A 57671-nucleotide genomic window follows, 5' to 3' on the forward strand; every position below is an offset into this window, starting at 1 on the left:
GCATTGGGCCTTGTCCGCCAGATCGCCGGGCAGCAACAGGCATTGGCGGCCGGCCTGTTCTACCCAGCGGGCGGTCTCCCTGGCGTCTTCATGCTCGTCCAGGTAGGAAATGGCCACGTCAGCGCCCTCACGGGCGAAGGCAATCGCCACGGCACGACCGATGCCGCTGTCGGCGCCCGTGATCAAGGCGATCTTGCTTTCCAGGCGTCCAGAACCGGTGTAGCTCTGTTCTCCGCAGTCTGGATACGGGTCCATCTTGCGTTGAGTGCCGGGCACCGGTTGGCTTTGTTTTGGGAACGGCGGGGTAGGGTAGTCAGTCATGACATTCTCCATGCTGGATGTGTAGTCGATGGAGGGTGGACTGTGGGCCTTCAGGCAGAGTTCGCTCGGATTCCGGGGCCGAGCGATGAGCGTGGTCCGAGCCCTTTTGCCAATCGCGAATCAACATCGGCTAATGTTGGACGAATGCAGATAAGGAGCCGGACAGATGTTCAGTCACATACAGATTGGCGCGCGGGACCTGCCAACAATGGTCGCGTTTTATGATGCCGTGCTGGGCTGCCTGGGGTTGGTACGCCTGCCCAGCGAAAACGACTCGGGCCCGCCGGGAGAAGGCTGGCATCAACCCGGCAAGCGTTGGCCTCAGGTGTTCGTGCAATTACCGTTCAATGGTTTGCCCGCGACCTGGGGCAATGGCATGCAAGTGAGTTTCGCCGCCGATTCGCCGCACACCGTACAGGCCGCCTGGGCGCAGGCCATCGCCCTGGGCGGCACCGACGAAGGCCCGCCGGGCCCGCGGCCCCAGTATTCGGAAGGGTATTTCGGGGCCTATTGCCGCGATCCGGAGGGGAACAAGTTGTGCTTTGTTTATGCGCCGGATATGGATGAGTAAAACGCGGATCCATTGTGGCGAGGGAGCTTGCTCCCTCGCCACAGAGGATCTTCGTCGTCAGGGAGATCAGCCCCTGGCCTTCAAGCTCCGCTCCATCCGCGTAATCCCTTCCTCCAGCAGCGCCCGTGGGCAGCCGAAGTTCAAGCGCACGAATTGCCCGGCATCGTCACCGAAATCCAGTCCGGCACTCAGGCCTACCTTGGCTTGCTTCAGGAAAAAGCCCTGCGGGTCGTCCAGCCCCAATCCCGAGCAATCCAGCCAGGCCAGGTAAGTGCCCTGGGGCACGGTCATGGTGATGCCCGGCAGGCGGGTCTTTACGGCGTCGACCAGATAGTCGCGGTTGGCTTGCAGGTAAGCCTTCAATTCTTCCAGCCACGGGCCAGCTTCGCTGTAGGCCGCGCGGGTCGCTTCAAGGCCCAGGGCGTTGACGCTGTCGACCATGCCGGCCCGGGCACTGTTGACCCGCTCGCGGACTTTGGCGTTCTGGATGATGGCGAATGAAGTTTTCAGCCCGGCAATGTTGTAGGCCTTGCTGGCCGACATCAGGGTGATGGTGCGCTCGGCAATCTCCGGGCTGAGGGTGGCGGTGGGGATGTGCACACGACCGTCGAAGCACAGCTCGGCATGGATTTCGTCAGAGATGATCCAGGCATTCTGTTCCAGGCAGATATCCGCCACGGCCTTGAGTTCTTCCCGGGCAAACACCTTGCCCAACGGGTTGTGAGGGTTGCTCAGCAACAGCGCACCGCCACCTTGCAACGCGTCACGCAACGCGGCCAGGGGTGTGTGGAACTCGCCGTTGAGCGGGTTGAACGGCAGTTCAACCTTGTTCAGTTGCCAGTGAGCAGGGGCATTGCGCAGCGGCGGGTAATTGGGCACCTGTACCACAACGTTCTGCGCAGGCTCCACCAAGGCGTGCAGTGCCATGTTGAAGCCTGGTTCGACACCCGGCAGGAAGACGATCTGCTGAGGCTCGACGCGCCAGGCGTACTTGTTCCAGAGGTCCGCAACGATGGCGGCGCGCAGCGAGTCCTGGGCCACGCTGTAGCCGAGCATGGGGTGTTCGAGGCGTTTGTGCAGTGCGTCGATGACCACCGGCGGAGCAGGGAAGTCCATATCAGCCACCCACATGGGCAACACGTCAGCGGGGTAGCGACTCCACTTGGTGCTACCGGTACCGTGGCGCTCCAATACCGTGTCGAAATCGAAAGTCATGGGGGTTCCATCAGGTCTGGGAATGAGATGGCGAACATCATAAAGCAAAGATCAGTGAAAAAAGGAAGATGGCGTAGTGCCACTAACCAGGAGGAATCGGCTACAGTTCGATTCCGACACGCCGATAAGGCTTGAAGCCAGCATTGGTAACGGACCCTCCAAGCCCCCCGAAAAGGACAGCCCCCATGACATCGCCCGTGCGCTTTACGATCACTACCGTAAAGCTGATCGCATCATGCTGGGGTTACTCTGGCTCACTTTTGTCTACTCCCTGTGCCTGGCCTTCCTGCACTCCACCTTCAGCCAGGCGCTGCTGATAGGGGCGACGACCTGTCTGCTGACCACCGTGCTTTATCGCGGCCTGGGCGGCACCCGGGCCATGCGCTGTGTCATCGCCGTGGCGCTGATGGTCATGGCCGCCTTGCACATCAACCAGACCCGTGGCGTGATCGAGTTCCACTTCGGGATTTTCGTACTGTTGGCGGTGCTGACGTTCTACCGTGACTGGCTGCCGATCATCGTGGCCGCCGCCACTATCGCTATTCACCACGTCGGTTTTCACTGGCTTCAGCACCAGGGTTATCCGGTGTTCGTCATGGCCAACCATGGCGGCTGGACCATGATTTTCATCCACGCCTTCTACGTGGTGGTGGAAAGCGTGATCCTGATTTACCTGGCGAACCAGAGCCTGGCCGATGCCACGGAAAACCAGGATGTGCTCGACAAAGTGCTGGCCGCCGCTATGCAGTTGAGCAGTGACACCCAGACCCAGCGCAACCGGGGGGACAAAGCCTCTTCGTCCGAGCGTTTCGATCATTTCCTGCAGCAGATCACCAACCTGGTAGACGGCGTGGTGCGCGATACCCGCAACCTTTCGGACTTGGGTCAGGACCTTTCTCAAGTCGGCCAGACACTGGAGCACGGCGCCAGGCATCAGCTCAATGAAGTGGCACAGATGAGCGGCGCGATTGGCCATCTGGTCCAGGCCATGGACAGCATTGCCGGGCATGTCGGCCAGACGGTACAACGGGCCGGCCAAGCCAGTGAACAGGTCAGCCGCGGACGCAGCACCGTTGACCAGAGCCGCGAGGAGATTGTCGAGTTGGCCGGTCGCCTCAACCTGACCAACGAAACCGTGCAAGGCCTGGCCGAGCAGGCGCAACAGATCGGCCAGGTGCTGGACGTCATTAACAGCATCGCCGAACAAACCAACCTGTTGGCCCTCAACGCCGCCATCGAGGCCGCCCGGGCCGGGGAGCAGGGACGCGGTTTTGCGGTAGTAGCGGACGAAGTCCGGACCCTGTCGCAAAAGACCTCGACGTCCACCACGGAAATCCAGCAGATCATCGCCAAGCTGCAACAGGGCAGCCGTCAGGCAGCCCTCGCCATGCAAGACAGCCAGGAAGGGGTACAACGCTGCGTATCGGCCAGCCAACTCGCCTCGCAACTGCTGAATGCAGTGGTAGAGGACATCGCGGCGATCAACCACTTCAACGGCCTGATCGCCAGCACCACCCAGGAACAATCCGAGGCCTCGAAGGGCATCAATGAACGCTTGCAAAGCGTCCAGGCCGTCGCTGAGCGCAACGCCGATAACATCGGCATTCTGACTCGGAGCAGTCAATGCCTGCCACCGTTGGCCGAACGCTTGGCGGTGTTGGGGCAGGCGTTTCATCGTAAAGGTGAGGCGGTTTGAGGTCTTTCACGCCGGGCCTTTTCAGTCCACGCCCGGTAAAGAAGGCTGGCGATTGACGGCAAAACGCACCTCACCTAGCATGACGCCATCATTTTGATATCTTTTTTAGTTTGGAGAAAAGTGTGCGGTTTAGAGCGCTTACGATTGGTTTTGTATTGATACTGGCCGGGTGTACCAACATTAAAGTCGAACCGGTGGAGCGCCAATATCAAATTTCGAAGATTTGTATTGAAGAGAATCCAAAAGTCGTCGTTGGCGACTTTGTCGATGGCTTGCAACTCCTCTTACGCAAGCACCATATCGAGAGCCAGCTCTACACCAGATCTGTGCCGAGCACCTGCGAGTACCGTTTGACCTATACCGCGATTCGCTCGTGGGATTTTTCTGCCTACCTGTCCGATGCCAGTATTTCTCTTTATAAGGGCAATCAAAAAATCGGCTTTGCGCACTATCATCTGACGGGGGAGGGAGGATTCGATCCGTCTAAAATGGCAACGGTCGAGGAAAAAATGGAGCCGGTAATCAATCAGTTATTGGGGCAGAACAAATGAGCGCGACAATAAAAAAAATAACAGGGCTGGTGCTCCTGCTCCTATTGACCGGCTGCGGCCATACAACTTCCAACCAACCCTATTTCGACCCTCCGTCGCCACCTCAAGGTAAGGCGCTCGTTTATCTGGCGCGGACGCATGTCATTCAAGGCAGCTTTTATGACAGCATATTCAGCATTAATGACAGCGCGGTAGTGGGCCTCAATGAACGGACCTATTCCTGGGTCTTCGTGAGCCCCGGCCAGCACAAGATAGCTGCTGGACAGAACAACCATCCCCGAAACGTATTCCTGAACCTGCAGATTGAAGAGGGTAACGAGTATTTCGTTGAATACACTCAGGAACACATGGTTGAGCTTATTCGGGCTCGGAATACGCAGGAAGGAAAAGCAATGGTAAGGGGTTACTCGTACATCCCCGTACGATAGTGAATCTGGAGATACACTCCATCACGTCATCTTGAACGGCAACTCACGCATTGGCTTGCCCGTCAGGCTGGCAATGGCATTGGCAAAAGCCGGAGCCAACGCCGGCAGGCCGGGCTCGCCCATCCCGGTGGGTGGTTCGGCGCTTGGCACGATGTGCACGGCAAACTCCGGCATGTCGGTAATGCGTGGAACGCTGAAGTCAGCAAAGTTGCTCTGCTGCACGACGCCGTCTTTCAAGGTGATGGCGCCGCCCGGCAGGCACATCGACAATCCCATCAGCGCTGCGCCTTGCACCTGAGCTTCAACACTGCGCGGGTTGACCACCAGATTGCAGTGCACACCCGCAGTCACTTGGTGCAGCACCGGACGGCCACTCTGCACCGACGCCTCAACGACGTAAGCCACCACCGAACTGAACGACTCGTGCACCGCCACGCCCCAGGCATGGCCAGCCGGTAGCGGGCGTTTGCCGTATTCGCTCTTGTCCACCGCCAATTGCAGCGCTGCGCGATGGCGCGGGCTTTGATCGGCGAACAGCTTCATCCGATAGGCCACCGGATCCTGCTTGGTTGTACGGGCGATCTCATCGATCAAGGTTTCCATTACAAAAGCCGTATGGGTGGAGCCTACGCTGCGCCACCAGAGGATGGGGACGTTGACTTTCGGGTGATGGACCGTCAGGCGCATCGGCAGCGGATAAGGATCACGCATACCTTCCGTGGCGGTGGGGTCGATGCCGTTCTTCACCCGGCCCCCAAACACGGTGTCGGTAAGAATGGATTGCCCGACCAGGGCGTGATCCCAGGCCAGTACCTTGCCAGCGTCGTCAAAACCGATGCGCGCGCGATGCAGGTGCATGGGGCGATAGTAGCCGCCCTTGATGTCGTCTTCCCGGCTCCAGAGCGTGCGCACAGGCGCGTCAAGCCCCTCAGCGCGGGCGGCTTTGGCCACTTCGCAAGCCAGCACGACAAAGTCGCCGGTGGGCACGCCGCGCCGGCCAAAACCACCGCCGGCCGTCTGCACGTTCAGCTGGATTTGCTCGGGCTTGAGATTCAGTACCTTGGCGGCCGCCGCACTGTCGCCGCCGGGAAACTGCGTGCCGACCCACAGTTCGGCGCGTTCTTCGCCGAGCTGGACAGTACAGTTCAACGGCTCCATGGGGGCGTGGGCGAGGTAGGGGAATACGAACTCAGCTTCCAGTTGATGCGGCGCGGTTGCCAGCGGCGTCATGTCGGCATCGAAGCGCAGTGGGCCGGGCTGGCCGGCCAGCTCCCGGTACTGGAGCAATTGTTTTTCGCTGTCCACCTTTTCGACCGACGCCAGGTCCCACTCCAGCTTCAAGGCATCGCGCGCGAGCTTCGCCTGCCAGTAGCTATCGGCGACTACCGCGACACCTTCGGCGCCGCCGTCCAACGGCACGCGCAATACCGCTTTCACGCCCCGGGTGGCGCGTGCCGCGCTGTCATCCAACGAAGCGATTCTGGCACCGAACACCGGCGGGTGGGCGACCACGGCAGTGAGTTGCCCTGGCAGATGCATATCGATGCCGAAGTCCTGCTGGCCGCTGCTCTTGGCCTTGGCATCGATGCGCGTGGTGGCATGGCCAATGATGCGAAAGTCCTTGGGGTCCTTGAGTGTCACCTTTTCCGGCACAGGCAGCGCCATAGCGGCCTCGGCCAATTCGCCGTAGCTTGCCTTACGGCCCGCCGGGCCGAGCACCATGCCGGCTTGGGTGCTCAGGCTGGCCACGTCCACGTTCCAGCGTGCTGCCGCCGCCGAGAGCAGCATGGCACGAGCACGGGCGCCAAGTTCGCGGTACTGGGTATAGCTGTTCTTGATCGAATTGGAGCCGCCAGTGAGGTGTATACCAAAGATCGGATCCTGATAAGCAGCATCACCGCTGCCGTTGCGGGCTCGCACCAGACTCCAGTCGGCATCGAGCTCTTCGGCAAGAATCATCGGCAGGCTGGTTTGCACGCCCTGGCCGAATTCCAACCGGTTGATCGTCACGGTGACTTCGCCGTTGGGCGCGATCTGTACGAATGCCGAAGGTTGCTGATTCGGCTTGAGTGGTACTGCGGCGTCGCCGTTGGCCTCTTGCGCCAAGGCAAGATGAGGAAAAGCGCCCAAGGCCAGACCGCCGATGCCGACCATCTTGAGGAAACTGCGGCGGGGAAGGGTGGTAGGGCCGTCAGCCTGATCGCGCTCAAGCATGTGCTGTAAAGTGCGGGGAATCTCGTCTGGAAAAATCTCGTTCAACATGGCGAACTCCGGTCAGGCAAGGGTTTTGGCGGCATCTGCCACGGCAGCGCGGATGCGCGCGTAAGTGCCACAGCGGCAAATGTTGCCGGCCATCGCCGAGTCGATTTCGGCCGCCGTAGGCTGCTTGCCCTTGGGCTGGGCTTTGAGAAACGCTGTCGCGCTCATGATCTGGCCGCTCTGACAGTAGCCGCACTGCGCCACGTCGTGTTTGACCCAAGCCTCATGCACGGCGGTGCCGACCGGGTCACTGCCATCTGTGTCCGCCTCGATGGTGGTGATCTTCTTGCCTTGGGCGGCGGCGATTGGCGTCACGCAGGAACGAATGGCCTGACCATCCAGGTGAACGGTGCAGGCGCCACACAGGGCTGCACCACAACCAAATTTGGTGCCGGTCATGCCCAGCGCATCGCGCAGGGTCCAGAGAATCGGGGTGCCTGGGTCTACGTCGACCGTATACTCACGGCCATTGATGTTGAGGGCGCTCATAGCGATTCCAGCTCCAGAAGGTTTGACTCTGGATAACTATAGGAAGCAATTCTGGGGGCTGGTTGCATAATCCGCGCGGATGATTGCCCAATCGTGCGAATCTGCCGACGTTGGGCAAGCGCTGATAAAGAGCCAGGAGCGTTTCACGCGAGTTCGACGCCCTGGCCCTGAATTGCGCTGGATGCTTACATCAAGGGAATGCTGTAACTCACGATCAGGCGATTCTGGTCCTGGTCGCGAGCCACTTCGCTTCGGGACATCGCGTTGCGCCAGCCAAAACCCAGGTTCTTCAGCGTACCGCTCTGGATCACATAGTCCAGGGAGATATCGCGCTCCCACTCACTGGCGTCCTGACCGCTGGCGGTCTGGATATTGTCGCCCTTGAGGTACATCACCGACGCCTTCAATCCCGGCACGCCAAGCGCGGCGAAGTCGTAGGCATACTGAGCGAACGCCGTGCGCTCACCCGCCTGGATGAACGTCTGAATAGTGCGGTCGGTGTAGAGATAAAGGCTGGCGCCGGCTTCGCCTTTACCCACCAAGCCACCCTGGTTGAGTTGGGCAAAGTTGCTGTCTTCGGAAACGCTTTGATAACCCGCGGTAATGGCATGGCCGCCCAGCGAGTAAATGAACGCCGCACTCCAGGTATCGTTGTCGATTTCCCCGCTGCCGTCCTTGGTGTAGCCGCCCAGTTTGTAACCACTGGCGCGACCGGCGGCGCTGCTGTTCTTGCCATCGGACGTGGTCTTGAAGTAGCGCAAGTCGGTTTTCAGCGAGCCGTATTCGCCCAGCGGCAATACATGCAACAAACCGGCGAAGTGCTGTTGGTAATAGTCTTCGAGATTGGCGTAGTAATACTGTGCGGTCAGGTCCTTGGTCAGTTTGTAGTCGCCACCGGCAAAGGTGAATTTGTTGCTTTCCTGGCTGCCGCCCGCAACGGCCAGCCCGGCGCGGTCACTCGATGCACGCCCGGTGGCGTGTTCCAGTTGGCCGGCGGTGAACGTCAGGTTGTCGATTTCATTGCTGGTGACTTGGCCACCTTCGAAAGTTTGCGGCAACAGACGGCCATCGTTGGACACCAGGATCGGCAGTTTCGGTTGCAAGGTGCCGTAACGCAGTTCGGTCTTGGAGACGCGCATCTTCGCCGTTGCGCCGAGACGAGCCCATTGGTCGGCAGCCTTGTCACCGTCGTTGGGAAACATCGAGCTGCCAACATGGCGACCCGCGCCGCTGTCGAGTTTCAAACCCAGCAGGCCGATGGCATCCAGACCAAACCCCACAGTGCCGTCGGTAAACCCGGACTGATAATTGAGCATGAAGGCCTGTCCCCATTCCTCAGTCTTCGAGGGCGCGGCGGTACCGTCACGGTTATCGTTGTTGAAGTAGAAATTGCGCAAGTTCAAGTTGGCTTTACTGTCGCTGACAAAATCAGCAGACGCCAACGGGCTCAAGACAATACACACGCCGCCGGTTAATAAACTCAGTACGTTGAATAGAGCTTTCATCAGGACGAACTCCAGCGCGGAACCTTTGTTCCGGGCACAGTGAAAAGGCAGCAGGAAGCCCTCGGCCGATCACATGATTGGCCGATGCGTTCAATAACTCGTTAGAAAATCTTCAATGAATAGAGTGGGGTAGGGATTAAATCTCCAAAGCAGGTCATCAGTGAAAGTCCCTGGGTTATCAGTCGATCAATCCATGAGCGTCATAAAACGGATACGGTCCGGGATACTCGCCAAACACGCCGTTATGGGTCACCAGTGCCTGCCCATGCCAGTGATGCAGCAGATACCCCGGCGGTTCCAGATTGAAATGCGCGGGAGCGGTTGGCTGTAGATCCAGAACGATCTGATGTGAGGTACCGGGGCACACACAACTCAGGCTGCCGCCGAAACGCCGTTGCATCGACCGATGCAAATGCCCGCACAGCAAGCGCTCCACCTGCGGGTGTCGGGCAATGACCTGTTCCAGTGCCGCCGCGTTGACGAAGGGTTCACGGTCCATATGGCCAATCCCGCTTACAAACGGCGGGTGATGCAGCACCAATAGCGTCGGCGCATCGGGACGACAGGCCAGTTGTTCATCGAGCCAGCGCAACTGGCTGTCCAGGAGCTGACCGCCATGGGCACCGGGAATGGTGGTGTCCAGGCCAATAAGGCGTAGCGGATGCTCCTCCACCACCCAGTCCAGGGGGGCGTCAGCCCGTGTCGGCAGGTAGCTGTGGTCGGCAAATGCCGCCCGCAAATGCTCGCGATTGTCATGGTTACCAGGCACCAGGTAGCAAGGCATGTGCAGGCGCGCCAGTTCAGGGTGCAGCACGGCATATTCATCAGGGCGACCGAAGTCCACCAGGTCGCCACTGACCACCACGATGTCGGGACGCGGCACCTGGGTGTTCAAATGATCCACCGCACGACGCAATGCAGCGAGGGTATCGACAACGCCGTAAGTCAGTTTTTGTCCGGCTTTAAGGTGCAGATCGCTGATCTGCGCGATGAGAAACGGATAATTCAAAATAAGCCCTCTGCAAACACAAAGATCACGATGACAGGGTGAACAGCACTTGTGGCTCGACGGCCAGGGCAATCAGGGCACCGGGGGCATGGATAGCGCTATCGGTGCTGTCCACCAGCAAAGGCTGAGCCGCACCCACATCCACCAGCAGACGGCTTTGAGCCCCCTGGAAAAACTGGCCCACCAGACGCCCGTGCAGATGGCACTCACTGTCCATCACCCGCAAATGCTCGGGGCGGCAATAGACAGTGGCGGGTAGGTCGGCGCCATTCCATGGCAACTCACCGCCACTGACCTTCAAGCCATGGGGCGTGTGCTCGATCACCGAAAAAGCATTGAGATTGCCGACAAAACGGGCGACGAACGCGTTGGCAGGTTGCTGATAGATGTCCCGCGGGCTAGCCAGTTGCGCGACGCGGCCATGCTCCATGACCAGGATGCGATCCCCCAGCGCCATGGCTTCACCCTGATCGTGGGTGACGAACACGGCGGTAATGCCCAAACCGCGTAGCAACTGGGCCAATTCGCTGCGCAGGCGTTCACGTAATTGCGCATCCAGTGCCGCCAACGGTTCGTCGAGCAGCAATACCCGGGGCCTGGGTGCCAGAGCGCGGGCGAGGGCGACTCGTTGGCGCTGACCGCCGGACAACTCGTGGATACTGCGCTTGCCGTGATCCTGCAAGCCGACAAGTTCCAGCAACTCCAAACAGCGCTTGTTACGCTCGGCGGGTGACACACCGCGAACTTTCAGGCCGTAAACAATGTTGCCGGCCACATCCAGATTGGGAAACAGCGCATAGTTCTGGAACACCATGCCCACGTCGCGACGTTCGATGGGGAGGCGGGTGACGTCGCTGTCGCCAAAAAATACCTGGCCCACGTCCGGACGCTCCAGACCCGCGATCAGGCGCAGGGTGGTGGTTTTACCGCAACCGGACGGGCCGAGGATCGCCAGGGTTTCTCCAGCCTCAATGGTCAGGTCCAGGTCATGTGCGGCAACGGTGCCGTCAGAGAACGCCTTGCGACAACCCTTCAGGCGAATAGTGGTTCCGCTCATCGATTTGCTCCACGGGAAAGGCGCGCGCTGATGGCCTGCAATGCAACAAGCAGCGGCACAATCATCAACAGGAATATAAGGGTGTAGGCGCTGGCGACTTCCAGCCTGGCCGAGGCATAGCTGTCGGCCAGGCCCACCGGCAAGGTTTTGGTCATCGGGGTATGGAGCATCCAGGTCAGGTTGAACTCACCCAACGACAGGGTGACGACCATCAAGACCCCGGCGAGAATCCCCGCCCGACAGTTGGGCACCACCACGCTGAAGAAGCGCCGGACCGGCCCGGCACCCAGGCTCGCGGCGGCTTCTTCCAGGATCGGCAGGTGCTGGCGTTGCATCACCGCCATCACCGGGCGCACCAGAAATGGCAGAGTGAACAGCACGTGGCCGACGAGAATGAATAACCAACTGCTGCGAAACCCGCCGAACTGACCATAGGTGAGCAGCAATGCCAAGGCACTGGCCAGACCGGGCATCGCCACCGGCAACACCATCAGTTCCTCGAACGCGCGGCTAAAGCGGTTGTTCATCCGTACCAGGGCGTAAGCCGCCGGCACACCCACCACACAGACACACAGCGCACAGGCGGCGGCCAGTTGCAGGGACAGCCAGACCGTCGGCGAATACGCCTGCCAGACCTGCAGCAGCCAGTCGAACGTCAGGCCGCTGGACAGCCCTTGGAAGTAATTGCGCGTCAGCCCGGCGAGCAGTGACATCACCACAGGCACCAACATGAAAGCGCACACCAGCAAGGTAAACACCAGTTGCCCGACAAACAGCGTTGAGCGTTTCACAAGACTGTCCTCGAATCTTTGGCCAGCCGCCGGGCCAGCAACAGAACCGCCCAGGTCACCAGCCCCAACACCACCGACAGCGCAGCGGCCACGGCGAAATTGGCGTAATTGGTAAACACGTTGTAGATCGCCACCGGCGTCACGTTGAGCCGGGTACCCAGGGTGAAGGCGGTACCGAACGCGCCCATGGAGGTGGCAAAGCAAATCGCCCCGCAGGAGACCAATGCCGGCGCCAGGCCAGGAACAATGACATCACAGAGCACACGCCAATGACTGGCCCCCAGTGAACGAGCGGCCTCTTCCAGGCTGCGATCCAGGCTTTCACAGGCAGCCATCACCGTAAGAATCACCCGCGGAATCGAGAAGTACAGGTAGCCGATGCACAACCCCATCAACGAGTAGGCAAAAATCCAGCGCTCACCCACCAGGCCGAGACCCAGGGTGGCGAACAAGCCTTGGCGGCCGGCCAGCAGGATCACCAGAAAACCAACGACCACGCCGGGAAATGCCAGCGGGAAGGTCAACAAGGCGACAAGTACCGAACGGCCGAAGAAACGTTGGCGACTGAGAAAAAAACCACTGAAGCCGCCCACTAACAACGCCGCGAGGGTCGTTGCCAGTGCCAGCAGGCAGGTCTGCGCCAGACTGCCCAGGTATTGCGCGCTGCTCAGCACCTGCCAATAGCCGCTGTCGCTGCCATCGCGACTTTGCCCACCGAGCAAGACCAGGTGCGCCAGCGGCAACAACCAGAAGGCGAACAGCACCGCCGCCGCGGGCGCAAGCGCCCAGGCAGCGGTCGGCCGCAAGCGCGGCACCATGGCCCAGCCCGACCGTACGTCTCGGGCTTTTACTGCCGAGACGGTCACTTACTTGACCTCGCTCAGATAACGTGCGGAAAAGGCTTCCTGCGCCGCGGCCATCTGCTCGTAGTTGACCACACCGGCCCGGGCGTAATCGCTGTCGGGCAGGAACTGCGCGGCGACATCGGCAGGCATTTTCATTGCCCGCACCGGTCGCAGGTACGCCTTGGCCCAGAGCGCCTGGCCTTGCTCGGACAAAACGAAATCCAGGACCTTCTCGGCGTTGGCCCGATGGGGGGCGTTGTCGACGATGCTCATCACGTAAGGCACGCTGATGCTGCCTTCCTTGGGAATCACAAAGGCAACGTTGGCCTTGTCTTTGTAACGAGCCCGATAGGCGTTGAAGTCGTAGTCCACCAGAATCGGCAACTCCCCGGACAGCACCCGCGCATAAGCCGTCTGCTTGGGCACGATCGGTGAGTTTTTCGCCAGCTTTTTGAAGTAGTCGATGGCTGGGGCGAAGTTATCCAGATTGCCGCCCATGGCCTGGTTGATCGCTACCGCCGAGACGTACCCAACGAAAGCACTGGACGGGTCAAGGTAGCCGACCATGCCTTTGTACTCAGGCTTGAGCAGGTCGGCCCAGCTTTGCGGCACGGGCAGACCGCCCAGCGCATCGACGTTGACCATGATGCCCAGGGTGCCGGAGTGAATGGCAAACCAGTGTCCCTCGGGGTCCTTCAAACCCGCCGGGATCTGCTCCCAACCCTTGGGTTTATACGTGCCGACCACCTCGGCTTTTTGCGCCTGCAAACCGAACGTCACGCCGTAATACACCACGTCCGCCACCGGCGCGGCCTTCTCGGCGACCAGTTGCGCCAATGCCTGTCCAGAGTTCTTGTTGTCCAGCGGAACCTGCACGCCAGTGGTATCGGCAATCGCCTTGAGCTGCGTGCCCCAGTCGGCCCATTCTGGTGGACAGTTGTAGCAAATCGCCGTTTCGCCGGCATGAGCCAAGGTGGCCGCGCCGCATAACAGCAGTGTCGCCAGGGTTTTACGCAAGTGGAACATCAAGCGTCTCCTCGTAGGGTTGAGTACTTTCGCCCGACCGGATATGACAAGGCAGGCAATGGGAAACCGGGGTGGCGCCAGCGATCTGCGCCAATAATTGATCAATCACGGTGCAGGCCAGTGCCTCGATGGGCTGAACAACACTGCACAGCGTCGGATGCATCTGGGTGCCGAGGGCGATGCCGTCAAAGCCGATGACCGAGAGTTGCCGGGGCACTTGCCAGCCGTTGCGGCGCAGTTCGGCGATCAAGCTGATGGCCAGCAAATCGTTGGAACAGACCAGCGCACTGAGCGCCTGGGGGCCATGCAACAACGGCTCGATGGCGGCGAAGTCAGCCTGGGTATGGGCGGGCATTTCAATCACCGGCAGGCTGGCGAGACCGGCTCCATGCATTGCCTCGCAATAACCGGCATAACGCAGGCGAGCGCGGTCCGATTGCAGGGCAGGGCCGGCGACCATGCCAATCCGAGTGTGCCCGGCGTCCAGCAGATAACGGGTGGCGAGCGCCATGCCGGCGCGGTTGTCCACCGACACCGCGCTGTAATCCGGATTACCCGGCTGGTGATAAGCCAGCACAAAAGGCGTGTCCTCGCTGTCCAGGCTTTGCAGCACCCGGTTGCTCTCGGCGTCGGTTACCGTGAGGACCAGCCCATCGACACGCTGTCGCAGCAACTCCTCGACGACCGCGCTTTCGCGCTCGCTGCTGTAATCGGTGGTTGCCAACAACAGGTTGTAACCATGCACGCGTGCAGCACGCTCCATCGCCTGAAACTGTTCGGCGAACACCGGATTGAGCAGGTTGGGCACCACGACACCGATCAGCTTGGTCACTTGCAGGCGCAATTGGCGACCAAGACGGTTGGGCCGAAACCCCAGTTGGCGCGCCGCGGCGAAGACCTGTTCACGGGTAGCCGGACGGACCACTTCAGGGGAGGCAAAGGCACGCGCCGCGGTCGCCCGCGAAACCCCTGCCAGCCGTGCAACTTCTTTCAAATCAGTCATTGTCACTCGCTTGAGATCGATCTCATTGGCGAGGACAGTACTCAGGATGTATGGCGTTTCGGCGACGCAGTGATGACGATTTGATGTCAGTTGCTGCTGCCTATCGTTGAGGGTCTGCTGCAAACCCATACTGCCGGGCGGACCACACCACCGCCAACGTCAGCAGCAAGAGCGCGACCAGCACAGGCGCAAACGCAACGACACCCAGATGATCGAGCAGGATGCCCCCCACGATCCCGCCGCCGGCAATGGCGACGTTCCAGGCCGTGACCAGCATCGACTGGGCGAGATCCGCCGCGTCTCCGGCCGTCTTGGCGATTGCCGTTTGGAACAACGTCCCGGCCCCGCCAAAAGCGACTCCCCAGGCCGCCACGGCGGTGTAGATCGCAGCAAGGCTGTCGCTCATGGCGCCCAGTGTCAGGGCCGAGATGGCGAAAAGTGCCGTGCTGGCAAGGGTCAATGCCCGTAGATGGCGATCGATCATCACGCCGACGACCCAGATGCCCAGCAACGAGGCGCCCCCGAAGACCAGCAGCACCAGGTCGATCCGCTCGCCCAGGCCTGCCGCCATCAGGAACGGGGCGATATAGGTAAAGAGAATGTTGTGCGCCAAGACAAAGGCCAGCACCACACACAGCACCGAGCGAACGCCTGGCAGGGTGAAAACCTGGCGCAAGGCAAGGCGTTTGTCGGTGGTTTGCCCGGGAAAGTCAGGCACTTTGAGTCGCACCCAGACCATCAAGGCGACGGCGAACAAACTCATGATGGCGAAGCTCATCCGCCAGCCGATCAAATTACCGAGCAAGGTGCCGGCCGGTACGCCCAAGGATAACGCCAAGGGTGCGCCGACCATGGCAATTGCAATCGCCCGACCTTTCTGGCTCTCGGGCACCATGCGGGCGGCATACCCGGCCAACAAGGCCCAGAGCAGCCCGGCCGATACGCCACCCAGCAAGCGGGCAACGATCGTCAAGCCGTAATGGGACGAAAACGTTGTGACCGTATTGGCCACGGCAAAACCGGCAATCGCCAGCAGCAAGAGCGACCGGCGCCGCATGCCTTGGGTCGCGGCCGTCAAGGGAATGGCCGCCAGCAAGGAACCTATCGCATAGACCGTGACCAACTGGCCGGCGAGGGCTTCGGAGATCGCCAGCCCTTCGCTGATCTGGGAGAGAAGGCCGGCGGGCAAGGCTTCGGTGAGAATGGTCACGAACGCCGCCAACGCGAGGGCGAACAGTGAACCGATGGGGAGCGGCGCAGCGTCTTGAACGACCTCGGCATCGGCGTCGATATGGGTATTGGCAATCGTCATGTGTCACCTGCTTGGCGCGCTTCTGACCCGCCGGATGGCGGCGTCAATCGCAGATTGATAAGTGTCGACTACGGTAAGTGCCGCTCTTGGGCGAGACAAGAATGCTAGAGTGCGCAACACATCGGAAAAAATGTCCGCAATGGGAGCCTGGCGTGGAATCACTGAGCGGGATTGATTTTTTTGTTCGCGCGGCCGAAACCCGCAGCTTTTCAGAGGCGGGCAGGGCGCTTGGCATTTCGTCTTCGGCGGTGGGTAAAAGCGTGGCCCGGCTCGAGGAAAGGCTGGGGGTGCGGCTGTTTCATCGCAGCACGCGCAGTATCACGCTGACGGCAGAAGGGACGCTTTTCCTCGAGCGTTGCCGACGCATTCTCTGCGAAGTCGAAGCGGCCGAACTGGAACTGTCGGAAACCCGCAAAGCGCCGCGGGGCAAATTGCGCGTGAGCTTGCCTCTGGTTGCAGATTTGGTCATGCCGACGCTGATGGCCTTCATGCGCCGCTACCCCAGTATCGAATTGGACCTGGATTTCTCCGATAGGCTGGTGGACATCATTGAGGAAGGTTTTGATGCCGTCATTCGGACCGGAGAGCCAAACGACTCCCGGCTGATGTCCCGCCCGTTAGGCGCGTTCAAGCTCGTCGTGGTCGGTTCGCCCCGGTACTTCGCCGAACACGGCACACCGCAGGTGCCGGCGGATCTGCTGCGCCATGCCTGCCTGCTATACAAATTTCCCAGCACTGGCAGGCTGCAGGTCTGGCCGGTGAACGGGCAAGGGCAGTCCGATCCCAACCTGCCGGCCACCCTGGTCTGCAACACCACCGAGGCGTTGCTGTACGTCGTGCGTGATGCATTGGGGATTGCCTGCGTACCGGATTTCACCGTGCGCGATGCCATCGTCGCCGGTGAGCTGGTCACCGTCCTCGACGAGTTCAATCGGCATCAGAGCACCTTCCGCATGCTCTGGCCCTCAAGCAAGCACCTGGCGCCGAAACTGCGGGTGTTCATTGATTTCATGAGCAGCGAATTGTTCAAGTGACTCACGGGGATATGTCCCAACCCTGTAGGAGCCTGTTCAGATCAAGGGGCCTTGTTCTCGACCAAACAGTTTCCGCCATCCACCACGATGACTTCGCCAGTGAGGTAGCTCGCCTCTGAAGACGCCAGGAAAGCAACCACTGCAGCCACCTCTTCGGGACGTCCGGCCCGGCCCATCGGCGTGTAACCTGCCGCCTTGGCTTCCTCGGCAGTGGTCGACCCTGTGCTGATCCAGCCGGGAGCGACGCTGTTTACAGTGATCCCTTGCTGGGCGACTTCAAGCGCCAGGCTCATGCTCATCCCAACCATCGCGGCCTTTGCGGCGCTGTAAGCCGCTTCGCCGGGGTTACTGCAGCGAGTGCCGGTAGTGGAACTGATGTTTACGATGCGCCCGTAACGGCGCGCCCGCATGCCGGGCAGAACGGCCTGTGTAAGCAGGAAAGCCGTGGTCAGATTTCGCGCCAGGGTAAGGTTCCAGGTGTGCAGATCCATGGTTTCCAAGTCGGAAAAAAACTCCGGGCTTCCTTGCATGGCCATGCCCGCGTTGTTGACCAGAATATCGATCTGCCCCCAGAGGGACTCTGCCCATGGGATAAACTCACGCACCTGATGCTCATCGGTAAGATCGATGGCCCGCCCTTGGACGTCGAATCCTTCGGCACGCAGTTCTGCGACCCGATCATTGATTCGCGCACTGCTGGCGGTGACGATCAGTCTGGCACCTGCAGTCCCCAGTCTGCGCGCGATGGCCATGCCGATCCCAATCTCACTTCCAACCCCGCTGACAAGGGCCACAGGGTTCTGTCCGGTTGCGTTTGGCATGGTGTCTCCAGAGGGGTGTAAGTAATGATCAGGGGTCGCAGCCTGAGTTGCTTTCGAGCTATATAACCACCCTGATCAACGCCCGAACACCCCCGTCCTCCCCAACAACTGCTGTTGCCGCCAGGCCGGTGCGCTGGTGGGGAAAAGCACTTCGTTCGGTCGAAAACGGGCGACACCGCAGGCGGCAGCGATGCGCTGGCGTTGCTGGCCGTGGGCAAGGGCCTGCCGAAAACTGGCTTCGCTCTGCATTTGTCCCAGCACATAACCGACGCCTGCCTGGAAATCACCGCCATGGGCCTGCCACCAAGCGGTGATGAGCTGCGGGTCGGGCCAGGGTAGATTTTCGTCGGGGTCCATCGCCACGTTGGTGTCTTGCGGGTCATCGTTCGGGCCGGCGTCGAAATCGGGCAGGTCCTGCAACTCCAGATCAAGCAACGCCAGGTCAGCGCCGGTGATCAGGCTGAAGGCTTCACCGGCGACCCGGGCATAGGGCAGGTCGCTCATTTGCTGGATCAACCACGGTACACAGACCGGGTCGCCCAGCAGCCCAAGGGCCTGGATGCCGATGCGCCGGTCCCTGGGATCCTGTACCAACTGGCGTATCCAGGCGATGCTGGGCTCGCGTTCCTGCCAGGCCAGCAATACGCAGAGCGCGCGATACTGGAACTGGCCCGGTTGCCCGGCGAATTGTCGCAATGGCTCCAGGGCTTGCGCGTCGCCCATCTGTGCGGTGGCCCAATTGGCCCAGAAGCGCGTGGCGGCATCTTCATGCTGGCGGTGGGTACGAATCGCCGGGAGCAGGTCACGCCGGCGCAGCTCGCCCGCCGTGCGGGCGGCACGTGCCAGCACGCTGGGGTCGGCGTGGGACAGTTCGGCCAGCAGGGTAGGGCCGGGATCATGGCGATGCATCCCGCAGGCCGCCAGGCCGAGGCGGTGAAACAACGGCTCAGGGGAGGCGAACATGCGCTCGATCCAGGGCGATATACGCTCCCAGTCGAGCCACCCCAGGGCCATCAGATAACCGCGCTCCGTTTCTGACGCGCTTCGCAAATGATCGCTGAGTCGCGACAACATCTTCGCATCGGCCGCCTCGAAGGCCAGCAACACACTGGCGAACGTCTCGCCGACGGCGTGCGGACCGAGCTGGGCCAGCAGGATTTCCAGGCCCGTTGAGCCGGCGATGCGCAGGCCATCGAGATGGGCATCGATGCGCTCGTCCAGTTTGCTGAGATCATCAAGGTCGTAGTGGGGGGCGCGCACGGCGTGATCGTGCAGGAGGATGAGGAAGCAAGCTTCTTCGGCATGTTGCTCGATCATTGAGGAGATGGGGAGCATGACGTCTCTGTCTTGTTACGGCACCAGGTTTCCGAAGAAGTAACGTTTACCGACTTCGAACTGCAGGGGAGAGGCCATGTATCGGTCCAGGACAGCGGCCGCATTCAGCGGTTGAAAGTCGCCATTTTTCCCATAGAAACTGGAGCAGTCGACGCCGGAATACACCTCGAATTTACGCCTCCAGATGAGAAAGTTGCTCCAGTCGATCCATTCATCAGTGCCTGAAGGAACCAGGGACTTTCTCATGACCCAGACTTGTTTGTTCATGTCGACGGGCATGCCACCGGAGATCGAGCAGCGATCGCTGCCATAAGCGTTCTGCAGTTCGCTCAGTCGTGAATCGACAGCCGCTTTGTATTCGATTTCGTTCAAGCCACTGTCAAAGAACTCGGGTTCGTTTTCGATGGGGTCAAGAAGATTGCTTAAATTGGCTTCCACGGCGGCTCGGTCGGCCCGACGGGCAAACGTGCGCCATGCCTCAACCATGAAAGGTATCAGCCACAGCACACCAGACCACTGCGCTGCCAGGCACGCCTCGATACGCAGGTAGGTGGGGCCTTCGAGTATGAGCTCGGCAAGGAAATCCAGGTCGGTGTCGAGTCCTGCATCAGCGGTCAGACCGAGGCAAGCCGATACCAGCGTTGGATCGCAATCAGGGTCCACTATCCATTTGCGCAGTTGGGATACATGGCTGTAATCGCCATGCTTGGCTTGCTCCAGAATCGCAGCAAGTGCCATCCACGGGTCGTCTTTCTTCCAGCCGTCAGGCGACATTACTTCTGCCGGAGCGCAGCCGCAGTAGTGATAGCCACGCCCCTTCCAATAGAAGCTGTCTTGAAGAAAACCGGGTCTTTGAGTGTGCTTGTAATTAGAGGTTTTCATCATTCAGGCCTTGGAAAACTATTGATGCGTGTCTCTTGAAGTGAACTGAGCTCTCCTTCGAGCTTCTCACACTTCTTGCCAGTCGGGGCGAGATTCCCTTGCCCGGCCGGACAACCTCCGGCCGCCTTGGGGACTCTATGCGCCACCGGTTCTCCCTGACCCACTTCGGTTTTCCAACGCATATAGCCTGGCCTGTTAATCGCCCAATCATTTTCAATGTTGGCTTTCTCTCGTTTGCTCGTTACGTAGTACTTATTGCATCCGCTCGGTTGCTTTCCGGCAGGTGGCAACAAGTGCCTGCACTTGGGGTTTGCCCGGACTTTGGCGAGGACGGCGGCGTTCTGAGGATTTTGTGCGGTGCCGTAGAATTCGTCTTCCGTCATGTACTCCCCGTTCGCTTGAGCCTTGGAGTGCGCCGCGCCGCCACAACATTCACATTTGTGTTTGCCTGGCACCTTGGCGTCTTGTTGCACCGGACTGTATTTGGCGGTGTTGACCATGGGGACGGCCGCATTCGCTGCGGGACTGGCATGATTCGATGTGGTGAGGTCGGTATGTCGGTCTACGTTCTGGCCTTCGAAAAGAACATCCATTGACCATGAAACAAAATAGGTCTTACCGGTGATGACGTGAGTGATGACACCGGCACCCTGGCTTCTTGTGGCGGCTTCATCGCCCAGTGGGGAGGTTTTATAGAAGGAGCGATTTTTTAACATGATCTCCTTGTTTTCGATCTTGACGGTCTTGCTGCCTTTCTTCATGTCCTTGGAAAACGAGGTGTCCGGATAGGGCACCGGGATGGGTCCTGCGGGAGGCGGTGGTGGCGTCAGGCAGACATCCGGGAATGCCGCAATGACCTTGCCGCCACCCGCTTTGCATGCAATCTCATCGCCATTTGCATAAACGTCGCAGCTCATAGGGGCCCCTGGGGTCGACTGAGGTCGCGCACGACGGCGGCGGCGCGTGCACCGGCCAGGGCACTGCTCAGACAGATCGCGGTGGTTCCCGGTGCATAGCCTTTGCGAAACGCCTGGTCGGCGAGTATCAACTGGACGATTCCAGCAATGGCCCCGGTGTCACCCATGGCCTCTGCCCAATGCCACAGTGGCTGATCCTCTTTTCGGACGGTCCGAAAAAGCCGGGCCTCCATCAGCGGAAGTTCCTTGAAGCCGTATTGCTCGCCCGTGACATCGGACAGGCGCAGATCAATTTCATGCAAACCCAGTCTGGCCTGTGCGAGCGCCGTGCGGGCGGCGTCGGTCAGCCCGCCTGCTCGCAGGGGTTTGTTCGACAAAAGCGGTGCCTCTTCTTGCCCGAATCCCAGGCCTGAGATTTCCAAGCAGGTGCCAGGTTGCCGATAGGCCTGAATCAAGATGGCCGCGGCCCCTTCGCCAGGAAACAAGCCGTCATTGTGAGTGGCCGTTTTCAGCCGGCGATGCTGGTCCAGCCATTGCAGCGTCAAGGCGCTGAGCAGCGAGTCGACACCCGCCACCACGCAGGCAGGCGCACGGGTTTCTTGCATCAATCGACTGGCTTCATGAAGGGCATGCATGCCGGCAACCTGGCCGGAGGGGATGACCCTGGAGTGGGTTGGGTGGAACTGTATGCCCAACTTGGAAGATGCGTCGTGTATGACGGTCTGGGCTATTCCCCTGATATCGATTCCGGGGCGCTCCGGTTCAGCCAGGCACAGGAGAAAGGGCACTTCTGTCCAATCCAGCTTCGGCGCACCCTGTATCAACTCCACCAGTGCATGCAGCATGAGCCCGGACATACGCGATGCTGCCGGCAGCGCCAGGTCGAGACTGGACACCGTCGCGCCGATGATGGGTTCGCAAGCGTTGTCAAAAAACGGCAGCTCCTGGAGCGCTGACAGTCCGGCGCGCTTGGCAGCACAGGCACTGGCGACGCATAGGCCCACAGGGCAAGCCATGCCCATGCTGGTGATGAAAAGGGCCGGCGTCATAACGCCTCTTCTGCGGGAGGATAAGCTTCCTTAGTCCACGCGATGAGTTGAGCCAATGACTTGAAGTGTTGCTTTCCTCGCATGCGTTCTTCGTTGGCCTTGGCCTGTTCGAACTGATCGGCGCTTTGCCCGACGATGACCTTGGCCACTTCCTTGATGTTGCGCCCGAGCGGCGCAGAAGCTCGCCATGTCAGGAGCAGCCGATTCGCGTCCGGCTCCAGAATCACGGTGTCGACAACGGCTGCCGTTTCCCGCGTGCTGTCATCGTGAAAAACCAGGAGCACCGGCAGTTTCAAGTTTGTCGGAAGCCTGAATGCCGTCCGGCCTTTATCGTTGAGATTGAGCAGCGCAACTTCTTCGCCACCTTGCGGGTAGTCAATTTGCTGATCCTCTGGTGCGCACTGGAAATAACGCAGGTCAAAATCTTCCGGCAGAAATGGAAACTGATGATCAAGCCACGCCTGATCATAAGTGCCGGCCCATCGGATCCGCTGTTGCCAGGCTCGACCGATCGGGCCGAATGCCATCGGTTTGTAATTCCCATCGGGCGTGGTGACGGGCCTGTCCAGTTCTTCGGTATTGGGCAGCGGCAGACCATTTATCCGGGCAGTGTTTGCACTTGGGTAAAATCCGACCCCTACAGGGTTCCAGGGGTACCACTGATGTTGAGTGGCGTCGGCATGCGTGCGGTCCACCCCGCCAAAAGCCTGGGCATAGGAAACAGGCATTCTTGTGAAGGGAACAGGCCTGGTTGTCGAGTGTGAGAGGGCGCCCTCCACATAGACTCGTGCCCCCACGACTTTGAATGCTTTTACCAGCGTCCCGACTTTCAGGGCTACGTTCAGCTCTGTTACCGGCTCTCCATTGGGTGCGTAGCAGTGTCCATTGAGCAGGACATCGCAGCGTGGCTTGTGCAGTGCAAAATCGTTTTCGTATAACGCAGCTGATTCGCCCGGTTCCCCTGGGAACACATCAGCCATGATCAGCGGAGCCTGTTGTTCCAGCAGGCGAGGTTCATGTCCAGGATGATCAGCAATGCCGTAGGTTCCTTTCGCCACCACGACCAGCCATTCACGGCCGGTTTTATCGGTTGAGGTGGTAAAGCCGCCGACGAGGCGGGTCTTGTTTATCAATTCCATGGCGTCACTGCCTCAGTTGATCTGTACCGAGCCGCCCTTGATCCGGTTCACTCCAGATGATCGGCTCGAGAGGTAGGCGCCTCGGATCAGTACCTTGCCTTCACGGGTAAGAGTGATGCTGGCCTTGCCGCAACGCAGGACGATTTCCCGTTCTGCGGTGAACTCCAAACGCTCGCCGTCCAGGTTCGCGACGGCGCGGGGCGTGGTTTGCGGCAGGCGCTGGATGCGACCGATCACCAGCGGCCGGGCCGGGTCGCCGGCCTCGAACATCAGCGCGACCTGGGCGCCGATGTCTTCGCGACTGAGCGGTGTGGTGGTGCGCGCGGCGAGCCCCGCGTCATCGGGGCAACCGGGAAAAGCCACCACTGGAGCGTCGGCCAGGGGCACATCCAGCAGCACACCAATCACGACGCCCTCCACGCGCACGGGCGTGGAGGAGGGGGCGAGGTGGTATTCGACGGTCATAGCGCACACTCCATGGCTAGTTCTGCAGAATCTTCTGGCCTTTGACGACAACGTTCCTGTTGGCCTTGATGTTGATGGCGCCGGAGCCGTCGATGGTGATGTTCTTGCCGCTGATCACGATGGTGCCGTCCTTCTTCATGGTGATGCTGGCCGCGCCCGTCGTCAGGCTGATGGAGTCGCCGGCGTTGAGGACAAAGTTCTTGCCAACGTCCAGGCTGTCGTTCTGCTTGATGTCGGTGGTGCGGTTGCGTGCGACGTCGCGGGATTCGTTCTGGCCGATCTGGGTACTCTGGTTGCCATTGATCTCGATACCTTCGTTGCCTTTGACCGTTTCGTTGCGGTTGCCGGTGATGCCGATGGTCTCGTTACCGCCCACGTCCTCGGTGCGGTTGCTGACGATGGTGATGCTTTCGTTGGCACCGACCTTTTCCGTGCGGTCCGCACCTATGGTGATGGTCTCGTTGCTGCCCACCTTTTCGGTGCGGTTGGCACCGATGGTGATTTTCTCGTCGCTGCCCACATCTTCGGTGCGGTTCACGCCGATGGAGATGGTTTCGTTGTTGCCGACGGTTTCCTTGCGGTCGACGCCGATTTTGATGGTTTCGTTGTTGTCCACGGTCTCAGTGCGGTCGTGTTTGACGTGCACGGTTTCGTCGTTGTCGATGGTCTTGCTGCGGTCGTGGCCGACCCAATGGGTCTCGTCGTTCTCGACCTCGATGTCCTGATTCTTCTCGGCGTGGATAAACAGTTGCTCCGCGCCTTTCTTGTCCTCCATACGGATCTCATTGAAGTTGGCCTGTGAGCCGTCCTTGCTTGAACGACTTTTCACGCCACTCTGAGTGGCATTGGCTGGCAGCTTGTAGGGCACGGTCTGTTCGGCGTTGTAGACGCGACCGGTGATGATCGGCCGGTCGGGGTCGCCTTCAAGGAAGCTGACGATCACTTCCTGACCGATCCGCGGGATCTGCACCGCCCCCCAGTTTTTGCCAGCCCAGGCTTGGGACACGCGAATCCAGCAGGAGCTGTTTTCGTTGGATTGGTCATGGCGATCCCAGTGGAAATGCACCTTGACCCGGCCATACTGGTCGGTCCAGATCTCCTCGCCACTGGGGCCAACCACCACGGCGGTCTGTGGCCCGCGGACAATGGGCATGGGCGTCAGAGGGAGAGGGCGGAAGGCTTGGCTGGCATCCATGCAGTCCAGCTCGCTGACGAACTGTTCGGCTAAATCTGACTGTCCGCTTTCATAGACTTCCTGACGGATCTGATAGCGCGCGACCACCACCAGGTATTCGCGATTCTGGTCCGCACGGTCGTAACCCGTCAGTGTGAACAAATGACCGGAGCCCAACCCGCGGGCCCGGCCGCGCAACTGCACGCGCTCGAACTGGCTGTGAATAGCTTCGATGCGGGTGCGTGCGTAGTGATCGCCATCGTTGCTCTGCAGGTATTCACCGGGGTAGTCATACAGCGGATGGTCACCGTTGCTGTGGTTGCGTACCACGCTGGAGCGCACCTCAAGGCTGGCGCGCGGGCGCAGGAAGTCATAGTCGTTCAGCGCCAGCGAACCCGGCTGGACTTCCCGTGCCAGTTGCCAGTCGTAGAAATGATCGCGCTCGCGCATTTGCCGATCGGGCGGATAGAAGGGCACCGAGTCGTAGTCCGCTGGCGTGGAGTGAGCACCATAAGCGTCGGCCAGCACCAGAACATGACGCTCCTTTTCATGGCGGAAGTAGTAATAGATGCCTTCCTGTTCCATCAGCCGGCTGACGAAATCGAAGCTGCTTTCGCGGTACTGAACGCAATATTCCCACTCACGGTAGCTGGCGCTGAGGCTGTCTTCAAAATCAGAGAAACCGAGGTCGCGAAACACCTGCTTGATGATGTCCGGCACGGTCTTGTTCTGGAAAATCCGACAGTCCGAGGTCCGCGTGAGCAGCCAGAACCATGGCCGCAAACTGACGCGGTAACCCGCGAACTGGCCGTGACCGGTCAGTTGCCGGCAGCTGCTGATAATGCCGTGGAAATAGCGTTTGCCGCCGTTGTACAACTCCAGGGTCAAACCCATCGGTTTGCCCAGCAACTGATCGAACTTGATCGCCCGGTCTTCGGAGGTAAGGTCCAATTCGTAGTGAAACAACCGCCCCAACTCTTCGCTGCCATCCATGCTCTGCAACAACAGGACATCGCCACCGAGAGGACTGTCGACCTGTACCAGACGGTTGTTTTGGGTGATTGCCATCTACGGCTTCCTTGGCTCGTGTTCGGGCATCCGTTCGCCGTAAGGAAGGCAGCGGCGTATCAGCAATACCGGCCAATGACGGCCCCTCAGATGTTCAAGATAGGTGACCGGTGGTCGCTGACTTAGGTTATTTGGTTATAGTTTCATTCTAGAACCGCACCAAGAGTGATGAGCACCAGCAACTAGGCTCCAGACAGGAGGAGGGGCCCGACGGCAAGGGGCGGGCGATTATCGTGTGTTTGCCACAGTCGAATGTTCTTGAGCCCCGGCCTCCAGCACCTGCACCATCACCTCGGATTGCCAGGCGAAGTACGGGTTGTAGGTCAACCGTGCATGGACTTTACCGGGCTCACGATAACCCCAGTCCGAATACCAGACAGGGCCACCTGCCTGGCATTGTTGGTAAGCCGTGTCGCTCTGGCCGTTCCAGCACAGACGCTGGTTACCCTGGCGACCATATTGCGGATTATCGGGGGAGAACAGCACGCCCATATGGGAAAACTGACTGATCTGCTCGGCCGGCAACTGGTCGCTGCGCACCAACAGGCGCGGACTTTGCAATTCGTTGGCGAGGTTGCCATACCAGATCATCCGCGACCCCGGGTTGGGGAAACGCCGATTGAAGGCGTCCCGTACAAACTCCACATCCACCACCGAGTCATGGGCCGCACTGACCACCAGCACCGGGCGGTCGAACGCCTGCGATGCCAGCTTGCTGCGCACGGCGGTACTGCTTAGGTAAAACTGGGCGAAGCCATTGGTTGGCACGTTCTGGTAGCGCAGGGACGTCTGCTGTGGGGCCGCGCTGGTCGGCTGCCGTAGCCATGGTTTGACCTTCGCCAGCCACGGCAGCACCCAATCAAACCCAACATTGGACTTGAACGCCGGGGAAAACAGCAGCAGCCCAGCGATCGACTGATCGTCCATGGCGTACGCCACAACCAGGTTGGCACCGGTGGAGAAACCGCCCAGGTAAACGTGGCCGACATCCTTGCGTAGCAGCGTCACCTGTTGTTCCACGGTTCGACGCCAATCATTGATGTCAACGTCGAGCATATCGGCCGGCCGAGTGCCGTGGCCGGGCAGCAGCACGGTGCGTACCCGATATCCCTGGCTGGCCAGTTGTGTCGCGACATCTACGAATGAGCCAGGCGAATCGCCAAGGCCGTGAACCAGAAGAACGCCTCTACCATTGGGCTGCGCGGGTACCCATTCACGGGGAGCGTTCCAAGCCAGCTCCAAGGTGTGGTCGGGATTCTGAAACTGCCGATTACGCTCAATCTGCGCCAGGGTTTGCAGGCGGTAGTCGCCAAAGCTGACCGGCGCCGGCTGGGCGACCTCAACCGGAGCGCGCGCGCAGCCGGCAAGGCCGATCATCAAGAGCGCGTAGAGTGCTTTCATTGGGTTTTCCATATGTCCATTTGATGTCCTATCGAGAGCGATAGATGTACCACGCGGGTCGCAGTGCACAAAACCCGGAAGAGTTACTTTAGGTGGGGGAGCTGACGTCAGGGTGACGGGTGGCTGACAGGGGTGCGAGTAAACGCGCTCTATACACATGCTGTTTAACAAGTGGTAGCTTTCGAGCATGCTCTGTGTGGTCTTTTCCTGTGGCGCGTACCATGCGCAGCACTTCCCACCCGTCCAGCCCAGGCATCATCACATCTAGGATCAAGAGGTCATAGGACTCACTCAGCGCGTGCTGTAGAGCATCTGTACCGGTCATAACCCGGTCCATTGAAGCCCGCTTCACTGAGGCCTTGCTGCAGGTATGCACCGGTTTTGGGTTTATCTTCAGCTACCAGTAGTTTCATGCGAGCAGACTCCAAATATCGGGTGGCCTGAATTTGCAGGCAAACCGCGCGCCCAACCAGAAGCTTACGAAAATGTAATTCTGACTTCAGGTCACTGACAGGGTGGCTTGTCTAGGGTGCAAGCACGAGCACTAGGTTGTGCTCTCGGCCCTCGACAGACCAAAAGCAGAGGTGCCGACCATAGTTTGCACTGTTGGAGACTGCCCCATGAAATCGCTGAAACCTTTGCTTCTGGTTGGTTCGCTACTGCTGTCTTCTATGACTTGGGCCGAAGGGGGCAGCGACCGTGTATTCGAGCGCATCCAGCAGATGCGTGACAAAGCAGAAGCCGTACTGGTCCAGGCGGAGAAGGCCCCGGTCGGCGAGCGGCATGTGCACATGAAGGAGCATATGAACATGCTCGAAGACATCATGAGCCAGCTGCACAACGAACATCCCGCGCCAGACATGTCTGCCGAAGAGCACCTGGCCTGGATGGAAAAGCATGACAAGCTGGTAGACGACGTGCTGGGTCAAATGATTCGAGAGCACAAGCTGATGATGGCCGACAAGGAATGCCATCAGTAAAGATTTCCTCCATCTTCCAGGCCTTTCGTGATTGCTCCTTTGGCCTAGCAGCGCCTCTATGGCGCGTTGCTTTTTCCCAGCTGACGCAATTGTAGTTTTGGGGTCAGCGGCCTGGCAGCAAGCGGGGAATAGCATGAGATTTCCAGCACCCATCGCGAGGTCTCACCATGAAAGGCTTATCCTTTAAGCTGCTGATCAGCACTCTGTTCATTAGCACCACTTTTCCGGCATTTGCCGAGGCCGGCGGCAATAGCAATGGCATCGGGCAGCAGACCCAGGCGACTCCGGGAACTCGTACCATCTTGGTAAAGATGGACGACATCAACTACAGCCAGAAAACGATCGATGTGAAACCGGGTGAAACCGTGCGCTTCGTTCTGAAGAACGAGGGCGCGTTGATGCACGAGTTCAACATCGGGCAGACAGCTTCCCAACTGGAACACCAGCGCAAGGTGATCGTACGCTGACGTCTATTGATACTCGTCAACTCCGCCCAGTCTGAGACACCTATGCTGATCCAGCTGCCATTGAAACGAGGCTATTGTCATGGACCATACCCATCACACCAGTACCACTGAACCGCCTTTTTGGAAGAGCAAGATTGGCATTGCGCTGATCATGCTGGCCGTAATCGGCATCTTCTATGTGGCACGCGAGCATTACAGTCACATCTCGCAGGCCCTGCCATACCTCATCCTGCTGCTATGCCCGCTTATGCACCTGTTTGGCCACAATCATGGCGGGCACTCCCACGCTAGCGGTGCCACGGTCTCCAAGGATGAAGATAGGAAATAAATCGCATGCGAAATTCCTCCTGCCACGATCACGGACATGCACACAACTCGCACGGTCAACCGGAAAGTCAACGCGACCCCGTGTGTGGCATGGAGGTGAAATCTGATAGCCCATACCGCGAGAGCGTTGAAGGGAGGACCTATCGCTTCTGCAGTGCCAAATGCCTGCAGAAGTTTCAAGTTGATCCCCACTCGTACATGGGCCACTCGTCTCATGAAGCACATCAGCATACGAGTCAGTCCCCGATATCGGCACCAGAAGGAGCCGCATATACCTGTCCGATGCATCCTGAGACTCGCCAACCGACCCCTGGCAACTGCCCGATCTGTGGCATGACGCTGGAGCCTGTCATCCCGGAATTGGAAGAGGAGGAGAACCCGGAGCTGAAGGACTTCTCACGGCGGTTCTGGTGGACCCTACCGCTGACCGTCATCGTGACCGTGCTGGCGATGGCTGGCCATTCCTTGCAACTGTTTCATGGCACGACCCAGAACTGGGTTGAGCTTGCTCTGGCGACGCCCGTGACGCTATGGGGTGGCTGGGTGTTCTTCGCCCGCGGCATTGACTCCATCCGGCACCGCAGCCCCAACATGTGGACGCTGATCGGTTTGGGAACGGCTGCTGCCTACTTATACAGTTTGGCCGCTACCTTGGTTCCGCGGTGGTTTCCGGCGGCCTTTGTCCAGGACGGACGTATCGGCGTCTATTTTGAAGCAGCCGCGGTGATTATCTCACTCACGCTGTTGGGCCAAATGCTCGAACTAAAGGCCCGCTCGCAGACGTCCGCAGCTATCAAATCGCTGCTGGGACTGGCGCCAAAGACAGCGCGGCGCATCAGGCCCGATGGAGTAGAAGAGGACATTCCTCTGACTCATGTCCATCAGGGCGATCATCTGCGTGTCCGGCCAGGCGAGAAGGTTCCTGTAGATGGCACTGTGCTGGAGGGTGAGAGCGCAGTCGACGAATCGATGCTCACCGGCGAGCCAGTACCGGTTACCAAGCGGATAGGCGATGCCCTTATCGGTGCCACCCTGAACACCCACGGCAGCCTAGTGATGGAGGCGCAGAAAGTGGGTGCCGAAACTATGCTGTCGCAGATCGTGCAGATGGTGGCCAAGGCCCAGCGCTCCAAGGCCCCCATGCAGCGTATGGCTGATGCGGTGGCAGGGTATTTCGTGGTCGGGGTGATCCTGATCGCGGTCCTTACGTTCTTCGGCTGGGGGCTATTCGGGCCGGAATCAGGCTGGGTATTTGGCCTGATTAATGCGGTGGCGGTGCTAATCATTGCGTGTCCCTGCGCTCTTGGTCTGGCAACCCCGATGTCCGTCATGGTTGCGACTGGCAAGGCCGCTAGCTGCGGTGTGTTGTTCCGCGATGCCAGCGCCATCGAAAATCTATGCAAGATCGACACGCTCATCGTCGACAAGACTGGAACCCTGACCGAGGGGCGTCCCGTATTCCATAGTGCGGAAGGGACAGGCGGTTACGACTCCAATGAGGTGCTGCGCCTGGCTGCTAGTCTCGACCAGGGTAGTGAGCACCCGCTGGCTCATGCCATCGTCGATCATGCGCGTGGTCAAGGCATTGCACTGGTCAAGCCGGCTATTTTCGAGTCTGGCTCGGGCATTGGTGTGCGCGGGCAGGTCGATGCTCATCAACTGCAGCTCGGCAACACCGCGCTGATGGACGAGGCGGGTGTCGATATTACCCCGCTGCGTAATCGCGCCGAACAACTGCGTCTGGAAGGCATCAGCATCATCTATTTGGCCGTTGATGGTCGCCTGGCGGGACTCCTGGCCGTTTCCGATCCGATCAAGCCTACTTCTCAACAGGCTGTCTCCAAGCTTCAAAGCGAAGACGTGAAGGTCATCATGGCCACTGGTGATGGCCTCACCACAGCAAGAGCCGTGGCGAAGCAGCTCGGAATCGAGGAAGTGCATGGTGAGGTCAAACCGCAGGATAAGGAGAATCTAGTCGCCGATTTGCAGGGCTATGGCCGTCGTGTCGCCATGGCGGGTGATGGCATCAACGATGCGCCCGCCCTGGCCAGGTCTGACGTAGGTATCGCCATGGGCACCGGTACCGATGTGGCGATGAACAGTGCCCAAGTGACGCTGGTCAAAGGAGATCTGATGGGCATCCCGCGAGCGCGCACCCTGTCAGTGGCGACCGTGAAGAACATGAGGCAGAACCTCGCCTTTGCGTTCCTCTACAACGCGATGGGAATCCCGCTAGCGGCGGGGCTGCTTTACCCGCTAACGGGGCATCTTCTGTCGCCCTTGATTGCTGCGCTGGCGATGAGCGTCAGTTCGGCGTCGGTGGTCTTCAATGCTCTGAGGTTGAAATCAACGGACATCGGCTAGTCTCCCAGACCACCGGACAACGGCTGGGCCTTATTGGGCTGGGGCAGTTGCGTGAATAAAATCACGAAGGTCATCCAGGCGCTGGATCAGAACGCACGGGTAGAAGTGGATCGAGCAGCCGGCAAGGTCACCGTTGAGAGCATAGAAAGTGCCGAATCGATCCGCATTACCGACGGCCTGGAGAAGGACAGCACGCAATGAATAAACACTTTCCACACATGTCGTTTTACAAGTGGGCGATGTCGACTGTTCATAAGCGATCCAAACATCAATTACGGCTTGGCTTTCGTACAGTTAGGACTGTTCAATGTTCACAGGCTCATGTTCGTGGAAATCTCAAATCGACGCCGCTTCAGCGGCGGTGAGGAGGAGGGGAAGCGCCAAGTTGGGGAGTGGGCAACTCGATCCGATCGGAAGTCCGGCACCAGTTCAATCGTAGTCCGAGGCACGCGCATCTGCGGAACTGTCTAAGCGGGCCAGAGAGATACTTTTTGTCCGTCACTCATGAACCAAACGAGCACTTTCTGGACGAGTGCCTGGGTTACAGGTCTCCGCAACGGGAATGGCCCACATTTGGGATCAGCAAGGCGCAGTCATTTTTTCTTCGCTTGATAGAAGATTGCGTCCAGCATGGCTGTCCGAGCGCACCAAGCCTTAGCTTCGTTACCGCTGCTGGGCATGGGCGACTTCCACCAAGGTGCTTCCTGTATACGCTCCACGACTTCTGGCCAATAGCGGTCATAGTCGAGCTTATCAGCTCGCACCATGCCTACATCTCGCGCCAACTGACCTCTGTTCTGCGCGTCGACACACAAGAAGATATCGGGGCGCTTCATGGAAAGGAGGCGAGTGGCTGTACCCAGTCCATGCCTGCCGGCTGAAAACCCCTTGATGAACTCCCTGATGAAGGTGTCGTACTGATCTTTGGTCACCGTCCCTCTGAGGGGAATAGCGTCCAGCGCTATGGAGAAGGCTGGTGCGCTAGCGTTCATCAAGCTGTAGAACTTGCCCGCTCCAGTCATTGATCCGAACCATTCTGGGTGATCTATGTCGGTGCTCCTGAGGCCAGCAATTCCAAGGCGTGCCTGCAATGGAATGTCATTGAAGTGCCGCGTACTGGTGAAGTGACTGGCGACCTGATCCAGCATGGCTAGGCGATCTTCGAAACCGTGGATCTTGTCCTTTTGAATTGCAGCGTAGAAGGTTGACCAGTCCATCGTCATCACCGGCGACTCCACCTCGGGCTTGGAGGCAGGAACGCCTCCATAGGTACCCTCAAGCTTCTCCCTAAGGCGTGCCTTGATTTTCCAGATCCTTCGGTAGCTATCAGCGTCCTCCTGGAGAATGCTTCTGCCTCCGTAGCCCTCAATAATATCCAGAACATCCTGCAGCAGTTCAGGCGAACCGTCTTTATGGGCGTGCAGGGTGGTCAACTCCGTGTTTTTGTTGATTGCCCCTGCCGTGAGGTTGGCACTGCCAATCAAGACCTCCCAACGGTCGTCTGTCCAGAATGCAAACACTTTGGGATGGAAGACCCCCTGAGGTTGCAGAACGAATCTGACGTGGTCGGACTCCACAAATTCGTCAAGAACATCGGGGTGGGTCTGGTAGAAATGGGTACCAATCACCCCGGTAGCTATCTTGGACTTTGCCTTCACCAACGCTGTGAACACGTCCGTTCCGGCAGACGCCCATGCGGTGCCGAAGCTGATATGGTCGTAACTGTTGATCAGTCTCAGCAGATTGGATTTGAGTGCTGTGTTGGTAGAGATCAGTTTCACTGGGCGGCATTCCGAATGGAGACTGAGGCTATTGATTATTCAGCCGAACGTGGATGTGAGTGATTTCTCCATCCGGTATTTCTTTTATTTCGATGTAGTCCTGAGCACGTACAAGCGCCCCCAGCTTGGCGAAGCCATAGTTCCGGGCATCGAAAGAGGTATGATTTTTGGAGATGTAGCCACCTACTGCTCCCAGCGGCGCCCAGCCGTGATCTCGAGCTTTTTCTTCAATGGCTTGGCTGAGGATCTCTTTAAGGTCAGGGAGGTTATCCATCGCCAACGGTGCTTCATCTTGGGCAGGTTTTTTCAACACTTCGAAGAAAATGAATTTGTCGCAGGCGCCGATGAATGCCTCCGGTGTTTTGCGTTCGCCGAGCCCGTAGACTTTCTTGCCCGCCTCCCGCAGCCGGGTTGCCAGGCGTGTGAAATCACTGTCGCTTGAGACGATGCAGAACCCATCCACGTTGCCGGCATACAGCAGATCCATGGCGTCGATGATGAAGGCTGAGTCGGTGGAGTTTTTCCCTTGGGTGTATGCGAACTGCTGCATTGGTTGGATGGCGTGCTTGTGCAGATGGTTCTTCCAGCCAACCAAGTTTTGAGTTGTCCAGTCGCCGTAAGCACGTTTGATCGTAGCGGTACCGTATTTCGCTACTTCCTCCAAGAGCTCTTTGGCGACGGACGAGCTCGCGTTATCAGCATCAATGAGTACGGCGAGACGAAGAGAGTCAGGTAAAGCCAAGGCGATTTCCTTTTCGAATGATGGCGTGTTGCCAGATATTAGGTGAAAAATCGCCGAGGTGTCTACTTAGATCCTGCGGCCTCTTTCGCGGATACGGGTTCTAACCCGCTAACACGGACAATTTCGAGTAAGCTCAAGCTGAGCTGAAGGAGTGTTCATGTCCAAAGCGCAAGAGACACGTCCCGAGTTCAAGTGGGAAGCCATCGAACTGGTTCGTCGTTCAGGGACGAACTGCCAACAGGTGGCCCTGGAGCAGGATGGAACAAGCCAGCGAGCCCACAGTGGCATAGTTTTATCGAAGTATGGATAAAAGGACACCTCTGTACTCTTCGAAGTCTAGTTCAAAGCGCTCTTCGCTGGGGCGTGCCTTTAGAACGTTTATGAACTTACCATTATCGTAGAATTTTCCGGCTGCTATTGGGTTTTGTTTGTTTTGAATTGCCTGGTCGATAAAGTTGTTGTTTTGTCGGCAGCCAAGAATGACCTTTGTTACGCGACCGAAGTCAACTATCTTTAAAAAAATGGAGCTCATGATTTGAGTCATGATCCACATTTGCTTGAGCATTTCAGCGCTGATTTCGCTTTGTTGTATATCTATCCATAAGTCTTCGCCGTCCGCTACTACTCCTGCGCGAGATTCGAATTCACTGAAGTCGAGGCCCTTGACCTGGAAGGCTTTTTGGCACTGCCCCCTATTAACTTTTACTATATCTGCATATGAGTGATGGAATGCAAACCTTTGTTCCTTTTCATACATCCATTCGTCAGATTTAGTAAATATATAGTGCCTTCGAATGTCGGGAATGGACTCAGAAGAAATTTCGCCTTGGTAACTTCTGAATTTTCTATAATCCACCTTTCCAAAATGTTTTGATTCTGGCATTGGTAAGGGCGGCGCATGGATAAATAGTGAGTTTGGATTGTCGCCGTCGATAGTGAGTTCGAAAACAGCTCCGCGGTGCTCGTCGGCGTAGTGACTCCACATCAGAAGGTTATCGTAAGTTTCTGAAAGCGAAATAACTCCAAACGACATAAAGTTTTCAATGTAATTTATAAAGCCTTCCTCCCTAGTTCCTTGTTTACTGTGCATATTCTGTATGTTTCGGGAAAGCTCCTTTGTAAGAGAGAATTCAAAAGGGTCATTCAGTCCATTCGGGTTTGCCAACCTTAGTAGTGGGAGCTCAAAAAATTCACAGGCGCGCTTGCCTGGCATGTATTTGTAAAGTTTCATGCGGCTTTCATCCTTTGGTTACATTCTTAGAGGGTGCTGTAATCGTAGATTGAACTTTTAACGCAGTTTGCGTCCAAGGCATTTTGCGCTATGAGTATGGTGACACTGTTCCGAATTCTAATGTGGCTAATGATTTTGAGGTGCAGTTGATCGCCATACTCTGTAGCACAGTGAATTGGCAGTGAGCATTTGTCTGAGACAGCGAGGGAGTAGTGGGTGTCCATGAAGCTTCCTAGCCTCTCTGTATCGTTGATGTACGCATAGTGGGTGTGGACGACTAAGCCCACTAAATACAGCGAGAGCAACACCCAACCTTGTCGGTTACCGTCTAGAAGTGGCAATAGGCTATCAAGTATCTAAAATCCATGCTACTAAATGCCAGTGTTCTCGTGCCCCTGCAGGTCTGTGATCGGACGCCATTCCGGGTCGAGGGGCTTGTCCGCGAAGTTTTGGCGGGCCTTTTTGGAGTAGCGGCTGCAGTCCGGGGTGGCTACCCAGGCAATTGGGGGCGCATGATGAAATCCATTCCAGTTTGCCAAGTCTTCAGGGCGTACAGATGTGCGGAAGTGGTCTCCAGTCGGCGGCGAACTTCCAAGTTGATTGGGTGCTCAGCCTGGGAATGTTCTTTGAGCTGTGCCAGTGGTGGGAACAAGGGATAATGGCTGACGGCTCAGTCATGGAAGCGAGTCCTGTAGATATCCGTTAGCCGGTTTGAAGGCGTGGCCTGTACATCGAGGCAGTTGTTGCAGTCGTTGATGCTGGCGGAGGCTCGTCTTCCGATGAGCGCATGCAGCACGTCGCAAAGATAGTTCAGACAGCGGTGCCAGTGCCGAACGGTCAAGCAGATCTTTTCAGGAGCCGTAGACTGATCGGGTGCACGCAGCGAAGTCCACTCGCGAAGCTTAGAGCTTAGAGCGATGAGCGATGAGCGATCAGAAACATGTGATGGTGATGTAAGAATGATTGAGACCGTGAAAGGGATTCTGGTTTTTAAGTCTGAAGGATTGGTGGCCGGGAGCAGTGGGAAGCTCAAAAGCTTAGGAGGCAGGGTGCGTAGGTCGTTGATGCAGTTGGATTCTGGTAATTCGTGGCAAATTCGGATTTTAGGGTGCAAGCGACACGATGTCCAATTTCATATATCTCCGGCCGTTCCCTAACCACTTAAAACCCCAATACTAAAAATTTAGCTTTCACTAAACTCCGGCAATTGGAAACAAAAAAACGGTAACAAGTGAAATTTAGTCTATATAAATAGGTTACATATATCCGGTAATTTGGGCAGGCGGCCGGCATCACTGGCCACCTACGTTTATTCTTTCCTCCGATAGCGTTCCGACCATACCAGTCGCTACCTTGGAGTCGAGCCATGACCTACGTAGGGGCTTTCGCCAATTCGGACATCCATCCAGATCTACTGATCATCACAAGCATCCATAAGCCGCCTCGCGAGGCAGTTCGCCTCTGCAGGCTTTCGGATGGTCTCCGGCTTACGCTGCCCCCTTCGCGCGTGAGTGTCATTCCTGACGGCACCGGCGCGTTTGAAGAGTACATGGCTGTTGAAATCAAAAAAAAACCGGAAACTCTCCAGCTCACTATCTGCTTAGATTCACCTCTGAGAGAGGGCGGCTCTATGGAGTACCTAGCAATCACGTCCCTGGCTGACGCCAGCTATCGGCTACCTGCCATAACATCCAATCTCTGAGCCAGCCAGATAGGAAAACAGCAGCCGCCTTAAAGTGGGTAAGGTGTCTTTGGGGGGGCATGACGGCCGGAACCTTTTCTGAAGAAATTCGAGCCAGACGAGGCGCGATTTCGTCTCACTGTCTGTCGTTTAAAAGAAGTGTAACGATGAATTTACAAGTTGTACGCAATCACGAAAAAAACTGTTCTAACCCTATAAGTTCTTTCTCAAGCTTCATATTGACATCATGCATTTGTTGATCTACACCTCACGAACCGCCTAGCACATCAAGGAGCGTGTCATGATAAAAAGCCCTTCGCTATTTCTCGCTGTAGTGTTGATGGCCTCCTTCGCTCACGCGGAGAGTTTTCCTATTGATGCTAAAGACTCGACCAGTCACGCGTGGCCAAACTACAATTTCACGGACAAACTTGACAAAAACCTCATCGATAACTACTCCAATGCCTTACAAGGAAAGTCCCTTGAGCAACTAAGGGAACAAACACCAATAGTAGATGACATTCGTCTTCAACAAAATAAAGATGAAGTTGTGCGAATTTGGAAAAACACAATAAATACGCCTTATGATCCCGGCCCTCAAGTCATTATGGAATACCTGACACGAACCAATCTTGGATTACCACCCAGCCAAGGCATCGTGACATCCCCTGCAACTACAAAACTAATAAAACAATCCGACCCAAGAATTACCACTTACTCAAACGGCTTCATCAACGATTTAAATACGTCTAAAGCCTACTCCATTAAAACTGACCCCAGTGCGACCCAACAAACCATAAGCGGCAACAATATTGGTAGCAAATACCAAAAGGTCGATCCCTTCCGCAATGAACTCTCTGGACTTTCACGGGCCATTCCAGAACAAGATCTCTTGAAGTTTCGTGTAGATAGCAAGGACTGTATTGGCCGCATTGTCTCGTCAACAGGAAGCAAAAGATTAACGCGAGAGAGAATATACCAATGCTTTGTTACGTTGAGCAGTCCTTTTATTAAGGTTGTGCCGGAAGGCGGCTATCTTGACGCCTTGAATCTTCAGACTTCAATAACTATAAGCCGGGATGGCACACACTCATGTATAGCTTCGTTTTATAAAAAAAATACATGGGTTACTGCTGCGCACTGTGTATCTGAAGCAAATATTATAGATGGCCGCTCAATATTGAGTGGTGGCAAACCAATCCCCATAACTGATAGCATGATTAAAATCTGCAAAAAGCCTGGATGCGACGTCGCATTCGTCACTGCTTCAACAAACATCGTCGATACATCGCGATATGAACTATATAACCCCAATTTATTATTGCTTACGGAGCAATCTCAAATTTTGATACCGGGTATTGAAGAAGGAATTCCTATTATCGCATCCGATAAAACTCCGTATAAATTTAATTTAATGTGGTCAGATGTTGGCAAAGGTTTTTGCAAAATATACCGCGTTCAAAATGGTTGTTTTAGTCACACTTGCAGCACGTTATCCGGCTTTTCTGGCGCGCCCGTGTACTGGGTCAACGCACCTAGCGGAAAAATCGAGTTAATAGGCATTCATTCTGGAGAAAGCATTGACGGCATTAAATGCAACAAAACTGATAGTAATTATGCGGTGACTGCCGACCTATACAATGGAGCAATAAAATGAAAAAGATGATTGTTCTGGCGTCACTCACGCTTTCTGCGTGCAGTCACTTTGACTCGACTTCATTTGAGTCCAAGAAATACGATTATAATGATTTGACTACAAACCCTCCTATTAAGGAAGTTCGCGTCTTCTCCATCGTCGACCAAACGGGTAAATGCCCTTTACAAAGCACGAAAGAAACACCTCAGGCTCTGGTAATTTCCGCCATTGGTTGGTTGGCCAAAGAGGCAATAGCTTATGGTAAAAGCGAACTTGAGGCGCGAGCCCAATATCTCGAAAGTGATATCAAACTTAACGGCCGAGCCCTTCTGCTCTCAGACTGGCCCGTAATGCCTGCGCAGAAGGAAGGCCTGTGTCTGCTTCTCGTCGCTGGCGAATTCGCAGCTACGCCAGATACCCCGGCATTGGATGCCTTCCGGGCGCACGTGCAGCCAAATACTGTACTCGATGGCGAAGGGAGTTTCCGTGAAACGATGTCGGACTATAAGCTACAAATCCCTGGCGCCGAGCCCATCGCTAACCCATTCACAGGGTTAATAGGCAACCCGGATTTTCTAATGGAGGTGAGGGTCACCCCAAAAACCGTTGGTGGCGCCTTGAACTACGTCGTATCGCCCACCTACCTGCTCTACCCGCATCCGTTGCACAAAATGACTTTCAATGGCCCTAAGCGAAAGCTGACAGTGGATCTTGGTCTGGGGGACTCCAAGGCTGCGCTGGCATTGGATGACTTCCAGAGCGGTCACGAGTACACGGCGAACAGCCTGAAAACTCGGTACGCGTTGGCTGCAAGCGCTTCGGGCAAACCCTTTGGCGCATTGTCTTTTGTTGTTACCGAAGGCCCTGACGCGGTACCAACCGCCAAGGCGTTGCGAGCGCTCGCAGAGAAAACGGATGACTTGAACAAAATCGTCGATGAAAAGGTGCAGGCGGCATTAGCCAAGGAAGCAGCCAAAAAACCTGCCAAGCCCTAACCAACGGGCATTTGATTCTTGGTAATCAATTTTAGGGACGAATTGGGCTCAATATCAGTCTGAGGTGTTATGCCCATCGCCACGCAAAGATCTTTAAGCCTTTTTTCAGAGTGTTTGGATTTGGCCAAGAAGAGAAGGGGAAGGGGACGGCCGATAATTTTCAGTCCTCTGGTTCAAGTGGCTATACACTTGGAGCAGTCCCGAGCGCGGATGATCGATCTTACGAAGCTCATAGAGGAGCTTTATTGATAGACCCCCAGTTCGACGCGTTCCAGGTAGTCTTCGATAACTTGAAACCCAATTGGATTACCTACCAGATTAATAGGGATATTATCGGCCAATTGCCTGCAGGGTCTAGCAAGCCATTCTTCGGCAAGCCGCAAGACGGTCATTGCGTGCTCGAGAACCTTTGCGTATTGAAATGCTATTGCGCTCTGGAGGGCACTGAGTCGGCCTGCCGCCGATTCGTCGCTTTTGCCTTGCTTCGGTCGACATGGCTTACCAACGATCCGTTCGATGACCTTTAGTGACAGGTTAAGCTCGGAAAGTAAGACCATAGCCTGGACATCTTTCAATGCAAAACCTTCCTTCGCGAGCAAGAAAATATTGAGCTCACTAAGCTGCTCGATTCAGAAGTGCGGGCGATCAATTTTTGCGTTTTTACTTCCCGACATTTCACATGTTTAGTTCTGAGCGCTGGGTGCAAGCGACACGACTAAACGCGCTCTATACACATCTCGTTGAACAAGTGGGCGATGTCAGATGTTCATGAGTCGCTCATGATTCGAACACCGCTGGCTTAATGCTCCAAAAATGAATACAGCTGTTCATAGATAGATGTTCATAGACCTAGTTTTCTCCGCCGTCCTTAGCCTCGTCGCCCAAGTCTCTGACGGTCCCAGTCCAGAGGGTGATGAATGCTGATTTTCAAAAAAAACATACTTTGGTAACTGGTTGGAAATAGGGTAGTCCCTGTCAGGCTCAGAATTGAGCAGTGTGGTATGTCCCGGAGCTAGTCGCTCATGGCACCTCCCAACAGCCTCAATTGTGAGGCTCGAAGGTCTCTAGAGAATACTGGGCGATTCACCAACGACTGGCCGCATTTGATCGAGAAGGCCCATGGGTGGGTGTTCGGTCACACGCATGAGGCTACAGATGTTGAGCTGGCCGGCTGCCGGGTGATCTCAAACCCCCGTGGCTACCCTGGGGAGAGCACCGGTTTTGACCCTTACTTCGAGATCCAAATCTAATGGCCACTTCGGCGATGAAGCACTTTTTTGACCACGCCGTCGAGCCGATGGTGCTCGAGCGGGATCTTCCCTCAGAAGTCATTCAGGCACAGGGCATTTCCTGGGGGGTGGTGGTCGACGCTTACCTTGTCAACGCAGCACGGGCAGGGCAGAGCTATGCGGCGCTCGTTTACAACGATCAGTCAAACGCTAGCTCGAATGGAATGACGGTTGCTACCCCTCCACTTCAGCTGGTTGAGACAAGGGCGGGGTTCAAGCTAATGCGCAGTCTAAGTGGCAAAGACTACTACATTATCGCTAGTGAGCTCAGCGAGCCGCGGTGAGCATCCAATTGGGTTGACTCACCCGGCCCAAAGGCCGCTTTCAAGCTGTAGTACTTGGCAAGCCGCGGCGAGCGCCTTGGATTTAGACCTTTATGTATCCCGCAGACCAATCCGCTGGACGGCTTCGTGCGCGCTCGCATTCACGTACCACTCCAAAGTGCACTAAGGAAAATGCATGTCTGATCTGAAAAAAATTGAGCTTACTGTTAAGAACTACAATGTTAAAAACTCCGCTGACATTGATACTCTATATAGCCAAGTTCGGTGCCAAGACAGTGAAGGAAAAACTATCTATTTCAAAGAAGTTTGCATGTTGGACTACTTGAAAAGGCACGGGGCGATTGTTGCTGACGAGCCTCTTACGTGGTACTACAAGCATTTGAACAAGAAATCCATCGTTCTAGTGGCGTTCCAAAAAGCAGATGGAAAGGTTGAGTATTACCTTGATCACCTGCGGCACGTTGCTAAATCCAGCATTCTCAAAGGGATTGTTTTCGCCGTAGCGGCAATTCCTGCGGGCTTGATCATCGCAACAGCGACTTTTGGTATCGGGCTGCTGTTTACGCCTGTGTGCCTCTTTTATGCATACAGAAGTCTCTTTAAAATCCCCCGGATGCTACGTCGAAGCACCCTGGTGAGCGAGCTTGCTGCGTATGGAGTCATTGTGCAGTAGCGGCTAGTCCAAACAGTTGCGAGGCTGCGTACCGATGAGGAGCAACGAACGACAGTAGCGGTAATTTTTGATCTCTTCGGTACGCTTTTGGAGATTCGAAACCGGCAGAATCCCTATCGACGGCTTCTCCACCTGGGCTCACAGCAGTGGCGTGCCGCGTCAACAGATGACATTCGCTGGATCATGACTCATGACCAGGGGATCGAGGGCACCGCGGCTGAATTTGGAATCGAACTCTCACCACCTCAGCTCACTGAGGATCGTCTCCAATCTCTGGCATTTCCTGCAATAGTTCGTTTAGTCCAGTGAGGGTGCGCTGATGCCCTGCGAAATCCGGGCTCCAATTCGCAGGCAGCATGTATGCCTCTGATTTGCCCATCCGGCGCTCTCGGTCGGCTGACCATATCTCCAGCGAACCGTTGCAGTAGAGCAGGAATTTAAACTGCTCTAGTGATATCTCGGATTGAATATCGCTTCGGCTTTCGCGCTTTTTGTTGAGCAGTACACATCCACCGATCGGGTCGATGATCAGTCGCTCATCTCTGAAGTCCATCCAAAACTCAAGTGCGACTTTGCCATTCGGTGATTCGAGTTTGACGCCGAGCTTCCCTTGATCCATGCCACCGGCTGTCATACGCATCCCTCCGAGATGCACGCACGATTTACCTTTCCGAGCCATCACGTAAAAATCATCAGGAAGCATGTACTCGCGGCCCTGAGCAAGCTCACCTCTCCGAAGCGCATCTAATTGCTCGTTGTCGAATAGGGTGCGAAAACCTTCTAGCTCGTACAGGTGCTCGCCCTCATAGGACGATGGGGGTGGTACACCGAGCCGTTCATCCATTGCCAGCTCTGCGAGATGGCGCATCAGTGGCTTGTCGAGATGGATTCGCTGGTGGTCATCCGGGTCATCGGGGTCGACGATATCTTCTCGCTCAGCGTGAGCGATTGCGTGGCGACCCTGCGTTGCCAGGTATTCGGAGATGTTGTCACCTTGCGCCTGAAGCTCTTCACGCCGGGAGATTGCCTCTCTGTCCGTCATGCGGAGCAGGGCATGCTCAATCCATGGCCCTCGTTCACGGCCATTGGGAAGAGAGCGGGCGAAGGCCTTGTAGAAGCCAAGGAAGGAATAGAATGGATTTCCAAGTGATAGCCCTTCACGGTAGTAGGCGAGCGCCTTTCGAGCTTCTTCGCTCTGTGGAACATGAAGGTTCTCGTCTGAGAAAAACTCGGTGATAGCGTTGTTCAGCATCCTGCCTACACGGAATGGACTGCTGCCCCCTCCCCACATGACGATGTCAACCTTCTTGCTTTCACGCCAAGCAATAGCTGTGGCCAGGCGCATGACAGCTGCACGGCCCTCGTTAACCGTTAATCCAAAGCCATTTGCTCGAATCGCGATCGCAGGGAGGCTGCGGTGCTGGCCGTCGACCACTGCCGGCTGCAGAAGGAAATCAAGATTTTCGAACCTGATGAATTGAGGGCGGTTTGGCCAGAAGACCTGGGTCTCTAGCCCACCTACCACCCATTGCCCTCTCTGGTTCTGGTACCGTTCGGCCAGTTCGAAAGGATCGTCGGTCGCCAGCATTGAGGGGCTCCTAAAAGTTGGTGGCGGCGGTGTGCCACTCCAGATTATATTCAAACTACATCAGCGGGGCGATATACTTGCTTCGAGCGAGAGAAAACTTCCTAGTGGATAAAGGAGCATGGTTGTGCTGAGTCAATCTGTGATAGACAGAGCTTTTGAGGATGTCAGTGGTGCGATAAATAGAGAGGCGGCAAAAAGCAAAAATTTTAAATTTGAAATGAGTATATCTAGAGGTGATGACTCATCTGCTGATTTTTATAGTTTGATGACTGGGTTGGAGCAACGATTGCTTGGGCGTTACAAAGGGTATTGCGTGCGTGCTGAGATGAGTCAAGGCGTCACTGCAATTCAGATTTATGTTGCTAGCTTAGATTGAGAACGTAGAGAGATGTCATTCACTTGGTCAGAGCTTGATGGTTTATATCTCGTGCTGTGCAAGGCAATATGATTCAGGCGTCTAGACGGCTTATATTCACCCACTGCAATGAAGAACTGGAGCAGAGGGGTTATTTCTTTGCAGACTGGCTTTATAACTTTGGCGGCACTGGGCTGCTGATAAAATATGAGGAGAAATTTTTTCTTCTGACGGCGCAGCATGTTATAAAAGCTCATTACTCGGAACCTCAGAATGAATCGCCATTTTTCACCAACGCCTTAGCGAAAAGTCAGTGGGATGACCTGAGCAAGCTCCTGTATCCAATTCGAGGTTGGGAAATTGGGTCTTTGATTAAGACCGATATTCCTTGGATTGATGATGAGGATATTGCGCTTGTAGAGATGGGGCAACCGATGCCAAGGGGATACCCCGAACACTTCTTGGACTTTGATACTCCAGATAGTGTTGTTTACCTGAGGCGAGATGAGTTCCAGGAAGGATTGATATTCCTGGCGGCAGGGTATCCCATCGGGGAAAATCATGTAATGCCTGCAGGCGAGAGCGAGCATGATTTCGCCACCAATCTTCATCGGTTTACCTATCCTGGTTTCTGCACAATGGAGAACGGAAGCCCCTACCTCAGATTTGAGCGCGAATACACTAATGTACAGATGAATGGGGTGAGCGGTGGAGTTGTTACAAATGTAGAGCCTAACGCTGAGCAGACTCGGTGGGTGGGCATGATACAGAAAGCTGGTAATGGAACGCTTCGTTTCTATCCGGCCTATTTGATTTTGCCAGCAATCTTGAAATATAGAGAAGCTCAGACTTATGTTATTGACCCGGCTGCCAATCTCGTAAATTTGGAGATGCAGGCTACTCCAGAAGCGATTCAAGCCCGAAAAGAATTTAACGAGATGGTTAGGCAAATGGGGGAATGCAAAAATCTTGAGGGGGTTTAGCTTCGCTTACCCTTTGGGCCTTGGGGTTACTCAGGAGTCACGGTGGGGCGCAGGTTCACAGACTCGAGTCAAATTGCAGACTGGTTTTCCGTGCCTAGTGATGACAAACGTCCAGCTGTCCTCAACCAGCCGAAGGATACGACGCCACCGGCGCCGCGCCTGTCTAAGGCTAATCACCTGTTCCGTGTAACCGCCTTACCCAAGGAGCCGGCGTAGCAGGCTTTCAGTCTGGCTTCCGGCATACTTGCTGTAAAATTCATCGAGCATGGCGCTGCGCCGCTCACCATTCACTAGGCTTAGGCCGTGAAGAGCATTCACCAGCTTCTGTTGCTCAACCACGCCCTCTTGAACCTCCAGCCACATTGAAGCCACCTGCTTCAAGATCACGTCGACAGCTATGGCATGGATCTGAGATTCGATAAGCTTGTTTCCGTTCACAGCTGTCTTCAGTTGTTGAGCTTTCTCCATGGCCTATCGTCACCCTGATTGGATGGGGGCGTGAAGCTGGCCAGATGCGTTCCAGGAGAGGCCCGCGTTCATGGTCAGGCCTCTCTATAAATGATGCTGCACCACCACAAAACGCTACAGTCCTATTGCTCAATGTACAGCAACATCATGTTAGAAAGGCTCATAATAAATGGAAGCATAGCTTTGCTGTTTTCGGCCTGATCAGAACTGTGCGCAATTTCGTTCCGTATTTTGCTAGATTCTAGCATTTTAGTCATAATTTTAGCTTTCTCAACCTCAGGGAATTCGGAACTTTCTTTGATGATAATTTGATAAATAAATAGCATCATTGTCCGCTGATTGGAGTTATTTAGTGTCTCTCGCAGTTGCTTACTATCAATGCCGAAAATGCTTGGCACGGCTTTGCTTTGGAATTTATCCGTTTTGAACGTGGCTTCAATCAGTTTATAAAAACAAAGGTAGCTTTCATCATAGAATCCGAGAAACTTATAATGCAGTCCTTTCTGGTAATGCCGTCTCATGCTAGTTGATAGCAACGAGAAGCGCTCATGATTCTTAACGACAACTTCTTTAGTAATGCTGCGTGGGTGAATAGGATAATGGCCTGCAGACTCATGACCACCGGCTTGCTGAAGCATCCTAAATATACCGTTTTCATTCCTTATATATAGAGACAAGGTGGCAGGAGTGAGCTTTGCAAAGTATCCGGAGAGCTCAATATGAGATATGATAATCTCTTTGATCAGACCTGCCTTCTCTTGAAAGTATTCTACCATGCACAGCATGATAATAGATTGAACTGGCACATCCGGGGTATCCTTCACCCTCCTTGCTACATCTTTTTCTAGTTTGCCGAAATCAATTCTTTTCAGCGTGAAAATTGTTGAGACGCGGTATTTGTCGGTTGCTTCGTAAGTTGCTCTAAGCAAGTTTTTTATGGTCACTGACTTAATCTGGATTGGGGAGTTTTTCAGTGTGCAATCAAAGCTAAGCCGGAGGTCTGGCACATCTAGAGTCTCATCTAGCGCTACAGGGCCTGAATTTTCTCTCATCTTTTCATGCGCAACTGCAGTTGCGAAGCTGAAGCCAGCATCAATCTCAAAATCAAGAAAAAATTCACCGCCATGACTTTTTTGTTCGAAATATTTTCCCCAGTTAATCGGGGTCAAAGTTCTATAGTACATGTCTCGTCCTTGTTCAGTTTAATAATCGTCCGATGCTCTGGCTCGCAGCGCTGTTATTTCAAGCAGCCCGCTTTCATGTGCAGATATCTAGAAGATACGAAATTCGCTCAAGTCATTTCCAGTCCCTCCGAGCTCCGGAGTAGTCCGCCAAATTGTTGAGCTGGCTCCACATACCGCAGCGCAGATTTCATATCGCTCCATCCCACGTACTCCATGAGCGTCTTGATATCCCAACCTGAGCTTGCCGCCCAGGTGGCAAACCCCCGCCGGATCGAGTGGGCGCTGTAGATCTCGGACGGCAAACCACACCGACCAAGGATGTCGCGAAGCAGGGGAATCAGGCTATGTGCGGCAAGAGGGCGATCGCTGATGTTGCCCCAGCGATCAATCCCCCTGAACACACCGCCACGAGTTAGGCCGGCAGCTTCGATCCAGTTCAGGTACGCCTCGACCGGGCACAGCTTGCTCAACGATGGTGTTTTGTACTCACGACCAATGTTCTGACGATCTCCTTTAGACGACCCAAGATAGAACCTGATCCCGACGTACCGCTCCGCATGCGTGTTTTCGATCGTGAGCTTGGCTAGTTCATCTCCGCGGAATCCCCTCCAAAAGCCAATGGTGAGCAAGGCAATGTCGCGGGTCGCCTTGAGAAGGGCGGCCATGTTGCCGGCGGCTCTTGCCTGATCAACCTCATCCTGCAGGTGCGCCACTGCTTTTTCGAGGTGCAGTAACGCAAGAGGAGCTGCTTGCCTCTGCTGCACGGGGTGTACCGCCCGGATGCCTTTAAGCAACTGCCTGACCTTGGGGGCTTTGGTGGGGTCGGGGAAGCCGTTGCTTTGGTGCCAGTTTGCGAGCGCGGCCAGGCGTTGCTTCTGCGTGCTAAGCGCCAACTGGTCGGCGTACTCAGCGATGTAGCGCACAACAGACTCAGTGGTGGTGGGCAGAAATCCGCCCCAGGTGATTTCGAAATGGGAGAGGGCGGCCGCATAGCTTTTCGACGTGTTCTGACGAACGCTCGCCTCTAGGTACCTATCTGCCTTGCTCACCACTTCCACCACCCGATTTGAGCCTTCGGTGGCTCGTTTTGGTTAGTTGTACCGCCTTTCGGGCCATTTTACCCCTATGCAAAGGGCTGGCAAGCCATAACTTTTGATTATATCTTGCCAGTTGTCGGCCAATTTCCAGCAAAGATTGGCTTTTTCGTATCATGTAACTGCATGACATGTGGCATGACACGAAATCGTCTGGAGGGTGTATGGCGCGAGGCGGCGTTAACCTAGCGGTGGTACAAAAGGCGCGGAACAGCCTGCTAATGCGCGGTGTTTATCCCAGCATTGATGCAGTCCGGGTGGAGATTGGAAATACGGGTTCAAAGACTACGATCGCTCGGTATCTAAAGCAGCTGGAATCACCAGGATCAGAAGCGAACCCTCGTGAACGTATGAGCGGCGCGCTGCGCGGGGTCGTCGAAAGCTTGTTGGATCAAGTCCAGGAGGAGGGCAGCCAGGCCTTTCTTGAGGCACGAGCAGAGTTCGAGCACGAGCGTAAGCTATTGGTCTCCCGAGCCGAGGCACTTGAGAGCGAACTCGATGAACTCAAGCTCGGCTTCAGGGCGCAAGGGGATGTCTTGGCTGCTCAAACTGAAGGGTTCAAAACCACTCAGTCCACACTGCAGACTGAGATCACGCGCAACGCCAGGCTCAGCCAGAGCTGCAATGATTTAGAGGTGCGGATTTTAGAGAAGGATGGGCAGATCCAGTCCTTGGAGCAAAAGCATGCACACGCCCGGGAGGCCCTCGAACACTACCGGGCTTCAGTTAAGGAACAGCGAGACCAGGATCTGAGCCGCCATGAATCCCAAGTCTATCAAATGCAGCAAGAGGTGACCGTCCTCCAGCAGACGCTTATGGTTAAGCAGGAGGAGATCTCCCGTCTGATCAGGGATAACGAGCGCTTCATTGCTGAAAATCGTCAGCATGTCAGGGAAGCCTCGCAACATCGTGAGGCTGTCGAAACCCTGCGGGCTGACCTGACCATTGCCAATGCTGCTACTGCACGGGCGGAAGGTGCCAAGGAACTGCTCGCTCATCAGCTTGAAGCCAAATCAAAAGAGGCCATTGAAGTCCATTCGGTAGGAATAGCAACTCAGCAGAGGGCTGAGGAATTACGGGTGCAGCTCGAACAGTGCGAAGCAAAGTTAGAATTGTTACGTACATTGAACCCAACTGGTGAGTCGCCTGAAGACCATGAAGACTGACGCGAAACAATAGGTGGAGTGCAAATGTACTCTTTTCCCACAGAAGCGTACTCCCACTCGTCCGGGCTAAGGGGAGCTCACGATGTTGCGGATCTATGTCGGTTTATCCGGCGCCCCAAGTGCGATAACATCCTGCGGGCAATGATGGCAATGTGCGATCTTTTGCTTGGCTCGTCGTCACCTGGGCTCGTAGGCATGCGTATCGCGGCTTCGCCAGGCTCCACCTACGCACGCAGCGGGCAATATAACAGCAGAGCAGGGATGAATGAATGTGACTGGCTCGGAATCAAACCCAATACCAACCCAGGCCCCTCAACTTAAGTCGAGTCGGCCGGGCTCATTCCTGGGGTTCTCTCTGCAATCTACGCGGATGTGTCTGCACCTCTGCGACGCCCCTAAGGATGCATTCGTCGCGTTGGAGGTATTTGATGATACAGATGTCCACCATGCTGACGGGTCTGTACTGCTAGAGCAGTCTAAGAGCGGCTTGGTGACAAACCCTATCAGCAACTTCTCCGTCGACCTTTGGAAAACATTCGCGAACTGGATCGATGTCATTGAGGCAGGTCTAGTCGACTTGAGCAAAACCCGCTTCCGTTTATATGTCCTTCAAGATAAAGACGGCGAGTTTGCAAACTCGCTCCATTTTGCCCACACGAAGGTGTTGGTAGATCGCGTCGTGCAAGAGATCCGTGATGCCTATGCGGCGGAAAAGCCCGAGCAGTGCAAACCCTACATTGAAAGATTTCTTGACTACGACGAGACGAAGCGCGCCGACCTTGTCATGGCCTTTGAGCTCGAAACAGGAAATGACGATCTGATCGGCAGGATTTCGAATTTCTTCGCGCTTACCGTCCCAGATGACAGGCTCGAAGACGCCTGCAACGTTGCCATTGGTTGGGTCAAAAACAACTCCGACGCGCTGATCGCCGCAAGGCAATACCCTGCGCTGTCGCGCAACGCTTTCAAAGACTACATGTCGACGTTCGTTAGTCGAAGCGCGCTGAACCTCCTGAAGACCTATACCGTACCTGCGCCCTCCGAAGACGAAATCGAGGAGTGCCGACCCTTGGCTTTGACATTGCTTCGTCAGCTAGACCTCATTGACAAGGCAGGGGATGGGTTCGAAGCGGTGTCAGATTTCTTGCAGTCCAAAACGAACAAGGTTCGATGGGGCGAGAAAGGCCTGGTGTGCGACCAGGATTTTGAGGCGTTTCGCAAGACTCTATTCGACAAATGGGAGCTTCTGAATAAGAAGACAAACATGGCCTATCCCACCGCTTCAGAACAGGATAAAGGACAGATGTTGAAAATGGAGTGCATGCTTATATCCGAGCCTCTGGACGGTACCGAGCCGCCAAGATTCTTCGTACGCGGAACCTATCAGGAGTTCGCCAACGTGAAGAAGGTTGGCTGGCATCCTCGCTACCTGAATCTGCTCGAAGATTGATGGAAGCTTCTGAATCCCGTCAATAAATACTATAACCGCTGGCTGCCTGGCTCCATCTGGAGGCATGCGGCTGGCTTTGAAACAGGTTGGCCTGGATGGAAACCCCTGAATTCAAAATGTCTCCTCGGCTCAACGACGAGATTTACTTGGTGCAAAATCCTGCCCTTGGGGCGGTTCTTATGTGGGAGTTCGTCAAAGGGTATAAACGGCAATGCACAGGCGCTGGCCCATCGCTGCCGTTTCTGTTTCTCGTATTGCCGATAATCTTCAGTGAGCCCCTACGGACGATCATAGGCAAGACCAATTCAACCTCAGGCTTACGGCTCTTCGCCGCCAAATTTTCCAAGGAGCAGGAGTTATTGTTATCCATCCAGCGCCGGATGCTGGCGCTGAGACAAACATCACTTAGCAGCGTGAGCATCGCACTGGACAGTGGCCTGTTAACCCTCGACTGCACCACTGCAGTCGTCCATTACAGCACCAAGCGATACCCGGCCAACATCCCTGACACGGTAAGAGAGTTAGGCAAACACGCAGACAAGCTTGGTGGTTGGTGTGGAGCGCTTTCCATCCAGGAAGTCCAGACCGCCCTACGGATAGGTTTTTGATGAAACTGCAAATTGAAAAACTGATTTTGTGGCCAAAAAATGGTCGCCATTACCGTGAAGTGAAGTTCACACCAGGTGCTGTGAACGTCATCAGCGGCTCCTCTAAGGCGGGCAAGTCCGCCGTCATTCCTATTATCGACTACTGCCTGGCCTCAGAGAAATGTGCGATTCCTGTAGGCACGATCAGGAATACTTGTGCATGGTTTGGACTGCTGGTGGACACGGATGAGGGCATGAAGCTGTTCGCGAGATCCGAGCCGGGTCGCCAGCGATCCACCGATGATATGTTCGTGCTAGAGGGGCAGAGCATTTCTATCCCAGCCAGGATCGAACGAAAAAACTCCAATCGCAACATCGTTAAAGAGATCCTTAATCGGCTGTCAGGCCTGCCCAACATCGGTTTCGGCGAGGACGTCAAATTCGGATTCAAGAATCGGCCCAGCTTCCGAGACCTGATGGCGTTCACCTTTCAGCCGCAGAACATTGTCGCCAATCCGGATGTCCTCTTCTATAAGGCAGACACGACTGGCCACCGGGAAAAACTGAAAGACATCTTTCCCTTCATCCTAGGTGCTGTCACGCCCCAGACATTACTGGCGTCTTGGGAAATGAAGGATCTGGAGCGCAGACAAAAACAGCTTCGGTCAGAAATCAAGACACTGGCGGACGCGTCAGCTCGGCTGCGGGGAGAAGCCAATAGCTGGTACTTCCGAGCGCGTGAGTATGGTCTGGTTGGTATCGACGCGGTGCTTTCCGAGGAGTGGCCTGTTGCGGTCGAACAGCTTGCCGCAATTCTGATGAAAACCTCAAGGGATGCTCAACCGAAACTAGAGACAATCCAGGCCTCGATCACCACCATTGGCGAGCTCAAGATCAGGGAAGAAATTATTGCCGCGAATCTATTCGCAGGTCGCCAGAAGCTAAATCAGCTGAGCGGACTGCAGAGAGATGCTGATGCCTACGTTTCTGCCCTAGAAACTATGAAGGATCGCCTGTCTCTCTCGACATGGCTCAAAGGCTTGGTGAAAAAAGAAAATGTGACACCTATTGGTGCACTCGTGTCCCCAACCCTGTCGCCATCGGGTGAGCTGGACGCGCTATGCGAGGCGCTCAGCAGCATCGAAGACAGCGCGCGCGTCGCGCCGATAGTTCCCGTATCGATCGAGAGCGAAACGCTACGGCTCCGAAACGCGATGAACGAGGACTCAGATGAACTTGATGCCATACGCAAAGAGATTAGAGCGATTGAGTTTGTCGACGCGCAAGCCAAAGGACAAGCGTTACGCGAAGCAGACATTGACCGATACCTGGGAAGACTTGAAGAGGCAGTCAAAAACTACAAAGAGGCTCAATTCGATAGCACCCTAGCCAGCGAGTTGGAGAAGGTGGACAAGCGGATGACGGAGCTTGCACCACTTGTGTCCGTGGATTTGATCAGAGCGAACACCCGTAAAATCCTGGATTCCTTGAGTGCTTATTGCGCGAAAATCACCCCGACTCTTGATGCTGAGTGGAAGGACGCGAGGATTGGGCTGTCGATCACGGACTTGGCCATCAAGGTGCGCCATGATGGCCGTGATGACTTCCTTTGGGAAATTGGTAGTGGTGCGAACTGGCTCGCCTACCATGTGGCCATGCTCCTCGCGCTGCAGAAGCTATTCATGGCCAAGAAAGCGGTCGAACACCCAGTACCGCATTTCCTAGTATTCGATCAGCCCAGCCAAGTCTACTTCCCGGTAAAACGTGCCGCGCAGGTCGAAGAAGAGCATGAGCTCAATGATGAAGACCGGATCGCGGTTCGTAAGGTTTTCAAAGCTTTCGCAGATGCTGTCAACTCTTCCGGAGGACGATTGCAAATCATTGTGCTCGACCATGCTGACGATGGTGTTTGGGGCAAAATTCCAGGAGTGGTGGCGACCGAAGAATGGCGAGACACCAAGCTGGTGCCTGACTGGTTCAGTCTTCCGCCAGAATAATGCTCGGACACTACCAGCGGCGCCTTGCCGGTGGCCTGGAGGCTCAACTCGCTAGCGCGGCTTCCTCCAGTGCAGCTGCAAGAACCTCCAAGGCGTCAGCCAAGCGGGAGTCCTCACGCGCGTCCCCACTGCTGGGAGTAAACTCCCGGCAGTGGCGCAACAGCGCGTCGCGATCATTGTGGTTCAGATCCAGTTGAATGTGCATGGTTGAAGTTTCCGAGGTGATTGAGCTGCACCTGGCGACTTAGCTGGCGCTCAAGCACGCTTTAATCGAATATTGCGCGTCATTGACAAGCCGCGAGGGCAGGGTATTGAAGGTTGAACAGGAGCCGCAGGTTTGGCTATGCCCTATTGGGCATTATCGCGCGTGTCTAACGTCGATAGTGAGTGATGCAGTGACAAACTACCGCCGAAAGCCCGGCTTGGATAGCTTGACCCGCGTCTACAAACAGGATGTCGGAGCAGAGACATTTGCTGTGCTTGAGACCGTCCTTCCGAACACCAATGTGCCGCGCACGGATAGCAGTTACATCCATGTCCGGCAGCAGCTACGGTCTCATGTCAGCTATCAGGTACTCAAGCGCCTTGTGGATGATAAGTTCGCGCCAGCTGAGTTTCGGGACGCTCCAATTCGTTTTCCTCGCTGGGGGGCGTGTCGTCGACAGTCGATAGTCCCATTTTGACGCGAGGATGCTTGGGTGACCTTAGCGTTTATCTTTCAATATGGCAGGGCATGCGTACATATGGATATTGGCTTCGTAGATTTAGACATCCTAGTCACAAAAATTCGAAATCCCGCTTCCAAGCGTTACTTTCTCGATGCAATCAAAGCCTACAAAGCCGGGGCTCTACGGGGATCACTCACTTCACTTTGGGTTGCATTAGCCTACGATTTGATCGCCAAATATCGTGAGATCAGCGCTCAAGGGGATGCAGCTGCTGCTCAATTCATCAGGCAGTGGGACGCGGCCACTGCAGCTGACAATATTCCTAAATTGTTGACTCTGGAGGTGAAATTCTTGATCATGCTACGGACACGACGCAGGTTCTTGACCCGATCGCCAAGCGTCATTTGCACCGTTTGCGACTAGATAGGCACTTGTGCGCACACCCTGCATTCTCAGCCGAAGCTGAGCTTTTCGAACCATCACCGGAGCTGGTTAGGCTTCACATTGTCAATGTCATCGATTGTGTGCTGTCGCGTGAGCCGCGCCAAGGAAAAGCGATCTATGACATTTACAGCCTGGATGTCCAGTCAGCTGGGTTTCCGACATCCCCTGATCAGATACATGAATATGTGGATCAACGGTATTTGAAACGCATCAAGACGCAGAATGTGCAAAATTTCGGCACAGTTTTGGGGAAATCCTTATTGAAAGGAACTCCTCCAGAGTGGGAGACGCACCAGCAAAAAATTGCCCATACCCTCATGGCTCTGCGCAATAGGGCTCCTGACGCTTGGCCAGACATCTGCACAGCGATCCTGAGGCTCATTGACAACGCCGAGCCTGCATCACGCCCTCGGGCAATCTCCCTGCTGGCGTTGTTCCCCGCGTTTTGGTCACAACTGGAACCTGCAACCCAAACCGCTCTCGTTGAAACTGCCGCGAATTTTGACCCTGCGAATGCGCCTGATTATCGGACTCTCGCTGGCGTTTCAGTACCTGCCTTGCGAGAGGGGCTGCTGAGCGTGATCCGAGACATGAGTGAAGCTCATCTTGAGCAGGCGATCAGCGCATCGCCGATTCCAGAACTGTGGGATCGGGCTGTCTCGAGCTACGGCGATTCAGGAAGTTTCAGAGGGTCAGAGATCCGTTTCCGCAGTCTGCTTGCACCATTCTCCGGAAGACTCACCAGCCCACAGCTTGACCTTCTCCTGGGGACACTCATGAGCAACAGCCAGTGCTGGAATGCTGCCGCCACTGAGGGCCTTGTGTTGGGGCTTCTTCGTGACGCGGAGCCCCATGATTTGCCAAGTAATCAAGCAAAGGATAGTTTTTTCCAGGAAACTGTCCGCAAAAGTGCATATTCCCAGTTTACGAATGTTTTCAGCTTCTTCATCAGCCGCGGCTGGACTCAGCCGCAACCAGAGGCCGATGAAGAACTTGAGTAGTTGTCGGTAGGCAGACTGAGCGTCCCGCCATCCCGGCCGGATTGTCGAAGCAGTCGCTTGAGCGGCTGATCGGTTTGGAAGAGCGGGGGGGCTGCGAACGCAAATCCTGTGGCCTAATGGGAATTGCGCAACCGGAGAATATTGTTCGGTACTACATGGAGGAGGCAGGCCTACCACCTCCAATACTGACTACAATGGCATCGTGATCCGTCACGCTCTGGGCCGACGTCACTTGCCCGATGACACTTTGTTCGACCAAGGTCTTAGCTAACAGCTCTAGCTCAGGCCTTGGCGCTCGGCGTTGAGCGCGTTAGTCTCGAGTTTTTGCGTTGAGACTGCCGATGCGAACGAAGCGAAGGATCACCCGGGCATTCTGTGTGGAGCTGGGCAAAGAATTAACCATTGGCGGTGCACATCAGGCCTATTTCAACCAAAACCAGCCACGTAGCCGTTTTCTGTTCCAGTGCTCATCACCGGAATGCAGGGCGCTCAAGGTGGTGCCTAAAATTACAGCCGTCAATTACTACATCCACCCGACCGACAAAGCGCGCGTTCAATCTCCGCATTACAAAGACAACGAGCATTATGTCCATCATGCAGAGTGCGAATGGATGCTGCCAGATGAGGACGAAGGTAGCGATGCGCCATTGCCCGGAGAATCGGAATTACAGACCCGCACACGCCTAGCAAAACGCCAACTCACCTCAGTAATCGATATCTTTGTTCCCCCGACACAGCCAGAACAACCCGTGGTACGCCCACCTCTAGCCGTCCCAGGCGACGAGGACGAGGCAGAAGCCATTCGTCGACGGGGCGGTGGCGGCGCAGAAGGCACCCGATCCGATCGGAAGCACCGAAGCGGTGACTTGCGTGAGCTAGTGGATTACTACCACGACACACGCGAAGCCTTGAAAGACCTCTTTCCCGAGGTAACGATCAACGTGACAGGGCGTGGTGAAATACCGTTGCGTTCGTACTTCAAGAAGGTGGCTTGGGCCAGACCTGACACTGCAGGATACGTCTACAACGGCGGTGGCCGGATTGAGCCGCGTGAAGGGGCCGGCTTCGTATTCAACTTCTATGACAAGGTTACGGACAAAGATGCCTCTCTCCAGGTCTCTGATGAGGTCATGACTCAGCACCGATCAAGGCGCTATGTGAATGAAATTCTCGATCAGGCACGGCTGGTAAGGTACTTCACGTTCTATTTCCTCGGCACCTTCACCTATCACGAGGCCAGCGACACCATGGTTGCACAGGTTACTGACCTTCGCTGCCTGGCGATTGACTTGGGGCCGTTGAGGAACTGAGCTTCAGTAGAGATGGCAGCTCCTAACCATTGGCAAGGGCGGCACCCGATGGGTAAATGCTTAAATCAGCGAGAGGCCTTCGCCTAGACGTATTTTCCAATTTACTTTCACCACGCGGCACATCAGGGAGTGATTTGTTGGCAGGCGGCGGACACCAGAAATCAGGGCTATAGAGCGATTTTTTCCAATTTAGTACTGACAGAAAAGGCGTAGCCGGGTTGAGATAATACGTCAGTTGTGCAATCTAACTGATTGGCGTGGAATGTTTTCCGATTAAGTCGTCCACGTTTCCGATTAACCAGTGGGGGTCACATTACCGAAGGCCTGGAGAAGGACAGCACGCAATGAATAAACATTTTCCACACACGTCGTTTAACATAATATACATTACACGTAACAGAGTATGTCGCTACCAGCCGGACTATCCAGCAGATTTTCCACCAGAAGTACGCCGAACCAACCTTGACCCCAAACCTGGAAGTAATCGCGTTTTCTTGAGATCTAGACTCCATAGGGTTCACTTTACTTCCCGCTTCCTACGTTTTTCTCGGAGTCACTTCGGCACGCTTGTCAACCTCTCAATGCCTCTGCGTCACCATCCTAGATTTGAATCATCCTGTGAAAGCGCTTGGAGACGTTGAGAAAGTCATTCAGGAATCGACGCTTGTAAATTTGCTTCCATGTTCCATGAAACCACGCTTCTCTAAACATGCCGAAGAAATCGGACAAGTGGTTCTAAAAGTTTGCAGGAAGCGAACATGGATGCTTGGCATCAAGGAAGTAATCTGAGATGCATGGCATCAAATCTGAGGCGCGGCACCTTTAGTGTTTAATGCGTAAAACTCCAATATATCCCTTAACTACCGCATATCGAGTTCAGGTGGATGATCAGGTCATCGAGGATACATTTTTTGCCATCCCACCAAGCGGATCGACGCCATTGGGTAGGCTGGACACCCCTCGTACCTTTCGATTTAGCTTGCCGATATCGCCGCCGCTGCGGTCTAGCCGTCCCGCGTCCTAGATTCTGAGCAGAGCCCACGCCAACATCGATTACAGCAGCCATTTGGAGATTTCTACCGCTATTAAATGGCTCCTTGCAGAATTCATCGTCCAGGTTTCCGTTATCCTTCGCCGCTGCATCGTACTAACATCGGGTTCAAAGCATGGTCTCCATATAACTCGACTAAATATTCATTTAGTTGAGTTGGGCGATAATGCTTCATTGAAATAGATCTCAAGATTTCATCTGAGGCTCAGACCCCACCGGCTCTGATCTTTCTATCACGCCCTCTTTGCCCTCCGCGTTCAGCAGCGCAATGATTTCGCTCGGACTAAACCCGTACTGAAGCGCTAAGTGATCGAGCTCCCCAAGAAACCTTAAGCAATCCGCCACTCCCGGATCCTCCATCAGCTCGCAGGACAAACGATAACGCAGCCCGATGTCCTGATTCAGCTCGATCAGCCGGCCTAGCTTCTGATGGATCGTTTTGCCTTGGCTCTCACCCATCTTCATGCACCCCTCTCTACCCGCGCCTCACCCTCGATCAGGCTGAAGATGTG

At 55.8% G+C, this 57671-nt stretch carries 54 protein-coding genes and 2 pseudogenes (2 of these 56 only partly in view); 24 read left to right on the forward strand and 32 right to left on the reverse strand.

The window, feature by feature from the left end; genetic code table 11:
* A protein-coding gene (locus BW979_RS17270; protein ID WP_047226460.1) for an SDR family oxidoreductase crosses the window boundary here: on the reverse strand, nucleotides 1-321 show its start. It extends 537 nt beyond the left edge of the window; only the first 321 of its 858 coding nucleotides appear in the window; the start codon lies at nucleotides 319-321; its stop codon lies off the left edge, out of view.
* Between the two features lie 166 nt (nucleotides 322-487).
* On the opposite strand from BW979_RS17270, the gene BW979_RS17275 reads away from it, so the two are divergent.
* Complete coding sequence (locus tag BW979_RS17275) at nucleotides 488-892, forward strand: VOC family protein (RefSeq protein WP_047226461.1); 405 nt, start codon at nucleotides 488-490, stop codon at nucleotides 890-892.
* A 66-nt stretch (nucleotides 893-958) separates the two neighbouring features.
* On the opposite strand, the gene BW979_RS17280 is transcribed toward BW979_RS17275, so the two are convergent.
* Nucleotides 959-2107 carry a MalY/PatB family protein gene (locus BW979_RS17280; RefSeq protein WP_076384669.1) on the reverse strand — a complete coding sequence of 383 codons (1149 nt, stop codon included), beginning with the start codon at nucleotides 2105-2107 and terminating at the stop codon, nucleotides 959-961.
* A gap of 235 nt (nucleotides 2108-2342) precedes the next feature.
* On the opposite strand from BW979_RS17280, the gene BW979_RS17285 reads away from it, so the two are divergent.
* The 3 genes from BW979_RS17285 to BW979_RS17295 all read left to right on the forward strand — a co-directional run bounded on the left by BW979_RS17285 (nucleotide 2343) and on the right by BW979_RS17295 (nucleotide 4782).
* Nucleotides 2343-3803 carry a methyl-accepting chemotaxis protein gene (locus tag BW979_RS17285; RefSeq protein WP_076384671.1) on the forward strand — a complete coding sequence of 487 codons (1461 nt, stop codon included), beginning with the start codon at nucleotides 2343-2345 and terminating at the stop codon, nucleotides 3801-3803.
* Between the two features lie 122 nt (nucleotides 3804-3925).
* Nucleotides 3926-4354 (forward strand): Sbal_3080 family lipoprotein, encoded by a 429-nt coding sequence (locus tag BW979_RS17290; protein ID WP_047226464.1) that lies wholly within the window; start codon nucleotides 3926-3928, stop codon nucleotides 4352-4354.
* Entirely contained in the window at nucleotides 4351-4782 is a 432-nt protein-coding gene (locus BW979_RS17295; RefSeq protein ID WP_223194328.1) for a DUF2846 domain-containing protein, read from the forward strand. Before BW979_RS17290 ends, BW979_RS17295 begins: the two co-directional genes overlap by 4 nt.
* Nucleotides 4783-4803: 21 nt before the next feature.
* On the opposite strand, the gene BW979_RS17300 is transcribed toward BW979_RS17295, so the two are convergent.
* From BW979_RS17300 to BW979_RS17345, 10 genes are all read right to left on the reverse strand, one after another.
* Nucleotides 4804-7044 carry a xanthine dehydrogenase family protein molybdopterin-binding subunit gene (locus BW979_RS17300; protein ID WP_076384673.1) on the reverse strand — a complete coding sequence of 747 codons (2241 nt, stop codon included), beginning with the start codon at nucleotides 7042-7044 and terminating at the stop codon, nucleotides 4804-4806.
* A 12-nt stretch (nucleotides 7045-7056) separates the two neighbouring features.
* A complete protein-coding gene (locus BW979_RS17305) occupies nucleotides 7057-7530 on the reverse strand; it encodes a (2Fe-2S)-binding protein (RefSeq protein ID WP_076384675.1) in 474 nt (157 codons plus the stop codon).
* Between the two features lie 185 nt (nucleotides 7531-7715).
* A complete protein-coding gene (locus tag BW979_RS17310) occupies nucleotides 7716-9035 on the reverse strand; it encodes an OprD family porin (RefSeq protein ID WP_076384677.1) in 1320 nt (439 codons plus the stop codon).
* 178 nt (nucleotides 9036-9213) lie between these two features.
* Nucleotides 9214-10044 carry a phosphodiesterase gene (locus BW979_RS17315; RefSeq protein WP_076384679.1) on the reverse strand — a complete coding sequence of 277 codons (831 nt, stop codon included), beginning with the start codon at nucleotides 10042-10044 and terminating at the stop codon, nucleotides 9214-9216.
* Nucleotides 10045-10069: 25 nt separating this feature from the next.
* A complete protein-coding gene (locus tag BW979_RS17320) occupies nucleotides 10070-11101 on the reverse strand; it encodes an ABC transporter ATP-binding protein (protein WP_076384681.1) in 1032 nt (343 codons plus the stop codon).
* Nucleotides 11098-11892, reverse strand: a complete 795-nt coding sequence (locus BW979_RS17325) for an ABC transporter permease (RefSeq protein ID WP_047226470.1) — start codon at nucleotides 11890-11892, stop codon at nucleotides 11098-11100. The genes BW979_RS17320 and BW979_RS17325 overlap by 4 nt, the downstream gene beginning before the upstream one ends.
* The gene (locus BW979_RS17330; protein WP_047226471.1) at nucleotides 11889-12710 is read right to left on the reverse strand and encodes an ABC transporter permease; all 822 of its coding nucleotides are present in this window, start codon (nucleotides 12708-12710) and stop codon (nucleotides 11889-11891) included. Before BW979_RS17330 ends, BW979_RS17325 begins: the two co-directional genes overlap by 4 nt.
* 48 nt (nucleotides 12711-12758) lie before the next feature.
* Complete coding sequence (locus BW979_RS17335; RefSeq protein WP_047226472.1) at nucleotides 12759-13763, reverse strand: ABC transporter substrate-binding protein; 1005 nt, start codon at nucleotides 13761-13763, stop codon at nucleotides 12759-12761.
* On the reverse strand, nucleotides 13747-14766 hold the full coding sequence (locus tag BW979_RS17340) for a LacI family DNA-binding transcriptional regulator (RefSeq protein ID WP_076384683.1): 1020 nt from the start codon (nucleotides 14764-14766) through the stop codon (nucleotides 13747-13749). The genes BW979_RS17335 and BW979_RS17340 overlap by 17 nt, the downstream gene beginning before the upstream one ends.
* A gap of 100 nt (nucleotides 14767-14866) precedes the next feature.
* Complete coding sequence (locus BW979_RS17345; protein ID WP_076384685.1) at nucleotides 14867-16078, reverse strand: MFS transporter; 1212 nt, start codon at nucleotides 16076-16078, stop codon at nucleotides 14867-14869.
* A 152-nt stretch (nucleotides 16079-16230) separates the two neighbouring features.
* Here BW979_RS17345 and BW979_RS17350 point away from each other — a divergent pair, with 152 nt between their 5' ends.
* On the forward strand, nucleotides 16231-17112 hold the full coding sequence (locus tag BW979_RS17350) for a LysR family transcriptional regulator (protein ID WP_076384687.1): 882 nt from the start codon (nucleotides 16231-16233) through the stop codon (nucleotides 17110-17112).
* 41 nt (nucleotides 17113-17153) lie between these two features.
* Here the strand turns inward: BW979_RS17350 and BW979_RS17355 are convergent, their stop codons facing one another.
* The 10 genes and pseudogenes from BW979_RS17355 to BW979_RS17400 all read right to left on the reverse strand — a co-directional run.
* A complete protein-coding gene (locus BW979_RS17355) occupies nucleotides 17154-17933 on the reverse strand; it encodes an SDR family NAD(P)-dependent oxidoreductase (protein WP_076384689.1) in 780 nt (259 codons plus the stop codon).
* Nucleotides 17934-18008: 75 nt separating this feature from the next.
* Nucleotides 18009-19268 (reverse strand): TIGR02270 family protein, encoded by a 1260-nt coding sequence (locus BW979_RS17360; protein ID WP_076384691.1) that lies wholly within the window; start codon nucleotides 19266-19268, stop codon nucleotides 18009-18011.
* Nucleotides 19269-19283: 15 nt separating this feature from the next.
* Complete coding sequence (locus BW979_RS17365; protein ID WP_171061378.1) at nucleotides 19284-20150, reverse strand: hypothetical protein; 867 nt, start codon at nucleotides 20148-20150, stop codon at nucleotides 19284-19286.
* Nucleotides 20150-21067, reverse strand: a complete 918-nt coding sequence (locus BW979_RS27965; protein WP_047226479.1) for a DUF4150 domain-containing protein — start codon at nucleotides 21065-21067, stop codon at nucleotides 20150-20152. The genes BW979_RS17365 and BW979_RS27965 overlap by 1 nt, the downstream gene beginning before the upstream one ends.
* On the reverse strand, nucleotides 21064-22116 hold the full coding sequence (locus BW979_RS17375) for a beta-ketoacyl synthase N-terminal-like domain-containing protein (protein WP_047226480.1): 1053 nt from the start codon (nucleotides 22114-22116) through the stop codon (nucleotides 21064-21066). The genes BW979_RS27965 and BW979_RS17375 overlap by 4 nt, the downstream gene beginning before the upstream one ends.
* Entirely contained in the window at nucleotides 22113-23255 is a 1143-nt protein-coding gene (locus BW979_RS17380; RefSeq protein ID WP_047226481.1) for a DUF2169 family type VI secretion system accessory protein, read from the reverse strand. Before BW979_RS17380 ends, BW979_RS17375 begins: the two co-directional genes overlap by 4 nt.
* 12 nt (nucleotides 23256-23267) lie before the next feature.
* Nucleotides 23268-23720 (reverse strand): DUF6484 domain-containing protein, encoded by a 453-nt coding sequence (locus BW979_RS17385; RefSeq protein ID WP_047226482.1) that lies wholly within the window; start codon nucleotides 23718-23720, stop codon nucleotides 23268-23270.
* A 16-nt stretch (nucleotides 23721-23736) separates the two neighbouring features.
* Nucleotides 23737-25962 carry a type VI secretion system Vgr family protein gene (locus tag BW979_RS17390; protein WP_076384693.1) on the reverse strand — a complete coding sequence of 742 codons (2226 nt, stop codon included), beginning with the start codon at nucleotides 25960-25962 and terminating at the stop codon, nucleotides 23737-23739.
* A 228-nt stretch (nucleotides 25963-26190) separates the two neighbouring features.
* A complete protein-coding gene (locus BW979_RS17395; RefSeq protein ID WP_076386648.1) occupies nucleotides 26191-27339 on the reverse strand; it encodes an alpha/beta hydrolase in 1149 nt (382 codons plus the stop codon).
* 223 nt (nucleotides 27340-27562) lie between these two features.
* Nucleotides 27563-27776, reverse strand: a pseudogene (locus BW979_RS17400) (response regulator); the annotation flags it as partial.
* Between the two features lie 207 nt (nucleotides 27777-27983).
* Between BW979_RS17400 and BW979_RS17405 the strand changes: the two are divergent.
* The 5 genes from BW979_RS17405 to BW979_RS17425 all read left to right on the forward strand — a co-directional run bounded on the left by BW979_RS17405 (nucleotide 27984) and on the right by BW979_RS17425 (nucleotide 31702).
* On the forward strand, nucleotides 27984-28343 hold the full coding sequence (locus BW979_RS17405) for a co-regulatory protein PtrA N-terminal domain-containing protein (protein ID WP_076384695.1): 360 nt from the start codon (nucleotides 27984-27986) through the stop codon (nucleotides 28341-28343).
* 167 nt (nucleotides 28344-28510) lie between these two features.
* Complete coding sequence (locus BW979_RS17410) at nucleotides 28511-28810, forward strand: hypothetical protein (protein WP_409936828.1); 300 nt, start codon at nucleotides 28511-28513, stop codon at nucleotides 28808-28810.
* A gap of 79 nt (nucleotides 28811-28889) precedes the next feature.
* Nucleotides 28890-29138, forward strand: coding sequence for a DUF2933 domain-containing protein (locus BW979_RS17415; RefSeq protein WP_076384697.1), 249 nt, complete (start codon nucleotides 28890-28892; stop codon nucleotides 29136-29138).
* A 5-nt stretch (nucleotides 29139-29143) separates the two neighbouring features.
* The gene (locus BW979_RS17420; RefSeq protein WP_076384699.1) at nucleotides 29144-31501 is read left to right on the forward strand and encodes a heavy metal translocating P-type ATPase; all 2358 of its coding nucleotides are present in this window, start codon (nucleotides 29144-29146) and stop codon (nucleotides 31499-31501) included.
* 33 nt (nucleotides 31502-31534) lie between these two features.
* Nucleotides 31535-31702: a heavy-metal-associated domain-containing protein gene (locus BW979_RS17425; protein ID WP_076384701.1), complete on the forward strand. Its 168-nt coding sequence runs from the start codon at nucleotides 31535-31537 to the stop codon at nucleotides 31700-31702.
* A gap of 392 nt (nucleotides 31703-32094) precedes the next feature.
* On the opposite strand, the gene BW979_RS17430 is transcribed toward BW979_RS17425, so the two are convergent.
* The 3 genes from BW979_RS17430 to BW979_RS17440 form a co-directional block, all read right to left on the reverse strand.
* Nucleotides 32095-33282 (reverse strand): phospholipase D family protein, encoded by a 1188-nt coding sequence (locus BW979_RS17430; protein ID WP_076384703.1) that lies wholly within the window; start codon nucleotides 33280-33282, stop codon nucleotides 32095-32097.
* 28 nt (nucleotides 33283-33310) lie between these two features.
* Nucleotides 33311-34024, reverse strand: coding sequence for an NYN domain-containing protein (locus tag BW979_RS17435; RefSeq protein ID WP_076384705.1), 714 nt, complete (start codon nucleotides 34022-34024; stop codon nucleotides 33311-33313).
* A 292-nt stretch (nucleotides 34025-34316) separates the two neighbouring features.
* Nucleotides 34317-35255, reverse strand: a complete 939-nt coding sequence (locus BW979_RS17440) for a DUF2971 domain-containing protein (RefSeq protein ID WP_076384707.1) — start codon at nucleotides 35253-35255, stop codon at nucleotides 34317-34319.
* Nucleotides 35256-36621: 1366 nt separating this feature from the next.
* Here BW979_RS17440 and BW979_RS17450 point away from each other — a divergent pair.
* From BW979_RS17450 to BW979_RS17455, 3 genes are all read left to right on the forward strand, one after another.
* Nucleotides 36622-36957: a hypothetical protein gene (locus tag BW979_RS17450; protein ID WP_076384711.1), complete on the forward strand. Its 336-nt coding sequence runs from the start codon at nucleotides 36622-36624 to the stop codon at nucleotides 36955-36957.
* 280 nt (nucleotides 36958-37237) lie between these two features.
* Nucleotides 37238-38593: a hypothetical protein gene (locus BW979_RS27450; RefSeq protein ID WP_156893501.1), complete on the forward strand. Its 1356-nt coding sequence runs from the start codon at nucleotides 37238-37240 to the stop codon at nucleotides 38591-38593.
* A complete protein-coding gene (locus BW979_RS17455) occupies nucleotides 38590-39567 on the forward strand; it encodes a hypothetical protein (RefSeq protein ID WP_076384713.1) in 978 nt (325 codons plus the stop codon). Before BW979_RS27450 ends, BW979_RS17455 begins: the two co-directional genes overlap by 4 nt.
* Nucleotides 39568-39809: 242 nt before the next feature.
* On the opposite strand, the gene BW979_RS17460 is transcribed toward BW979_RS17455, so the two are convergent.
* Nucleotides 39810-40142, reverse strand: a complete 333-nt coding sequence (locus tag BW979_RS17460; RefSeq protein ID WP_231990577.1) for an antitoxin Xre/MbcA/ParS toxin-binding domain-containing protein — start codon at nucleotides 40140-40142, stop codon at nucleotides 39810-39812.
* A 498-nt stretch (nucleotides 40143-40640) separates the two neighbouring features.
* On the opposite strand from BW979_RS17460, the pseudogene BW979_RS27835 reads away from it, so the two are divergent.
* From BW979_RS27835 to BW979_RS17475, 3 genes and pseudogenes are all read left to right on the forward strand, one after another.
* A pseudogene (locus BW979_RS27835) lies at nucleotides 40641-40817 on the forward strand (serine/threonine protein phosphatase); the annotation flags it as partial.
* Nucleotides 40817-41140 (forward strand): hypothetical protein, encoded by a 324-nt coding sequence (locus tag BW979_RS17470; RefSeq protein ID WP_076384717.1) that lies wholly within the window; start codon nucleotides 40817-40819, stop codon nucleotides 41138-41140. The pseudogene BW979_RS27835 and the gene BW979_RS17470, both read left to right, overlap by 1 nt.
* A 175-nt stretch (nucleotides 41141-41315) precedes the next feature.
* Nucleotides 41316-41813, forward strand: a complete 498-nt coding sequence (locus BW979_RS17475) for a hypothetical protein (RefSeq protein ID WP_076384719.1) — start codon at nucleotides 41316-41318, stop codon at nucleotides 41811-41813.
* A gap of 250 nt (nucleotides 41814-42063) precedes the next feature.
* On the opposite strand, the gene mauJ is transcribed toward BW979_RS17475, so the two are convergent.
* A complete protein-coding gene (gene mauJ / locus BW979_RS17480) occupies nucleotides 42064-43401 on the reverse strand; it encodes a methylamine utilization protein MauJ (RefSeq protein WP_076384721.1) in 1338 nt (445 codons plus the stop codon).
* Between the two features lie 124 nt (nucleotides 43402-43525).
* On the opposite strand from mauJ, the gene BW979_RS27455 reads away from it, so the two are divergent.
* Nucleotides 43526-43777 (forward strand): hypothetical protein, encoded by a 252-nt coding sequence (locus BW979_RS27455; protein ID WP_172833797.1) that lies wholly within the window; start codon nucleotides 43526-43528, stop codon nucleotides 43775-43777.
* Nucleotides 43778-43845: 68 nt separating this feature from the next.
* Nucleotides 43846-44739, forward strand: coding sequence for a hypothetical protein (locus BW979_RS17485; RefSeq protein ID WP_076384722.1), 894 nt, complete (start codon nucleotides 43846-43848; stop codon nucleotides 44737-44739).
* A gap of 195 nt (nucleotides 44740-44934) precedes the next feature.
* Here BW979_RS17485 and BW979_RS17495 read toward each other — a convergent pair whose 3' ends face one another.
* The 3 genes from BW979_RS17495 to BW979_RS17505 form a co-directional block, all read right to left on the reverse strand.
* On the reverse strand, nucleotides 44935-45207 hold the full coding sequence (locus tag BW979_RS17495; RefSeq protein WP_076384726.1) for a hypothetical protein: 273 nt from the start codon (nucleotides 45205-45207) through the stop codon (nucleotides 44935-44937).
* A 122-nt stretch (nucleotides 45208-45329) separates the two neighbouring features.
* A complete protein-coding gene (locus BW979_RS17500) occupies nucleotides 45330-46391 on the reverse strand; it encodes a hypothetical protein (RefSeq protein ID WP_076384728.1) in 1062 nt (353 codons plus the stop codon).
* Nucleotides 46392-46498: 107 nt separating this feature from the next.
* Complete coding sequence (locus BW979_RS17505; RefSeq protein ID WP_076386650.1) at nucleotides 46499-47440, reverse strand: tyrosine-type recombinase/integrase; 942 nt, start codon at nucleotides 47438-47440, stop codon at nucleotides 46499-46501.
* 209 nt (nucleotides 47441-47649) lie between these two features.
* Here BW979_RS17505 and BW979_RS17510 point away from each other — a divergent pair, with 209 nt between their 5' ends.
* The 6 genes from BW979_RS17510 (at nucleotide 47650) to BW979_RS17540 (ending at nucleotide 56108) form a co-directional block, all read left to right on the forward strand.
* Entirely contained in the window at nucleotides 47650-48651 is a 1002-nt protein-coding gene (locus BW979_RS17510; protein ID WP_076384730.1) for a DNA-binding protein, read from the forward strand.
* A gap of 490 nt (nucleotides 48652-49141) precedes the next feature.
* Complete coding sequence (locus tag BW979_RS17515; RefSeq protein ID WP_146091443.1) at nucleotides 49142-50101, forward strand: ABC-three component system protein; 960 nt, start codon at nucleotides 49142-49144, stop codon at nucleotides 50099-50101.
* A 95-nt stretch (nucleotides 50102-50196) separates the two neighbouring features.
* The gene (locus tag BW979_RS17520) at nucleotides 50197-50709 is read left to right on the forward strand and encodes a three component ABC system middle component (RefSeq protein WP_083714415.1); all 513 of its coding nucleotides are present in this window, start codon (nucleotides 50197-50199) and stop codon (nucleotides 50707-50709) included.
* Nucleotides 50709-52685: a DUF3732 domain-containing protein gene (locus tag BW979_RS17525; RefSeq protein WP_076384732.1), complete on the forward strand. Its 1977-nt coding sequence runs from the start codon at nucleotides 50709-50711 to the stop codon at nucleotides 52683-52685. Before BW979_RS17520 ends, BW979_RS17525 begins: the two co-directional genes overlap by 1 nt.
* Before the next feature lie 1312 nt (nucleotides 52686-53997).
* A complete protein-coding gene (locus BW979_RS17535; RefSeq protein ID WP_156893505.1) occupies nucleotides 53998-54798 on the forward strand; it encodes a hypothetical protein in 801 nt (266 codons plus the stop codon).
* A gap of 341 nt (nucleotides 54799-55139) precedes the next feature.
* Nucleotides 55140-56108 (forward strand): hypothetical protein, encoded by a 969-nt coding sequence (locus BW979_RS17540; RefSeq protein ID WP_076384737.1) that lies wholly within the window; start codon nucleotides 55140-55142, stop codon nucleotides 56106-56108.
* Nucleotides 56109-57345: 1237 nt separating this feature from the next.
* Here BW979_RS17540 and BW979_RS17545 read toward each other — a convergent pair.
* On the reverse strand, nucleotides 57346-57624 hold the full coding sequence (locus BW979_RS17545) for a hypothetical protein (RefSeq protein ID WP_076384739.1): 279 nt from the start codon (nucleotides 57622-57624) through the stop codon (nucleotides 57346-57348).
* Nucleotides 57621-57671, reverse strand: partial view of a hypothetical protein gene (locus BW979_RS17550; protein WP_076384741.1) — the 3' portion only. 240 nt of this gene lie beyond the right edge of the window; only the last 51 of its 291 coding nucleotides appear in the window; its start codon lies beyond the right edge, outside the window; its stop codon occupies nucleotides 57621-57623. Before BW979_RS17550 ends, BW979_RS17545 begins: the two co-directional genes overlap by 4 nt.

The organism is Pseudomonas sp. A214 (assembly GCF_900156295.1).
Taxonomy (GTDB): domain Bacteria; phylum Pseudomonadota; class Gammaproteobacteria; order Pseudomonadales; family Pseudomonadaceae; genus Aquipseudomonas; species Aquipseudomonas rhizophila.

Excerpts from the sequence above, each read along its gene's own strand:
- BW979_RS17525 (WP_076384732.1), top strand. The coding sequence starts at position 50,709 with ATGAAACTGCAAATTGAAAAACTGATTTTGTGGCCAAAAAATGGTCGC.
- BW979_RS17365 (WP_171061378.1), bottom strand. The coding sequence starts at position 20,150 with ATGAAAACCTCTAATTACAAGCACACTCAAAGACCCGGTTTTCTTCAA.
- BW979_RS17340 (WP_076384683.1), bottom strand. The coding sequence starts at position 14,766 with ATGACTGATTTGAAAGAAGTTGCACGGCTGGCAGGGGTTTCGCGGGCG.
- BW979_RS27450 (WP_156893501.1), top strand. The coding sequence starts at position 37,238 with ATGATAAAAAGCCCTTCGCTATTTCTCGCTGTAGTGTTGATGGCCTCC.
- BW979_RS17510 (WP_076384730.1), top strand. The coding sequence starts at position 47,650 with ATGGCGCGAGGCGGCGTTAACCTAGCGGTGGTACAAAAGGCGCGGAAC.
- BW979_RS17300 (WP_076384673.1), bottom strand. The coding sequence starts at position 7,044 with ATGTTGAACGAGATTTTTCCAGACGAGATTCCCCGCACTTTACAGCAC.
- BW979_RS17335 (WP_047226472.1), bottom strand. The coding sequence starts at position 13,763 with ATGTTCCACTTGCGTAAAACCCTGGCGACACTGCTGTTATGCGGCGCG.
- BW979_RS17440 (WP_076384707.1), bottom strand. The coding sequence starts at position 35,255 with ATGAAACTTTACAAATACATGCCAGGCAAGCGCGCCTGTGAATTTTTT.
- BW979_RS17345 (WP_076384685.1), bottom strand. The coding sequence starts at position 16,078 with ATGACGATTGCCAATACCCATATCGACGCCGATGCCGAGGTCGTTCAA.
- BW979_RS17545 (WP_076384739.1), bottom strand. The coding sequence starts at position 57,624 with ATGAAGATGGGTGAGAGCCAAGGCAAAACGATCCATCAGAAGCTAGGC.
- BW979_RS17355 (WP_076384689.1), bottom strand. The coding sequence starts at position 17,933 with ATGCCAAACGCAACCGGACAGAACCCTGTGGCCCTTGTCAGCGGGGTT.
- BW979_RS17485 (WP_076384722.1), top strand. The coding sequence starts at position 43,846 with ATGATTCAGGCGTCTAGACGGCTTATATTCACCCACTGCAATGAAGAA.
- BW979_RS17470 (WP_076384717.1), top strand. The coding sequence starts at position 40,817 with ATGGCCACTTCGGCGATGAAGCACTTTTTTGACCACGCCGTCGAGCCG.
- BW979_RS17305 (WP_076384675.1), bottom strand. The coding sequence starts at position 7,530 with ATGAGCGCCCTCAACATCAATGGCCGTGAGTATACGGTCGACGTAGAC.
- BW979_RS17520 (WP_083714415.1), top strand. The coding sequence starts at position 50,197 with ATGGAAACCCCTGAATTCAAAATGTCTCCTCGGCTCAACGACGAGATT.
- BW979_RS17410 (WP_409936828.1), top strand. The coding sequence starts at position 28,511 with ATGAAAGGCTTATCCTTTAAGCTGCTGATCAGCACTCTGTTCATTAGC.
- BW979_RS17475 (WP_076384719.1), top strand. The coding sequence starts at position 41,316 with ATGTCTGATCTGAAAAAAATTGAGCTTACTGTTAAGAACTACAATGTT.
- BW979_RS17455 (WP_076384713.1), top strand. The coding sequence starts at position 38,590 with ATGAAAAAGATGATTGTTCTGGCGTCACTCACGCTTTCTGCGTGCAGT.
- BW979_RS17360 (WP_076384691.1), bottom strand. The coding sequence starts at position 19,268 with ATGCTCCCCATCTCCTCAATGATCGAGCAACATGCCGAAGAAGCTTGC.
- BW979_RS17380 (WP_047226481.1), bottom strand. The coding sequence starts at position 23,255 with ATGGAATTGATAAACAAGACCCGCCTCGTCGGCGGCTTTACCACCTCA.
- BW979_RS17405 (WP_076384695.1), top strand. The coding sequence starts at position 27,984 with ATGAAATCGCTGAAACCTTTGCTTCTGGTTGGTTCGCTACTGCTGTCT.
- BW979_RS17420 (WP_076384699.1), top strand. The coding sequence starts at position 29,144 with ATGCGAAATTCCTCCTGCCACGATCACGGACATGCACACAACTCGCAC.
- BW979_RS17320 (WP_076384681.1), bottom strand. The coding sequence starts at position 11,101 with ATGAGCGGAACCACTATTCGCCTGAAGGGTTGTCGCAAGGCGTTCTCT.
- BW979_RS17500 (WP_076384728.1), bottom strand. The coding sequence starts at position 46,391 with ATGTACTATAGAACTTTGACCCCGATTAACTGGGGAAAATATTTCGAA.
- BW979_RS17285 (WP_076384671.1), top strand. The coding sequence starts at position 2,343 with ATGCTGGGGTTACTCTGGCTCACTTTTGTCTACTCCCTGTGCCTGGCC.
- BW979_RS17390 (WP_076384693.1), bottom strand. The coding sequence starts at position 25,962 with ATGGCAATCACCCAAAACAACCGTCTGGTACAGGTCGACAGTCCTCTC.
- BW979_RS17375 (WP_047226480.1), bottom strand. The coding sequence starts at position 22,116 with ATGACGCCGGCCCTTTTCATCACCAGCATGGGCATGGCTTGCCCTGTG.
- BW979_RS17415 (WP_076384697.1), top strand. The coding sequence starts at position 28,890 with ATGGACCATACCCATCACACCAGTACCACTGAACCGCCTTTTTGGAAG.
- mauJ (WP_076384721.1), bottom strand. The coding sequence starts at position 43,401 with ATGCTGGCGACCGACGATCCTTTCGAACTGGCCGAACGGTACCAGAAC.
- BW979_RS17385 (WP_047226482.1), bottom strand. The coding sequence starts at position 23,720 with ATGACCGTCGAATACCACCTCGCCCCCTCCTCCACGCCCGTGCGCGTG.
- BW979_RS17330 (WP_047226471.1), bottom strand. The coding sequence starts at position 12,710 with ATGGTGCCGCGCTTGCGGCCGACCGCTGCCTGGGCGCTTGCGCCCGCG.
- BW979_RS17395 (WP_076386648.1), bottom strand. The coding sequence starts at position 27,339 with ATGATCGGCCTTGCCGGCTGCGCGCGCGCTCCGGTTGAGGTCGCCCAG.
- BW979_RS17280 (WP_076384669.1), bottom strand. The coding sequence starts at position 2,107 with ATGACTTTCGATTTCGACACGGTATTGGAGCGCCACGGTACCGGTAGC.
- BW979_RS17540 (WP_076384737.1), top strand. The coding sequence starts at position 55,140 with ATGCGAACGAAGCGAAGGATCACCCGGGCATTCTGTGTGGAGCTGGGC.
- BW979_RS17310 (WP_076384677.1), bottom strand. The coding sequence starts at position 9,035 with ATGAAAGCTCTATTCAACGTACTGAGTTTATTAACCGGCGGCGTGTGT.
- BW979_RS17275 (WP_047226461.1), top strand. The coding sequence starts at position 488 with ATGTTCAGTCACATACAGATTGGCGCGCGGGACCTGCCAACAATGGTC.
- BW979_RS17450 (WP_076384711.1), top strand. The coding sequence starts at position 36,622 with ATGACCTACGTAGGGGCTTTCGCCAATTCGGACATCCATCCAGATCTA.
- BW979_RS27965 (WP_047226479.1), bottom strand. The coding sequence starts at position 21,067 with ATGAGCTGCGACGTTTATGCAAATGGCGATGAGATTGCATGCAAAGCG.
- BW979_RS17295 (WP_223194328.1), top strand. The coding sequence starts at position 4,351 with ATGAGCGCGACAATAAAAAAAATAACAGGGCTGGTGCTCCTGCTCCTA.
- BW979_RS17495 (WP_076384726.1), bottom strand. The coding sequence starts at position 45,207 with ATGGAGAAAGCTCAACAACTGAAGACAGCTGTGAACGGAAACAAGCTT.